The organism is Variovorax sp. UC122_21 (assembly GCF_044056785.1).
In the GTDB taxonomy this organism is placed as follows: Bacteria; Pseudomonadota; Gammaproteobacteria; order Burkholderiales; family Burkholderiaceae_C; genus Variovorax.
Window position 1 is genome coordinate 998,396 of the sequence record NZ_CP172003.1, and the last position, 55,215, is coordinate 1,053,610.

Genomic DNA, 55,215 nt, shown 5'->3' on the forward strand with positions numbered 1-55,215 from the left:
GCGGCCCCTGGATCAAGTGCAAGGGTGCTGGCATCGAACTGTTGAATCCTGCTCTGACCTGCTGAGCGCTCAAGTCGGCGTGAGCATTCGCGCCAGGCGAGCAATGCTTCGCGCAAACAATACACCGCGCGTAGCGCTATCTGCGCCCAAGGTTGCGCACCGACGCATGCGCACACCCTCCATCGCCTCAGCGACGGCGACGCTGCCGCTCAACCCAAAGCGTTGCGCCCAGCATGCACCACCAAAATGGTCAGGCTTCAGACCGCCGTCTCCGGGCGACAACGGCTGGTCGGCTCTCTCGGAAGATCTGCGCTCTCATAAAACAACACCCAAACAGATCGCGCTGCTACGCGCGCGTGGCCGGAGCACGCTTGCCGCGGGACAGAACTGCAAATTCACTGAAGATCCATGCAATGGCCGTTGGGACCTTGCGCGCGTCGATGCTCTGGCTTTCCTGGCCCAAGTAGATTCTCAGCTCTTGAGCGGGTCCACCTCCCGTGCGATCACTCGGATGAATGCGAAGTGCTTTACGCGCAGCGACTTGCAAGGTATGGCGAAATCCTTGATTGAGCTTCATGCGTTCCAGGGGTCCAACACTTTCAGCCCTCGGATGCTGACGAAATCGCTGGTGTTGCGGGTGACCACAGTGAAACCGTGCGAAAGCGCAGTGGCGGCGATCATCGAATCGCGTCGAGCTCTTGGATCGGGGACATGCATGGGCGCGCACAACAGCGCCTCACGCTCGCCGAAAGCTAGGATCCGCTCAGCGAATGCCTTATGGACGGCTGTGGCCCACCGACGCAGCGCTTGTCCCTGGGGCGGTGAACGGCGCTCCAGGCGCACGATGCCTTCCTCCTGTTCGAGAATGGTGATGGCCGAAAGGAAAAACTGGTTCTGTGGAACTGTTCCAGCCCAGCGCCGGACCTCTTCTGATTGGCCGAGCTTTCCTGGACGCAGTTCGGCCAGCACATTGGAGTCGAGCAGGTACACCCTTAGACCTCGGGGCGCAGCTGGATGGCCGTCGGAGTGATCTCGAAGTCTTCGACTTCCGACGTATCGGGCATGCTGTCCATCAGCTCAAGCAGCGAAACCGTACTATCGCCGTCGCCTCGGGAGAGCGCTCGATAGTCGCCGATGTTGAGGAGCACGAAGGCAGGTTCGCCGTGGTCGGTGATAAAGAGCGGACCTTCCTTGGCCAGGTGCTTCGCGCTGCTGACGTTGTGGCCGAACTCGCGGCTCGTGATCACGTGGGGGGCATTCATTTCCATCTCTCCTGAAACCTATAGGGCCGTTGTTTCCAGGTCTTCAACACCTGATAGTCGCATTCCTGCAGCACAGTCCGAACGTCTTCGGCCGCCTACAGCGCGTGCTCACCCGATTCAGCATGAACGCGGTCGCCATCGAGCATGCAGAAATACCAGCCAAAAGGCACGCCCACGCGCCGATCGATTGCCTGCAGCTTGACGTAAAAGTTGTAGACATCGCCGTTGCGGCTCGCACCTCAGCGAGCTTCTCCCGAAGGGTCCAGGCTGATAAGTTAGACGCCTTCCCTGCTCGCCGGTTCTCGCCGGTTGTGAGATTGGTCCAGCCGTCGAGCTCCATGATCCAGTGATCGCGCGGTGGCGCGACGCTGCGCCCAGCGCTCCTGGCAGCCCCGTCGTTGAAGATGCGACGTGCCCTTGCGAGAAGCGATTGAATCTCAGGTCTATCCGCGAGTACGCGCGGCGTCCTGTGCCCCGACTCCCGCCGGCAAGCCGCAGCGACCTGCGCCAGACCGGCATCTCGATGTCGTATTCCTCGCGCAGACTCATGACTGCCCTTGACCAAATCGAGCGATGCTGCGGGACCGCGGTCGCCAAACAGTAAATGTAGCTACCGAAGCCACAAATGTCAAGACACAGCCGTTTGCTTGCTAACGGCGATAGCCATCAAGCGGTTTTTCCGCGTAACTGGAGAAAACGGCGTCTATTCGTGGAAATGCGTTCGCCTAAAGTGCAGGAATGTGTTTCTGAATTCGTGTGCCCCTGAGCCACGTCACGAACCTGGGCTCTGGTGTGCATCTTGGCCGTGGTATCAATCTTGGCGAGCAGCCATTGATGACGGAGGCGCTCGCGCCGGCCGCGGCGTCGACCGCCAGGCCGTGATGAGCATGACGCTGGGCGACTGGATCGACTCCAGACACAGCGTGCTGATCACCGGGCCGACCGGCGGGGTCAAGTCGTGACTTGCCTGCGCGCTGGCGCAGTCCCTGAACGGCACAAAGGGGTTCGCCATCCTCCATCGCGCTCACGCTGCGTAGCACGACATCCCTTTCTCGTCCGATGACGCCTTGCCTTCACGAGAGAAGACTTTCGACTCGCAGCACGCGTGCTGCGCAATCCAGTGACATGTCTCGAGGCGCCGACCAAGCGCTGGAGCTGGATGCTGTTGTGTATGGCGACGCGCTGCGCTCACCGAGCGCCGAACGGCAAGGCCGTGCGCGACGCTACGGCGTCCGCCCACCGAAAGCATCGAGGCTTGCCTTTCATCCGTCCGCCGGGCTCGAAGCGCGCAACCGCTACAGCGGCGCAGTCTCAAAAAATGGGGCGCGCAGCGCCCCGGCCTCGTTCAGACGAGGCCGCGCTCGGCCATGGACACCGTGCGACTTCCAGCGACGACGACGTGATCCAGCACCCGCACATCGATGAACGCCAGCGCGTCCTTCAGCGCCGCCGTCAACGCCAGGTCCGCTCGTGACGGCTCGACCATGCCCGATGGATGGTTGTGCGCCAGGACGACGGCCGCGGCGTTGTACCGCAGCGCACGACGCAGCACCTCGCGCGGATAGACGCTGGTCTGCGTGAGCGTGCCGCGAAACAGGTCCTCGAACGCGATCAGCCCATGCTGCGCATTCAGAAACAGCACCGCAAAGCTTTCGTGCCCCTGCCCTGCGAAGTGCAGCTTCAGATAGTCTGCCACCGCCTTCGGCGAACCAAAGGTCTCGCCCGGCAGCATCTCCTCGACAAGCAGCGCACGCGCCACTCGAAGACCGCACAGCAACGACTCTCCGCCGGGCAACGACGCATCCCGCGCGGCACCGACCAGCCGATGTAGCGATCGCCCATGCGCCTCGTAAAGCCGCACCGCGTCAGCGCCAAGTAGCGAATTCAACGCTACAAGCACTTCACACTCGGTGCGCACGGCCATAAAGGACGACGCCAAGGATTCGGACGACTCCGCGCCAGCGGATGCAGAGGAAGCGGGTGTGTTCATGAGGAAGAACTCCTGTGGATGACACAGGCGGGATTGCCTGCGAGACCCCGCCACCCCGTCGCAGCGCAGCGCTCAAGACCGCCGCAGGCGCGCGGGCACGCGCCGAGCACGCGAAGCGCGCGCAGGGCCTTGAACGCGAGAACGATGGGGTAGCCTCAGGGCTCACAGGCAAGCCCTCCCCAGCCCCCCAACGCCAACGAAGGGATTCGAAGCATTGCGCTCACGGTCGCGGTCGTCTGCGCCCCAATGTCGTCATGCGCCGCAAAGCACCAAGACACGCGCCAATCAAGCTGCCCACGGCGTAACGCAGCGCGCGAGCGCTCGTTCCGGCCACGCGCCCAAGTGCACGGCACTTGAGCAACGCTTCACGCCCCGAGTAAGAGGGTCGCGTTGCGACCCTGAAGAAGCGCCCGGCGCATCCATGCGCGTCGATGCGCTTCCGAGCGCCGACCGCGCTTCAGTCGGTGCTGCGGCCCGACCATGGCCTGCAGCTGCGCGATCAGCCCAGGCTCCACGAACACGCAAGGCTTGTCAGCCGCCAGCCTGACGTCGAACAGCCGATCGAACACTTCGCGCTTCAGGTGCGCAATCTGACCGGTGCGATACGCCTGCTCCGGACGGAGGTTGCCTTGGGCCGACGCAGCTCCACTGCGTCGCGGATCGCATTCGACCAAGGCAACGAACCCCGCGTCGAACATCTTGCGATGCTCGGCGCACAGGCCCCAACTTGTCTGCGTGTGCCGCCCCATGCTCGCGCGCAGACGTCGATCGAGCAGCAGGTGGCCGGTTTCGAAACTGACGCCGCACACCAGGCAGACATGCTGCTCCATCGACACGTGCGATTTCTCATTCATGATGATCTCCGGTTGTCGGGCGGGATTGCCCGAAACCGTGGCCCGCACGGCGCAGCGCAGCGGTCAGGGGTCTATGACGGCCGAAGGCCGCCAGCGCCGCACAGCGGCGCGCAGCCCTTGACGGCGAGAACGCCGTGCTACGGTGAAGGTGCCAGCAAGACCGCACACCCCGCCCCACGCCCTTCGCTCTCCAACGCGGCGCTTAGTGCGAACGCGGGATCTCAAGCACGCGTCGACTCGCCAAGGCCGATGCCACTGGCCGCGACAGCGGCTTCTACCGGGTTGCGAACCGGGCCCGGCACAGAACGAGTGGCACGCATCCCGGATGCCTACAAGAGGCAAGCAAAAAACCGACTCGTCCGAGTCAGGCTCGCTTGTTCATCCAAATGAGAAATTTGGTGGCCGGGGCTGCCTCGAAAAACCTCCCAACCCGCGCCGACACTAGCTTTTCCCTGACTGTCGTGGTTACCGGGCTCACCGTTGGGCACACCAGACCAGCAGCAGCGATTGATTCCGGTTTGGGACCTGATCGCTACTGGCGATTTAACCCACCTCGCTGGGGTGATGTGTAGTCGCCTTCGTTGCATTTCTTCTTTTTTTACTGACAAGTAACTAGCAAATGCAACAAACTCCAGCATGTTCTCGACTTCGACACGCGAACAAGCCGTCCTGGCGTTGGCCAAACAGCGGCCGCTGCTGCGCGCGCGGAATCTCGCCACGCATGGCCTTCCAACGATGGTGCTCAGCCGGCTGGTCGCCGCAGGCCAGCTCGAACGGGTCGCCCGTGGTGTCCACAGCCTGCCGGGGCGCCCACTGAGCGAGCACCGCTCGCTGGCAGAGGTCGCACTCCGCGTGCCGCAGGGCATCGTCTGCTTGCTGTCGGCGCTGCGCGTCCATGAGATCGGCACGCAAGCACCATTCGAAGTGTGGATCGCGATTCCCCGCAACTCGCCAACACCCAGGCTCGACCAGCCCGCGCTGCGCGCCATCCGCATGTCCGGCCCCGCACTGTCCGAAGGCGTCGAACCCATGCAGATCGACGGTGTCAGCGTGCCAATCTTCAACGCGGCCAAGACCATTACCGACTGCTTCAAGTTTCGCCACAAGATCGGCCTTGACGTGGCGCTTGAAGCGCTGCGCGACGGCTGGGCGCAACGCAAGGTGACGATCGATGCACTCTGGCACTACGCCACGATCGACCGCGTATCCAATGTGATGCGACCCTACCTCGAAAGCGTCACGACGTGAGCCGCAACATCGCAGCCTCGATCCGCGCCCGCTTGAAGCAACATGCGGATGCAAGGAAGCAGGACTTCAACCTGACGCTCAACTTTGATGTGGAGAAACGTATCGAAGTGAGCGAGCCACTAGCCCAGGCCGTGGCGGACCTTCAAAGCTTGCTCCAGCCGAACCGGTGCGGCACCTTGTCGATGCTGAAGTCTTCCAGCCTTGTGGCCGAGGTCTGGACGCCAATTTTTCGCTCGAATGGCTCGGCGACGGTGCCGTCAGGCCCTTCCACCCTGTCGATATTGACTAAGTGCCGTATTGTCGATCCTGCTGCGGAAGATTGGCCAATCGCCGGCAACCGGCTTCGCCTCGAGCGAGGAGGACGCCGGCAGCTACACTCGAACAGCGTGACATCCGGTGGCTGTGCACCTGAGAGCGTCTTGGCAAAGAACACGACACAAGGCCGCCAGTGCGAGCTCGCCGCGATCACGCCCAACGCTAAGGCGGCGTCGACAAAGCGAACACGCGAGAGGGCTCCGGCCTCGAAGACCCGTTAGCCGATGCGTCGCGTGTCCATCACAAACCGGGCGTTTCTGAATGGTTCTCCATAGATGCGCTGAAGAGATACCGGTCGGTTGTCTACCGCGTAACTGCGCAGCTCGAGCATGAAGCATGGGCTGGACTGGTCGCAGCCCAAAGAGGCGGCGACATCTGCGGGCATTGCATCGAAACCAACAAGTTGCTCTACGCGCAGAACCGGCACCGAAAGCGCCTGGCTCAACGACTCGCGCAGGTTGGTGCTGTCGGTGACTTCGGAAGGTAGTGAGGCATAGGCATGCTCCGACAGATAAAACTGCGCATGTAGCACGAACTGACCGTTTACATCAACGCGTCGGTCGATGCGTACCAATGCCTCGTCAGTGCCGAAGAAGTCCACGATGTCTCGCTTGGGCTTGATCTTCTTGTGCCCCAGAACATGCCAATACAAAGGCAAGTCATTTCCTCGCGCGTCGCAGAAACGGACGTAATGCGCATTAAGTGCGGCGCCCATTCCGCGCACGAAGCTGCCGCGGCCGTGCTCTCGGATCAATACGCCACGATGCTCGAGTTTCTGAAGCGCCCGCTGCACAGTGCCGACGCTGACATCAAAATCGAGGGCAAGTTTGCGCTCCGACGTCACGCGGTCGCCCTCTTGCAACTCACCCGCAGCGATGCTGGCCAGGATCGAATTCACGATCTGCTGGATCTTGGTCGTTGAAGCTTGCGCGACGTCCCCTTGCTGCATGGCGTATCCCGGATGGTTAAGAAACCGCTACACAGCAGTTTAACTTGCCGCGGTACAACGAGAGGCTGCGCGTCGCTGATTTCGAGCTCAAGTAATGCCAGCGCCAGCGCAATGATGAGCGACAGGTTCATCGGGTCTCGATTGCATCGACGCCGCCAAGCAAAGGGCGGCCGCTACTGCGCGATGTGCTTGCTCGAGAGTACAAAGGTCGCGCGTTGACACGACGTCGATTACCCACATCCGCTGCTGCGCATCGAACGATGCCTCCTTGCAACCGGTTCTTTCGTCGCGCCGACATCCGACCGCCAGCCCCTGGACCGCAATGGGACTGCGTGGCAACGCGGTGGACGACGATTCGGTCCCGCTGCAGCGCGTTCTCGGCGAGCGCTTGCGCAACGTTCGCTTCCTGGTAGACATAAACCACATCGGCTGAGTGCCAGAGATCCTCGGCTCGACGAGTTCAACTGCTGTATTGCAGTTCGCCGACCAACTGCTATAGTGCAGTTTTACTTTAGGCCAAGGTTTCTGTGTCGGCGGCGTCTGCCACGAACCGTTGCCCACAACTTCTCGCGAAGGATCCCACATGATTTTGAGATCGAGATGGATTGCACTGGCGCTGGCTTGCGCGGGCCTCGTTGGCCTGGGAACCCCGGCGCAGGCAGCTGATCAGCCTGTGCGGCTCGGCTGGTACGGCGCGCCCCGGTTGTGGGTGATCGGAAAGGCTACGGCCCTGTTCGAAAAGAACATGGCCGCCAAGGTCGAATGGGCGCAGTTTCCTTCCGGTGCCGCGGCGCTGACTGCGCTTGCGTCCAAACAGGTCGACATTGCGCGGATGGGTTCCTCTCCCACGGTCGCCGGGATTGCGCGAGGGCTTCCCGTCGACGTGATCGCCATTGCCGAAGTCATCTCCACGTCCGAACGACTCATCGCCCGCGCTCCGATCTCGTCCATCGCGGATTTGAAGGGCAAGCGCGTCGCGTATCCGCCAGGCTCGACCGCGCACTACGCGCTGATGGCGGCCTTGAAGGTCAACAAAGTCGCGCCCAAGGACGTGACACTCGTTTCGCTGGCACCTTCCGAGATGGTGGCCGCCTGGCGTCGCGGCGACATCGACGCAGCGTATGTCTGGGGACCATTCACGCAATCAATGGAGGCAGCCGGCGGAAAGGAAATCCTCAGCACGCGCCAGCTGCAGAAGGACGGCTACTTCGTCTTCAACACCTTCGTGGTCCGCAGGGAGTTCGCGGCGCGGTATCCGGACAAGGTGGTCGGCTTCCTTCGCGCGCTTGACCAATCCGCCGATGCGTACAGGCAAGACAAGGACGCCGCGATACAGCTTGTGGCCAAGCATTTGAATCAGGAAGAGTCGCAGGTGCGCGCCACGCTCGAGGGCCTTTACACGCCGCCCAACGCCGAGCAGCTTGAAATGCTCGCCCAAGGTGGCAAGGTGGCGCCAGCCATGATGGACACCGGGCGCTTCTTGGTCGAACTCGGAGAAATCCGCTCGGCGGATTTGCCCTCGAGCTTCGCGCCAGCGCTCAACACCACGTACATGAAGCGTGCGTCGGGAAGATAGAAGGCGCCAAGATGCGACGCTCGAGACAAACCTTGGTCAGTACCGTGGCCGTGGGATCGGTTTTCCTCGCATGGCTGGTGGTCGGCGAGAACAAGCTCGTCGACCCCTTGCTTCTGCCCGGTCCACGCGAAGTGTTCGAGACAGCGACGACGCTGATCACGGACGGATATCGCCAGGTCCCGCTGTGGCAGCACGTGCTCGTCAGCCTTGCGCGGGGCATGGCGGCCTTCGCCGCCGCGGCCGCCACCGGCATTCCCCTGGGCCTGATGATGGGGCGCTTCGCCACCCTCAACGCCATCTTCGACCCTTTCGTGCAGTTCCTGCGGCCGCTGCCGAAGCTCGCGTTGATTCCGCTCGTGATCGTCTGGTTCGGCATCGGCGAGTTTTCCAAGTTCCTGCTGATCTATCTCTCTACTTTCCTCACGGTGGTAGTGAGCGCCGCGGCCGCGGTGACCGGCGTCCAGGAAGACAGGATTCGCGCAGCGCAGTCCCTTGGCGTGAGCCGCACGCAATTGTTTCGCTTCGTGATCCTCCCCAGCGCGATGCCAGAACTGTTTACCGGCGTACGCGTGGCGATCGGCATCGGCTGGACCACGCTGATCGCCGCCGAGATGATCGCGTCGAGCTCCGGCCTTGGCTGGATGGTCATCAACGCGAGCTCCTACCTTCGGACCGACGTGGTGCTGCTCGGCATTCTGCTGCTCGGCGGCGTTGGCTATCTGCTCGATCTGGCGCTGGTGACCGCGCAGCGCATGAGCGTTCATTGGTCCGGAAAGGGTTAAGACATGGACAGCCAAGCTCTGAAATCGCGCGACAAAGTCAAACTCCGCGGTGTCGCAAAGAACTACGAGGATCCTAGACGCGCCCGCACCACGCACGCGGTGGAAAGACTTCACGCTCGACATTCAGGACGGCCAGTTCATCTGCCTGCTGGGCCCGAGCGGATGCGGGAAGTCGACCGTGCTGAACATGGTCGCGGGTTTCGAAGAGGTCAGCGCCGGCAGCATCGAAGTCGATGGCGCGGCGGTGCGCGGCCCGTCGCCGGAACGTGGCATGGTGTTTCAGCGCCCCATGCTGTTTCCCTGGCTCACCGTGATCGACAACATCACCTTCGGGCCACGTATGGCGGGACAAGCCAGAGATCGCTACCTGCCGGGCGCCAAGCGCTACATCGAGCTCATGGGCCTGTCCGCCTTCGAGAACCATTACCCCTACGAGCTCTCGGGCGGAATGCAGCAGCGCGTGGCGCTCGCCCGCGCCTGGATCAACGAGCCAAAGCTGATCCTGATGGACGAGCCCTTCGGCGCGCTGGATGCGCAGACCCGACTGCAGATGCAGGAGCTACTGCTCGAAGTCTGGGAGCGGCTTCGCACGACAGTGCTCTTCATCACCCACGACATCGACGAGTCGCTCTTCCTGGCCGACAAGGTGGTGGTCATGAGCGCACGGCCGGGTCGCATCAGGGAGTGCCTCGACGTCGGGATCGAACGGCCTCGACGCTACGAGACGCTGATTCACGACGAGCGCTTCATCCGTGCCAAGCAATTCATCTTGCAAGCCATCCGCGGCTGAGCGCGGCGTGGCAAAACCACATCAAGGAAAGACACAGCCATGACCGTCCATCGAATGGATCTCTACGCGCGCTTGCTGGAGGACAGGGAGGTGCTGTGCGGCTTGGCCGCGCAAGCCGGCGCTCGGCTTCAGATACCGACCGAGCTCAAGGGCCTGATTGGCACCTCGGGTGCCAGTTCGGCGTTGCCGGGCTCGATCCGGCAGGACGTGCTCGAAGCGATGTCTTCGGTGTCCGCTGACTTCGTGTCACCCAAGGCGTTGGGGGACGAGATCCGACGACTCGTCAAATCGGTCTACGGCGATGGCTACGACGCCGCGGTCGCCAACAGCTGCGAGGCGGCATTGAGCGTGGCCTACGACGCGTTGTTGACTCCGCCGCAGTTAGGCAGGGGCACCCCCTACCGCGCGCGGTGTATCGGGCTTATCGAACGGCATGCTGAGCACCACCTGAGCTACGGAAGGCCCTTCCCTCCACGTTATAAGGAAATCTTCGCCGACCGCGGCACCACTGCGGGCGAGTTCGGCCTGGGTGGGCGTCGCGCCATGGAGACAGACATCGTGATGGTCCCGATGGCCGGCGCGCGCTATGACGCGCACGGCCCCAAGATGACGCCGTGCCCGCTGCTCCTGGAAACCGATTCGTTGCGCGCGGTCGAGACGTTGCGCGTTGCAGCCGACATCCATGCGGCCGACCTCGCTGGCTTCGTCACCCTGGGCTACGATACCCCTGGCTACGGATATGGTGACAAGAACGCCCACGGGGTGCCGGCGATCCAGGCGGCAGTGGGCGAACTCGCGCAGCATTTCGGAGTGCCATACATCGTGGACAACGCATGGGGCGTGCCGTTTGTGGGCACTGACCCGAGGCTCGTCGGTGCGGACGTGATGCTTTACAGCATGGACAAGGTCGCGGGCGGGCCAACCAGCGGTCTGATTGTCGGTCGCGAAAACGCCATGGTGAACGTCCGCCGCGCCTTGGGCGTGCACAGCGAGCGCTTCGGTCCTGGCTCGGCGCACGGAAAAGGCGTGTATGCGTCGGTCGACCCTGGCAGGCTGTCGCTGGCAGCACTGGTGCAGGTCCTGCGCGTGTTACGCGATGAGCCCGAGCGGCTGAGCGGCCCGATCGACGCGACGCATCGCATCGTTCTCGAAGCCTATGAACGTCATGCCAACATGTTGGGACCCGGCTTTCTCATTACCAAGTCGTATAACCTCGGCGGCGTCGAAATAAACTACGAGCGCAGTTGGAGCGGGACCGATTTCGGGCTTCCAATCTTCAGCAACGAAGACCGTATCGCTGGCGCGCACGTGCTTAGCCACATGATGGCGCGAATGGGTGTGCTGCTGATCCAGTCCGAGGACGGCAACATCGTGCTGACGCCCGGCCTGGGCACGCTGGACCGCCAAGGGGTGCTTCGCGAGGATCGCATGCGGCACGTGGTCGAGGCACTATTCACCGCGCTGGGCCTGCTGCGCGAATGGGCCGATGCGCTGGCCCCGGTGGAGGCGTGAATTATGGCTGCCCGCCACGCCATTGCCACGCCGAACGCGCCCGCCGCCATGGGAACCTATTCACAGGCCATCGTCGCGGGACGCATGGTGCACACGGCTGGACAGATCGGCATCGATCCTCGGACGATGGCGCTGGTCCAGAGCGCCGAGGGGCAGGTCGAGCAGGTGTTTCGCAACCTTCAGGCCATTGCGGAGGCCGCGGGATCACGTCTGGACGATGCAGTGCAGCTGACCGTCTACCTCGTCGACCTGTCGATCTGGCCGCTAGTCAACGCATGGATGGTCGGACATTTCACTGCGCCCTACCCCGCGCGCAGCGCGGTAGGTGTCGCTTCGCTGCCGCTCGGCGCGGTGATCGAGGCCCAGGCCGTATTTTCGCTGCCGGATCCGGCTGACGAAGACCTGCCGCAGAATTAAAGTTGACGAGGAGAGATTGGCAACAGCAGGCTTCAAAAGATCGAAGAGCGCGGGTCCTCTCCGTCACTTCCCCACGCTCTGCGTTTCGTGCTGAAGCAAGAGGGCTACCGCCTCGACAATGCCGACCGGCTGTTGTTTACGCTCGAGGCGGCTCTGAAAGAGTCCTGCGACCTGATTCCATCACTCCTGGCTGCATATGGCCTCCCGCCAGCAAGAGGCTTGACTCCCCAAGTCGCCAAGTCGCCAAGTCGCCAAGTGGGCAGTTTGCTGTCTCGCCTGACAGCGCCTGCAGCATGGAGCGGTGTCCATCGAAGGAAACCTGATCGACCGGACAGATCAAGCCCTGGAAAGTCGACACGAAGAATTGGCTGTTCGTGGACGGCCACTCGCCTGCGGGTGAGCGTCAGCAATGATGAGCCTGGTGCAGGCTGCCGAGCTCAATGGCCGGGATCCGCGGGTGTACTTCCGCAACGTGCTGACGCGCATCCACGCGCATACTCGCCAACGGCTGACGATCTGCTTCGGCATCGCTGGTGGCCGAGGACGGGGATTTCGGCCGATGACTCGAGCTCGAGCCGGTGTTCCGTACTTCGGCCCCACCCGGAGCTTCGCTGGGATGAAAAAGTGGCCGATCTTTAGTGGCGGACAACCACCATCGGTACGTAATACGTGGCGCCGAAGTGGCCACGCGCCGCGAACATCAATCCACGGACGAAGGCATTCAGGAAGTCCGCGGTCCCCGCCACGGGTCGCGGACTGCGTCCGGCCTTGGGCTCACCATCGCTCCAGAATAAAAGGCGTGCCATTCATTGCTACACGAGATTTGGTGGCTCGCTATCAGGCTTTATCCAGCTTTCTAGCCGCTGGATGATTCGCCAACGGCACAAAACGATTCGCCCCTATCTCGAACGCTTCGATCGATCCGCTCTCAATGTCGTAGACCCAGCCGTGCAGAGTCAGCGTACCCTGGGCAATTGCAAGCGCAACAGACGGGTGCGTTCGCAAGTTGTTCAATTGGGCGAGTACGTTCTCCCGCACCATGCCATCTACGCGCGAGCGTTCGTCCGCGTGAGGCTTCGCTTCATTGATCATGCGGGCGGCATCAGCGTAGCGCAGCCAAGACTTTACAGCAGGCATCGTGTCCATGCAGGCACAGGTTGCAATCGCCTTCATGGCGCCACAATCAGAATGCCCGCAGATGACGATGTCGCTGACCTTCAAGGCTGACACGGCGAACTCAACGGTTGCCGAGACGCCTCCGGGTTCTGGACCGAATGAAGGAACGATGTTGCCTGCGTTGCGCATGACAAACAGATCTCCCGGCTCCCGTTGCGTAACGAGCTCGGGCACCATCCGACTGTCCGAACACGAGATGAACAACGCCTTTGGGGTCTGGCTCTTTGCCAACTCCCTGAAGAGCTCTTTACGAGTGGGGAATATTTCCGCCTGGAAGCGAAGAAAGCCGGCAATGATGTCTTGCATGGCCGTAGTCTAATCATAAGCAATGGGACGTACGCCCTCCACCCGCAGTTGAGAGAACCTGACAAAGTGGCGGTGTCACCCACCGCCTGAACCGGGGCGTCGTTATGAATATCACGGCTATTCCCATTGACTTGGCCAAGGACGTGTTACAGGTCCTCGGCATCGACGATGCACGGCAAGATGGTCTTGATGGAACAGCTCGGCGAGACCGAGGGACAGGAATCCAGGGAACTCAACAGTCGAGCATCGTGTGGACGCGTCGGGCCCGACGCTACGCGCGTGTGACAGCTCGACCGACCGCGTCCAGGATGAAGCGCGCGAGGGCGGAGCGGCCGGTTCAGGCCCCAAAAGCGCCGTCGATCGTGTGCATGGCACCGGTCACGAAACTGGCTCCCGGCCCGGCCAGCCAGGCGACCATGCCTGCGACCTCGTCCGAGCGACCATGGCGCTTGATCGCCATGAAACTGTGCATCAGGTCCTTCATTGGACCGTTCTCCGGGTTAGCTTCCGTGTCGATCGGCCCCGGCTGCACGATGTTGATGGTGATGCCACGCGGTCCGAAATCCCGCGCCAGCCCTCGAGCCATTCCTTGAAGCGCGGACTTGCTCAGCGCATACGACGCCATGCCCGCGATCGGCATGCGGTCGCCATTGACCGATCCGATCACGATGATCCGGCCGCCTTGGGGCATTCGCCGCGCCGCCTCCACCGATGCGTGGTACGGCGCGTGGACGTTTATACGGAACAAGCGATCCACCGCATCGGGGTCCTGTTCCAGCGCATCGCCGAACAGGGCAATGCCCGAATTCACGACGAGCACATCCAGCGGGCCGCTGGCCCGGACCCGTTCGATGACCGCATCACGGTCAGCGCTGTCAGCCAAGAATGCTCGGCTGCCTGTTTCGCTGGCGAGAGAATGTGCCGCCTCAGGTGAGCCAGCGTAGGTGAATGTCACCTGCGCGCCGTCCCGGGCGAAGCGCCGTACGATCGCTGCCCCGATTCCCCGACTGCCGCCAAGCACCAACACAGATTTGCCCTCGAACGCCGACATGATTGCTCCTTCACATTAATGTAGTGGAGAATACAAAAACAACTTCAGCGCAGTCAAGGATTTTGTAATGACGACTACAAATATTTCTCGCGCCCGAGGTCGCCCGCGCCGTTTCGACCCGGACGAAGCACTCGCCACAGCCCAACGACTGTTTCATCAGCGGGGCTACGATGCCGTTGGCGTGGTGGACCTCACCAAGGCGCTGGGCATCAACCCGCCCAGCTTCTATGCGGCGTTCGGGAGCAAGGCCAGCCTGTACGCGCGTGTCCTTGAGCGCTATGCCACCACCGGCGCTATCCCGCTCACCCAGATCTTGAGCACTGAACGGCCTCTGGCAGTGTCACTTGCGGAGGTTTTCAGACCGCGCCGCACGTGCGTACGCCGCCGATGCCGCCGCCACTGGCTGTCTTGTGCTCGAAGGCACCCACTGCAACGACCAGGATGCGCGCGAGGCTGCCTGTGGCTACCACGTCGCGGCGCAAGATCTGATTCACCAGTACATTGCCAAGCAACACCCGTTGGAAGCGGACCGGTTGACGGACTTCGTGAGCACTGTCATGGCCGGCATGTCGGCCAGCGCTCGTCACGGTCAGGGCTTGGACCGCTTGCTGTCCACCGCAAGACTTGCCGGCGCGGCGATCTCGCAGGCTTTGGAACCATGAACTCCTGAGCGAGTGCAGCGCATCCACGACCCGGCACCGTGCGAGCACGTTCGACTCCGGCAATCAGCATCCGAGGCCCGTGAGCCTCTGTCTCGGATGCAGTTCTCCAGAAGCTGAACTAACGCAATTCGTCGTTTCTTGCCGACGCGCTCCTTTGAGCGCCGTCAAACCTGATAAGCAATGACAGGCGGTTCGTACCGAGTCTGGCGCACCAACACGCCGTCAGCGTCCGCGTAGATCCATGCACCCGGCTGGATCGTGACCTCGCCGAAAGACACCGCGACGTCGCGCTCATGGGGAGATCTCACCGCCGAACTGCGTGGCGTCGTGCACAGCGCCTTGACGCCGAGATCGTAGGTAGCGATTTCCTCGGCGTCACGGATCGCCCCGAAGACGATGGCGCCCGCCCAACCGTTTCGCACGGCGATGGATGCCATGGTTCCGCCGAACAGCGCGACAGCACGCGAGCCGCTGCCATCGATGACCAGGATCCTTCCATGGCCAGGCTCGAGGCAGGCTTCGACGCCGGCGCGGTGGTCATCACGGACCTTGAGCGTCACCGCTTGACCCCAGAAGGTGCGCCGCCGTCCGAAATCACGGAAAGGGGCATCGCAGAGCTCGCACGAAAGCGGGTCGTCATCGGAAATATCCGCGGTCGCGAATGTCATGGTCGAATCCTTGCGTTCTGTCGCTCGATGGCCGGGCTCGATGCCTGCGCGGCTCAGGCGCCGGACTTGAAAACCGGCGCGACGATCTGGTTGTGCAGTCCGCCATCCACGAAGATGTCCGTGCCGTTGATGTAGCGTGCCGCGTCGCTCGCAAGGAAGGCCGCGGCTTCCGCGGCGTCCCACGGCGAGCCCATTGCGCCAGGCGGACAAGTCGCGTTGCGCGTCTTCAGCAGATGGTCCAGTCCTTGCGCATGGGCTCCCGCCAGTTGCTCTCGCACGAGCGCGGTATCCATCAGTCCGAGCAGGATGTTGTTGCACCGGATGCCACGGGCTGCATAGTGCATCGCCACGGTCATCCCGAGCGCATTCAGCGCCGCCTTGCTCGCGTGATAGGCGCAGGCGCCGGATACGCCAGCGCGCGTGCTCGCGATGGACGACACCTGCACGATGGCCCCTCGCCCCGCACGGCTCATGATCGGAAGCACGTGCTTGAGGGCCAAGAAGGCCGATCGCGCGTTCAACGCAAACGAACGGTCCCAATCTTCGACACTGAGCTCCTCGGGCCCGCCCTGGATCACGACGCCGACGTTGTTCACGAGAATATCGATGCTCCCGTTGACTTCCTGTGCCCGGCTCACCGCTTCGCGAATCGCGGGCTCGCTGCACACGTCGGCCTCGATCACTTCACAGAGGCCCCCCTTGCTCGCGCGCCAGCCGCTGGGTGCGGCGCGCGGCCTCCAGGTCTCTGTCGGCAGCGAACACCACCGCGCCCTGGCTTGCCATTCTGATGGCGATCGCCGCGCCGTTTCCGGGGCCGCTTTCGGCCGCACCCGCGCCGAAGATCAGCGCGATTCTGGACTGTAGAGGTTGGCTCATCTCGGGCTCATCCTTACCGCGCCATCGAGGCGCACGCATTCACCATTCATGTAGTCATTGGTCAAGAGAAACTCGACCAGCTGGGCGAACTCCCCGGGCTCGCCGACGCGCTTCGGAAACGGCACCGAGGCCTCCAGTGCTCGCCTCAAATGTTCGGGTCCTGTCCGCAGCATCGGCGTGTCGAAGAAGCCAGGCTTGATCGCGTTGACCCGTATGCCCTCGCCCGCGAAGTCCCTCGCAATGGGCAGGGTCATGCCCGCGACGCCTGCCTTCGATGCGGCGTAAGCGGCCTGCCCCATCTGGCCTTCGTCCGCCGAGATCGAAGCGGTGTTGACGATCGCGCCGCGCTCGCCGCTCGGCAAGCGGTCCAGTTCCAGCATGCCGGCCGCCGACTTCGCGATGCAGCGAAAGGTCCCGAGCAAGTTGACCTGAATCACCCGCTCGTACTCGGCCATCGGGTAGTGCCGCACAGCGCCGGTGAGCTTGTCGCGTCCCGCGGCCTTGTGGGCGTGCACGACGCCCGCGCAGTTGACCAGGATGCGTTCCTGGCCATTGGCCTGGCGGGCTCGAGCAAGCGCCCGTTCGACGCTTTCGTCCGACGTCACGTCGGCATCGCAGAAGACGCCCCCTATCTGGCGGGCCAGTGACTCTCCAGCCTCCACGTCCAGGTCGAGCAGCGCCACCTTGACACCCAAGGATGCCAGTCGAATGGCGGTTGCCGCACCCAGGCCCTTGCTCGCACCGGTCACGATGGCCGACACATTTCTGTCCAGCTTCATGACGTCGCCCTCGCGCCGTCCGTCAGCGCCTTGCGCTCGGTGTGAACGTTTTCGGGGCGATCGACCAGGGCTTGAGCGAGCAGGCGTTCCAGGGGTTTTTCGGATGCCGTCTTTGGGATCTCCGATACCACCTGGATGAAGCTCGGCACGAAGTTCGCCTCGAGCGCCGTGCGACAGCATCGGAAGAGCGCCTGCACGTCGAGCTGCACATCCGGTGCCGACACGACTGCAGCCACGACATCCTTTTCACCGGCCGCACCCGAGGCGGCCGGAATGCCATACACGAACACATCGCAGACCAGGCCCGAATCGACGATGGCCTTCTCGACATAGGCGGTGCTGATGAAGTCGCCATTGCGGCGAACGCCCCCGCCCTTGCGGTACTCGAAGAACAGCCATCCGTCGGCGTCTTCACGAACCACGTCACCCATGTGCAGCCACCCGCCTTCGCCCTTGCGAGCGGAAGCCTCGGGGTCGCCGACATACTCGATCTGAAAGGGCGAGCCATCCGCAGGGCGCAGCCAGAGCTCGCCGGGATGGCCTTGCGACACATCCATGCCCGCGTCGTCGACGATGCGATGGATGAAGTGCGACGCGATGCGGCCGATGCTGCCGACGGGGCCTTCACCCAATGGCTTGATCGCGAGGCCTCCTTCGGCCGATCCGTAGAACTCGAGGATCCGTACGTCGAAGCGCCGCTCGAACCGCTCCCACAGGGTGGCAGGCATCCCCGCCGAGACGACGAGCCGCACGGGGTTGTCCGCATCGTCGGCCTTCGCCGGCTCGGCGTAGATCGAGGTCGGCATGCCACCCAGCACCGTGAAGGTCGTGCATCCGTATCTGCGCGTGAGGTCCCACAACCTGGAGCGCGTGAAGCGACGCGAGAACACCACGGGCAGGCCGCCCAGGAGCGCCGGCGCCAGGGTCACCTGCAGCGCGTTGGCATGGGTCAACGACAGTCCGGAATAGAGTCGGTCGCTCGCGTGGTAGCCGAATCCCCTCAGCGCGGCAGCGGCGGTCTCGCAGAAGCGCCTCTGCGTCATGACGATGCCCTTGGGGTCGCCCGTGGTGCCGGAGGTGTGAAGGATCAACATCCTGTCGGCGCCGTTGGACTCCGGAAGGGGCAGGTCCTCACCCGCGTCCAGGCAAAGATCGGCGTAGCACTCGACGCGCGGCGCCCACAGGGCGCGGCCCGGGCCCTCGTCGGTGGGGAGCGCGGCGACCCATGCCACCTCGGCCGCGCCATCCAGTGCATCTTCGACGTGACGCAGCGCGTAGTCGGCCGCGACCAGTCCGGTCGCCTTCGAATTGGCGACCATGAAGGCGAGTTTCTCCCCCTTGGTGCGTGGATCGATCGGAACCAGGACCGCGCGCAGCAACGATGCAGCGACCAGCAGGTCGACGAATTCGGCGTGGTTGGCCATCAGGAGCGCCAGCACGCTGCCCGGTCCCACGCCGCGGCGACGCAGGCCGCGCGCCAGGGCCTGGCCGTTTCGCCATAGCTGGCCATAAGTGCGCGTGACATCGGGCAGCGCCGCACCGCATTCGAACACGAGCGCTTCGCGCTCCGGCTGCGACCGGGCAAACTCCGAAATGATCGAAGCCAGGTTGACGTGGGACTTGCTGCTCATTGCATCACGCCTTCTGAAGCACGCTGATGACGATCGCCGCCGCATCGTCGCCAATCCAGCCTCCGCCGTTCTCCGCCAGCGCGGTACGGGCACCGATCACCTGACGCGCACCGCAACGCCCGCGCAACTGGTCGGTGAGCTCGACCAACTGCGCGCACCCCGAAGCGCCGATCGGATGGCCTTTGCGCAGCAGCCCGCCCGACGGGTTCACGGGGACACGGCCGCCCAGCCGCGTCGCGCCGCTGTCGAGCAACGCAGCAGCTTCGCCCGAAGCCGCGAGCCCCAGGTGCTCGTAATAGATCAGTTCGGCCGGGGCGCCGGCATCATGCAGCTCGACGAGGTCGAGATCGACCGGCCCCACACCGGCCAATTCATAGGCCTGGGCCGCGACAGCCGGCGCCAGCCGTGCAGGGTCATCGTCGGTGTAGTCCCAGCCAGAGGCCAGCACGGAGGAGAGAACACGAACTCTTTCCTGGATGCCAAGCCTCTTCACCGCGCTTTCGGACATCAGGACGAGCGCCGCGGCGCCGTCTCCGATCGGCGCACACATCGGCCGCGTCATGGGATCCACGATGAGAGGCGCAGCGAGTACCTGCTCGATGGTGAGGACTTCCTGAAACTGCGCCTTCGGGTTGAGACTCCCATGGAACGAGTTCTTGGCGGCGACCGCGGCAAAGTCGCGCTGCGTCGCCCCACTTTGAGCCATGTAGTCGCGCGCCATGCTCGCGTACAGGTCCATGAAGAGCGAGCGCGACTTGCCCGCTTCCGCAAGGTTGGCATCGGACTTCGTCTCGTGAAGGCTTCGGGAGAGCTTTTCATAGACCTCGTCGATGGCCTCGAGGTCGACGGCGCCCTGGAAGACGGAGAACGTGCGGGCCTTGTCCTCGCTGTAGAGCTTCTCGAAACCAGCGACGAGCACGATGTCGTAAGCGCCCAGTCCGATCATCTGGAAAGCCTGTTGAAACGCCGTCGCCGACGTGGCGCATGCGTTCTCGACGTTCACCACGGGAATGCGACCGATCCCCAGGCCGCGAAGCACCACCTGTCCCGGAACCAGCACCTGGCCCGTCATCACGCCTGCCGCCGCGTTCCCCATATAAGCGGCCTGGAGTTGCGATGGCTCGATTCCGGCGTCGGACAGCGCCGCGGTGATTGCCTCCGCCGCGAGCGACTTCAGTCCGCGATCGAGAAATTTGCCGAAGCGGGTCATGCCCGTGCCGGCGATGAATACAGGTTGCATGGAATAGGGGTTCGATCCAGGGAGCGTTCGAAGGCGCAGACCTGCGCCGAGCTCGGTTATTGATGCGGCGCTCGGGCTCTCGAGCCGCGAGCGCCGCGCTTCCACAGTGCCCGCCCGCGCTTTCGCGGGTGGCACCACAGCGACTACTCGGGCTTGAAGTTGATGGCTCGCAGCATCTCGCCGTTCTTCTCGAAATCGGCTTGCAAGGAGGTCACCAGTTCCTCCGGGGTGCGCGGCTGACCGACGCCGAAACCGTATTCGATGAGTCGGTCGCGCACGGCCTTTTGTTCCATCACCTTGAGCGTTGCCTGGCGCAGTCGCGCCTGCGCGTCGGCCGGCATGCCCGGCGTGACCCACAGGCCGATCCAGACCACCGTCTCGATGCCTGGATAGCCGAGCTCGCGAAACGTCGGCACGTTGGGCAATGCCGGCGAACGCTCCGGAAGAGTCACCGCGAACGCTTTCAACTTGTTCGCCTTGATCATCGGCAGTGCCGTCGACATGCCGTCGAACATCAGCGGCACATGCCCGCCCATGACGTCGGTGAGACCAGGTGCCGATCCCTTGTAGCCGACGTGCGTCATGTCCAGGCCGGCGGCCTGGTTCAGCTTCAGGCCCGCCACGTGCGCGACCGTGCCGGCGCTGTACGAGGCGTAGCTGACCTTGCCCGGATTCGCCTTCACATAGCTGACAAGCTCGGGCACGGTTCGGGCAGGCACGGAGGGGTGGCCGACCAGCACCAGGCCGAAGCGCGCGAATTCCGCGAGCGGCTTGATCTCCTTCGCCATATCGATTTTGAGCTTCAGGATATGCGGTACCTCGGAGACCATGCCGCTGATGCCGACCAGCACCGCCGATCCATCCTGCGGTGAGTGCATCAGGTCGTTGACTGCGATCGCGCCGCCGGCACCCGGCTTGGGGTCGACCACGACCGTCTGGCGCAATTCCTTTTGCAGCCCGTCACCCAAAATGCGAGCGACGATGTCCGAGCCTCCGCCCGCGGGGGCGGAGACGATGATGCGCAGCGGCTTGTCGGATGCGGGCTGCGCGCGCGCTTCTGGCGCGCCTAGAACGATGACTCCCGCGAGCGCAATCAGCGCTGTCGAGAGGTGTCGCCGGGAGAAATAGAAACTCGATACCTTCATGCATGTCTCCTGTTTTTCTTGGGGTTGATTGCGCGATGAGGCTGGGCGCCGGTCTTCACTTCACCGTCTTTTTTCGCGCAGGTGCTTTCGCCGGAAGCGGGGATGCCGAGTCCTGTCTCTTGCCCGGCGCCATGATTCCGCCCCAGAGGATCGACATCAGCGGCGCCGCTTGCGCCGAAAGGGAATAGCTTCGACGGCGGTACTCCCACATCAGGAAGGCCCGGTTGAAGATGGCGTTGAAGGCATCGAGCACCACTCGGCTGTCGATGTCGCTTCGGAGTTCGCCTTGGCCTTGCGCCTCGTTGATCGTGTGAAGCAGGCGCTTCATCATCCCGGACTGCGCATAGCTCGGGTCACGCATCCAACGCTCGAGCGGAACGGTCATGAAGATGATGCGGCCCACACTGGGGTTCCTCTCGTAGAACTCCAGATGCATCTGCAGCACGCCGAGCAGCTTTGTCCTGACGTCGCCCTCTCCTTCGAGCGGCTTGAATGACGCCGGATACAGACCTTCGAGCCAATGCTGGATGAACCAGAACAGTAGCGCCTCCTTGTCTCCGAAGTAGCTGTAGATCGTCCTGAAGCTCATCCCGGCTTCGCGCGCGATCGTTCGCATATCGGCACGGTGGAAATCGCCGGCGGCGTACGTCTCCATCACGACGGGCGACAGTCGATCGCGCAGATGATCGGGAATGATGCGTTCGCTCGCGAGAGATGTCGGCCCTTGCGCCTTCGCCTTCGCGTCGATGAGTTTGGTCATGCCTTGAACTTGCAGGTAACTTTGTTATCCTCGATGGTAACGAAGTTACCTTCCGACCATCTAGGGTCAAACCCTTGCCCGTTTCGACCTTCTTGGATTCGATACCTCGCTTAGGATAACGTTGTTACCTATGTCGTTTTTACCGGTGTTTGGAGAGGGAAAGATGCCCGCGAAAACACCTCTTCAACTCAGCTGCACGTGTAATAGGAGGTCCAATTGAATCTCGAAGGAAAGACAGCGCTGGTCACGGGTTCGACCAGCGGCATTGGCCTGGCCATCGCGAAGGCGCTGGCGCGTCAAGGCGCGAACATCGTTCTCAACGGGCTCGGCGACATCGACGCCGCCCAACGCGAACTTTCGGCAAGCGGTGCCAGAACGATGCGCCACGAGGCCGACATGCGAGACCCCGCGCAGATCGAAGATATGATGAAGTTTTGCGCTTCCAGCTTCGGTCACGTCGACATACTGGTCAACAACGCGGGGATCCAGCATGTGGCGAACGTCGAGGCGTTCCCGGTCCAACGATGGGATGAAATCATCGCGGTGAATCTTTCAAGCGCTTTCCATACCACGCGACTGGCACTTCCAGCCATGCGCGCAGCCAACTGGGGAAGAATCATCAACGTGGCATCGACCCACGGCCTGGTGGCCTCGGCGCAGAAGTCAGCCTATGTGGCGGCGAAACATGGCATCGTCGGATTGACCAAGGCCGTTGCGCTCGAGACCGCAACCACCGGCATCACTTGCAACGCGATCTGCCCTGGGGCAACGCTCACGCCCTTGGCGCAAAAGCAGATCGACGATCGAGCCAGGCTCGACGGCGCCTCGGTCGACGAGACGAGGGTCAGGATGGTCGGCGAGAAGCAACCTTCCCTGGACTTCGTCACCGTCGAGCAATTGGCCGAACTAGCCGTGTTCATGTGTTCGCCGAGCGCGGATCAAGTCCGCGGCGCTGCGTGGGCCATGGATGGAGGCTGGACGGCCCAATAGCCGTCCTATGCTCACCAGGGACACATGAACGCGACATGGGGATAGATTCTTCCCTTGCGTGAATGCCGTGGACTCAGAACTTTCCGCCCCGGCGAACCGGCATTGGCACCGTCGCTGGCCTCCATGGTTCAATTCACACCCATTCGAGCTCAATCACATGCCCCGACAGCGGTCGGATGCATCAGCTTTCTCGGCGTTGACACTCAGAAGCTGAGCTCGCTCCTAATTGACCTGAAGCAACATTGCGTGTCCTGCGACAGCACCCCGGTGATCTAGCAGCCCAACAGTCGGCGGCCGCGGCGCCGCCTTCTCACGGTCGTTGGCGACGAGACTGTCGCCGGCCTCCCGTGCTGGTGACGGTGCGAGAGGCACAGCGATTGGGCTCGCCGTGGATGTGCCCCGTGCCACGATGACATCTTGGGCGGGCCTGGCGCTCGTTGGCTTCGGGCCGGGACTGCCCCGCTCGTCTCCCGCGGGGCTGTGAACCCCCGCACGCTGCTACTGACCGTGTTTCAAGCCTGCGTCGGCGGCAAGAAGCGGCGTGCTGAGCCAGTCGAATCGCCTGGACAGACGCGCCCTTTAATCGTTGATAACCCATGGTACGCGCGTGTGTTCAGCTCGAGCAGCAGGCGGAGGGCAGCCGCGTGAAGGCTGATCGCTTCGCAGCAGATCTCAGGGCGCCAACGCGAGCCCGTGCCGTCCCATGACCGCTTTCAGCGCGACGAGGTCGGGCGGCCCGCCCGCACCGAGCACCTGCGCAACCTCCGAGAAGTAAGCGGGCCCGATCTTCGCGGGTGAGAACACGACAAGTGCTCGCGCCGGCACATCGCCTGCATTGCTGAAATGGTGGACGCTTCCGCGCGGCGAAAAGCAGTGGTCGCCCTGGTTCAGCGTACGAACCTCGTCATCCACACGGTAGGTGAGCGAACCTTCCAGCACATGGATCGTTTCGTCGACATCCGCATGCCGATGGGGGGGCGGTACTTTCGCGTTGGGTTGCACGATCATCTCCGCCATCGCCATGTGCCCGCCGGTGTCGTTGCCATCCACGAGGAATTGCATTGAAAGGGAGCCGATGACGATCTTGTCTTGGCGCAGCATGCAGGTCTTTCTTACAATGAAGTAAAGTGACTTTACCAAAAATCGATGCCACGTCAAGCCGCCGATGCGAAGATCCTGCTCGCCGATACGAACCCTGACGATCCATTGATCGGTGCAAGGCTTCGCTTTGTCCTCACCCAGGTGGAGCGCCGCCTTGAAGCCGAACTGGCGGCTGCTGGCCATCCGGACGTCCTCGTCGCGCACTTCAAAGTGTTCCGGTTTCCACCGCCCGAGAACGAACGCCCGCTCGATCTCGCGAAACGCGCGGGCACGACGAAACAGGCGATGAACTATCTGCTGGCCCAACTCGAATCGTTGGGTTACCTTGAGCGATCGCACGGAGATGGCACGAGCACGCGCCGTGTATCACTCACAGCGAAGGGCTGGGAAGTCGCACGCATCCAGCGCGAGACGGTCAGGTCGATCGAGCGTGAATGGGAAGCTCGCTTCGGCGCAGTGAAGTTTCGGGCGTTCTATGAGGTTCTGAGCGAACTCGCAGGCTGCTGATCTCGCAGCGGTGAAGCGAGATCGGGCTTGGACAGAGGCGTCAGTCGAACCAAGCCATCGAATCGCCCCATCGGCCGTACGGCACCGATCCCCTTGCACTGTGGGTCGGCGCAACCTGGCCGGTTCAGGCACAACGCCGCGATGCCCACGGGGACCGAAAGTTGCTTGACCGATTTCGAATGAGTGCGCTGCTCTGCCCAACACAAAACACACGATCTCGCAAGCAAGCGCCGCCGCGGCGAATTCTGAAAGGCGGAGCTCGAGCTCTACCTGAAGTCCTGGATATGCAAGGTGTGAGGGCCAGGCAAGGTCGAGTGCAGATGATCCTCGAGATAGCGATGGCACGTTTGCGTTGTCGAGCCACTCACTCGACAGCTCGAGCTGCGAGCGTGCTTCTAGGCGAGGTCGTGCAGTTCCCCATCGACGACGAGAAGGCACGAGACCCGATGAGCGGGAGGGCCCTGGCAAAGGTGCAGAATCTCTAGCGTTAAAAGTAGATCGATTGAAAAGCTGAACAGCATGTCTGCTGCGGTCAAACTTGATTCCTCGTCTTCCAGTGAACTGCTGCGCCAGTTCGGCGAGCGGTTGGCGTCTGTGCGCCGTGCCCGCGGACTGACAGCGCTGAGCCTTTCTCGCGAGCTTGGCATTTCTCGCACGACGCTCGGTGCGGCCGAGCGTGGCGAACCCACCGTCACAATGGGAACCTACATGCGCATCCTTGCGCAACTGGGTATGGCGGCGGACGTTGCCCTTCTTGCAGCACAGACAAACTCTGCCAGCATCGAGCGCCGTCATCAGCGTTTCGCGCGCGAGGTCGAGCGGGGCCAGCGTCACCCGCAGACTCTGTTTGCGTTTCCGGCCGAACTTGTCGCGCGAGCCGAGCTGGAATTTCCTGAGAATGCGTTCGGTGAGCCGCAGCCGTGGTGACCGATTAAAGGCAAGAGGGAGGCCATCACCTCGCCTGAAATCGTCAACGGGTTGCTTGCAGCGGTCGGCGAAGACATGGTGCTCGTGGCGGCCAAACGTCGGCTTTTTGGTCTTGCGATACGAACTGGTCATACGGTGCGGGCACGCTGCGATCTCCAGTAAAACGGACTTGCTTGCGACCTAGATCAATAGCCGTGCACTGGTTGAGCGGATGGCCGACATCCACCAACGAGCACTGTTCCCGAACCGCCGGGCCTTGACCGGCCTTGTCGGGCAGCCATCCGCCCATCAACGACGACGAGTCGTCTACCTAGGTGATCGACGGCGAGCCAAAGTACAACCGAGACAATACGAATGCGGGAGGGAGCACTCCGGCACCAGAGGTGCAGTGCCAGCGTCGCTGCCTTCGACGTTCTACATTGCTCTGCTGGGCTCGGCTTTGGAATGATCGTGCGCTGAAACCAAGACCGTGGCGTCACGGCGTACATTTCCCCCTCAGCCGCGCTGGCCCAATCCAGACCCTGCTTGTCGATGGTCCTCTCCGGGGAACTGCCGAGGGTGGTCACCGCGGAGGTCCTTCCAGAGACCCGGCCTCGATGGTGGGTCAAACGAAGCCTGCCCCGAGTTAATCGGCCAAAGGGAAGCGCAGTTGCTCCCTCATGTAGGCAATGAACGCCTGCACCTTTGGCGACGGCAAATGCGCACGTGACGACAGGGCATTCAGCTCCTGCGGCGGTCCCCACCACGCGGGAAGCACGCGCACGAGCCGGCGCGCCTTCACGTCGGCCGCCATGCTCATCTCCATCGCCAGGGAAATACCTTCACCCTGCAGCAGCGCGGGACGCAGGAAAAATGGATCGCTCGCGACGATGACGGGATGGACGAGAAATCCGCGCGGCTTGCCCGTGCCCTTGCGCATGGGCCACACATACCCCACGTCACGACGCGCCTGATGCAACGTGAGTGTGCGGTGCTCGCACAGTTGCTCCGGCGATGTGGGAAGGCCGGCGCGCTTGACATAGGCCGGGCTCGCGAAAGCACCCGAGGGAAAGCTCGCGAGCCGGCGCGCGACGAGACTGGAGTCGGGCAGTTCGCCCAGGCGCAGCGCGATGTCGATCTCGGACTCGACCAGGTCGAGCGTTGCATGCGATGCGACGATCTCGATCTTCACGTCGGGGTAGCGCGCACGAAAGCCCGGCAGCAGCGGAGCGATCCAGTCGACGCCGAATGAATAGGGCATCGTCAAGCGGAGCCAGCCGCGCGGGCCGTCGCGCAGCTTGTGGACCTCTCCCTCTGCGTGCTCCAGCGTCGCGGCGATGCCTCTACAGTTTTCATAGTAGATCGCACCGGCCTCGGTGACGCTGAGCTTGCGCGTGGTGCGCCTCAGCAACTGAGCACCGACATGCTTCTCGAGCTCGAGGACCCGTCGGCTGACCGTCGTCTTCGGTATCTGCAGCGCATGTGCCGCCGCGGTGAAGCTGCCCTCCTGCACCACCCGCACGAACACGAGGGTGTCGTTCACATCTCTTCTCATAGCGGTGACCTCTTCGATGGCATCGGTCCGCATTGTTCCATCCATGGGCCAATTCTTGCCACTCGGATGGGCTAATCAAGTTGGCCGCCCATGCTTATCTTCAGTGCTTCACTGCCACGGAAGAACACCATGAACTTGAGCGAATACGCGAATCTCGACGCCGTCGACCTGGCCCGCCTGGTGGCCAAGGGCGACGTGCGGCCGGCCGAACTCGCCGCCCTGGCCCTCGAGGCGGCCGATGCGGTCAACCCCGCCGTCAATGCCGTCGTCGAGCAGTGGGTGCCCGAAGAGGCGGACCTCGCCACCGCGACGTCCACGAACGGTCCGCTCGCAGGCGTGCCGTTTCTCATCAAGGACCTTGCGATCCAGATGGCCGGCCGGCGCTGCGAACTTGGCAGCCGTCTCGCCGAAGGGTTGGTCGCCGCGGACGATTCGCTGCTGATGCGCCACTATCGACGTGCCGGCCTCGTCACGGTCGGGCGCACGACCACACCCGAGATGGCCTTCAGTACCGAAACCGAGTCGGTGCGGCAAGGCGCGACCCGCAATCCGTGGAACCTCAGGTTGAGCGCGGGCGGCTCGAGTGGCGGCTCGGGCGCGGCGGTGGCCGCGGGTATCGTGCCCATCGCGCACGCGACCGATGCGGCCGGCTCGATCCGGGTTCCCGCCGCCTACAACGGGCTCTTCGGTCTCAAGCCGACGCGCGGGCGCACCTCGAACGGGCCGGCGCTGGATGAAGTCTTCGGCGGTCTGGGCGTGCAGTTGGGTCTGAGTCGCTCCGTGCGTGACAGCGCCGCGCTGATGGACGCGGTGCAGGGCTACTCGCGCGGCGATCCGTACTACACGCCGGCGCCCGCCGAAGGCTTCCTGTCTCAGGTCGGACGTGATCCCGGCAGGCTCCGCATCGGGCTCATGCTGCATCCCTGGAACGGCGCGCAGACGGCCGCTCCCATCGCACAGGCCGCGCGCGACGTGGCCGTCCATCTGCAATCGCTCGGTCATCACGTTGAGGAGGTGGCGCCCGTGCTGGGGGTCTCGTGGGAAGCCTTCGTGCATGCCAACGCGCAGATCTGGTGCGCAACGCTCGTACGCTGGATCGACGGGCTCGCCGCCGCCACGGGGCGTCCGATCGCTGCGAGCACCCTGGAGCCTTCGACGCTTGCCAACTATCGCTACGGCCAGGAGGCTCGCGCGGTCGATTTCGCGGCGGCTTTCGAAGTGCGCAACACCGTATCGCGCGCGGTGGGTGCTTGGTTCAACGACATCGACGTGCTCATGACCCCCACGCTGCCCGAGATGCCGGGCGCGCTCGGCACCTACAGCGAAGGTGCCGAGCGCATGAGCGGCCTCGACTGGACCGCACGGGTCTTCCGCCACACGCCCTTCACGCCGCCAGCCAATGTCGCCGGCACGCCGGCCATGTCGATGCCGCTGTGCGTCGATCCTGAGACCGGTCTGCCGATCGGTATCCAGTTCATGGGGGGTTTTGCGCGCGAAGACCTGCTGCTGCGGCTGGCCGGGCAACTGGAACAGACGATGCCCTGGGCGGCGCGCCGACCCGCGGTGTGGGCTAGTGCGGCTTGAGGGCATCACAAGAAGGCGATGGCACTACCTGCCGGCTCGGTACGGATCGCGGGGCTATAACGACCGCCGACCGCCGATGGCGACAGCACGCGCTGCGTATCGGTCACCGCGAAGAACTGCGAGGTCGCGCGCATCCAGCGCGAGATGGTTCGATCGCTCGCGCCAGATTGAGGACTGGTCCGGCACAGCGAGATCTCACACGATTGCTGAGTTCTGAGCGAGCTCGTGAGGTGCTGATGTCACTGCGGCCAAGGCACGGCACCTCATTCCAATGCCGCTCTCCACTCCCGCCATGCCCCCGTAACCATCGGGAGCAAACAGTCCTGGACAAGAGGAAGATCTTGCCGATGGCGCGGGCAACACCCAAGATTCACTGAGTCAGCAAGTCGCTCGAAACCAGAATTCGCTGGTCAGTAGCCGGCCTCGCGCTGATGACGCAGAGCCAGCACCGTGACCACATCGATGTCTTCGTCGTACCGGTAAAGCGATACGTAACCGCCGCTACCGAAGTCGATCACCCACTCGCGATACTCAGGGGGCAAATCCTCCAGCGGCCGTCCGATCAACGGCTGCAAACCCAGCACCTTCACGCCCTGCAAAATACTTAGAGCAGCGCGCCGCGCTGCTTGCGGGTTTTTTGGACGCAAGAACTCACGCAAACGCTGCAAGTCGCGCAGCGCCGCAGGCGTGAACCTCACTTGTGGCATTCAGGCTCAGGCTGCTCGTTGTCCGTGCCCCAACTGGCCAACCAAGCACTCACTTCTTCGGCCGTAACGTGCAGACCCGTCTGCTGAAACTCATCCCAGGCGGCCACCGCCTGTTCGTGAAGCTCCTGACGCTTTTCCTCCCGCTCCACATACTGCGCGATCGCCTCGCGCATGAGCCAGTGCGGCGCACGGTGGCGCGCCTCGGCCAGACGCTTGAGCCGGCCCTTGAGCTGGGGGTCCAGTTTGACCGGCGTGGGCGCGATGGACGAAGAAGAACTCGCGGTAGTCATGGGTAATACTTTATCAACTTTCAGCTCATCCGGGCGGTTGCACCAGCGTTCCCGCGGAGTTCCCATGGCCCCCCGCGCGTCCGGTGATTGGGGGCGGTCGAAATCTCGCCGAACGCCGGCACCTCTTGGTGGGCATGGCAGCCTAAACGATGCAATCGCGATAAATGCAGTACTCGAATACGACACGGGTAGTCGATTGCGCTTTAAGTACGCTTGCGGCCTGACGTCACCGGGTGAGATTGCAATCTGAACGGCGCGTGTCGGCGACAGCCGATCCTGCCCCCCCTTTGGCGGCAAGAGGTACTGGCGCAGCGGTGATTGAGCCCGATGCGCTAACGCGCCACGCCGTTAGTTGATTTTCAACCTTCGACGACGGCATCGGCATGCCGGAGGATGTAATTCTTTAGAATAAGAACCATTCCTATTTGTCACGCCTTCGTGCTCCCATGTCCGCCCCCCTGCCAGCCCCCGCGCTGATCGACAGCATCTACCGCGAGCACCATGGGTGGCTGCTCGGCTGGTTCCTGCGCAGGCTGAGCGGCAGTTCCCAGGCCGCGGACCTGGCGCACGACACCTTCGTACGGCTCATCACCTCGCGCGAGCTGGCGCAGGTGCGCGAGCCACGCGCATTCCTGCGCACGCTCGCCCACGGCGTGATCGTCAACCACTGGCGCCGCGCCGACGTGGAGCGCGCCTGGGCGGAAGCGGTCGCCGCACAGCCCGAGCTCCTCGCCCCCTCCCCCGAGGAGCGAATGATCGCGGTGGAAATGCTGTGCCGGATCGACGCCATGCTGAACACGCTGAGCGACAAGGCACGCAAGGCCTTCCTGCTGTCGCAGATCGACGGTCGGACCTACGCGGAGATCGCACTCGAACTCGGCGTGTCGGATCGGATGGTCAAGAAATACATGGCCCAGGCGATGTTGCAGTGCCTTCTTCTCGCGCAGGAGCCATGACCGCAGTCTCGGCGCACCCGGAACAGCCCCGGGCGACGTTCGAACATCTTCAGCAGGCGGCGACCTGGTTCGCCCTGCTGCAGTCCGAATCGGCCACCGCGAGCGACCGGCTGCGCTGGGAAGCATGGCTGCGCAAGGATGGCGGCGCGCGTGCCGCCTGGCAGCAGGTCGAGGCCGTGTCCCGGGACTTCTCGTCCGTGCGCCATCTCCCTGCGCGCCAGATCCTCGAAGACACGAGGGCCACGGCCACGCGCCGCCGTCGCAGCGCGCTGCGCGTGCTGGCCTTGCTGCCCGTTGCCGGCGTGGCCAGCTGGCTGCTCGAACGCGAAATGCCCTGGCGCGCATGGGTGGCAACGTACCGCACGCAGACCGGCGAACGCCGTGAGATCGCGCTGGAGGACGGCAGCCGGCTCTGGCTCAACACCGCTTCGGCGGTCGATGTCGACTTCACGACGACCCATCGGCGCATCCTCCTGCATGCCGGCGAAGTGCTGGTGTCCACGGGACACGACCCCGCCTGGGAGGATCGACCGCTCGTCGTCGAGGTCGCCCAGGGACGGCTCACGGCGCTGGGCACGCGCTTCACCGTGCAGGGCGACGGCAACGCTGCCGACGCGGCACTCGTCACGGTGTTCAAAGGCGGGGTGCGCGTCCAGCCCGCCCGGGGCGGGCCGTCGCGGACGCTGCGCGCCAACGAGCAGACCCGGCTGTTCGTCGACCGCGTCGAAGCACCGGCGGCCGCGGACGCGGGCAGCGACAGCTGGACGCGCGGCCAGCTTGTCGCCAACGACATGCGCCTGGGCGACTTCATCGATGCGCTGGCGCGCCACCGGCGCGGCCACCTCGCCTGCGCCCCGGCGGTTCGCGACCTGCGGATCGTGGGCAGCTATCCGCTGGCCGACACCGACCGGATCCTCGCGGCGCTTCAAGCCACCCTCCCGGTACGGGTGAACCGCGTGCTGCCATGGTGGGTGACCATCGAGCCCGCGCAGGGTACCGACAACCGCCACTGAAAAAAAATTCGCGGCGCGGGTTCCCCTTTTGCGACCGTCGCGTGGCAAGGAAGGTACCAACCCTTCCATTTGCTCAAAGCCTCCATGCGCGACCTCTCGACTTCCTCCCTCCATGGCGTGCGCCCCGCGCGACCGCCCCGCTCACGCCTGCGTCGTACCACCCTCGCGGCGCGCGCGCGCTGGGCACGGCGCTCGCCATCCTGCCTGCCGCCGTCGTCGTCCTCCATGCCAACCCGGCGCTCGCCCAGTCGCCCACGGAGCAGACCGCGCGCGACTACGCCCTCGCGCCCGGTCCGCTGGCCGGCGTTCTCACGCAGCTCGCCAGCCAGTCGGGCATCCTGCTGTCGGTCGATGCATCCCTCACCGCCGGGCTCGACAGCCCCGGCCTGCGCGGACGCTTCACCCTGCAGGAAGCGCTCGCAACGGCCCTCCAGGGCAGCGGCCTAAGGGCGACTCGCACGGGCGACAACATCTACTCCCTGCAGCGCGATGCATCGCGCCCCGCCAGCCCGTCGGCAGCGGGTCAGCCCTCGGCCGGGTCGCTGCCGGCGATCGTCGTGGAGCCCCAGGCGAGCCGCGAGACCGGCACCGGCCCGGTGTCCGGCTTCATCGCACGGCGCAGCGTCTCGGGCACCAAGACCGACACGCCCCTGATGGAGACGCCGCAGTCGGTGTCCGTCGTGACGCGCGACCAGATGGACGCGCAGGGCGCGACCACGCTGGTCGAGAGCCTTCGCTATACGCCGGGCATCGTCGCTCAATACGGCAACACCGACCTGCGCCTGGACTGGCTCACCTTGCGAGGCTTCACGCCGCCCGCGCGCTACCTGGACAACCTGCGCCTGCCTTTCGGCGCGCGCGGCTACTCGCAGCCGCGCATCGAGCCCTGGGGGCTGGAACGCGTCGAGGTCGTCAAGGGGCCGTCGTCGGTGCTCTACGGGCAGGCGACGCCTGGCGGGCTGGTGAACATGGTCAGCAAGCGCCCCACGCTCGAGCCGGTGCGCGAGGTGGAGCTGCAGTTCGGCAGCCACAACCGGCGCCAGGCAGCGCTCGATCTCGGCGGTGCCATCGATGCCGATGGCGTCTGGAGCTACCGGCTGGTCGCGCTGCACCGAGAGGCCAACACCTCCTACGACCACGTTTCCGAGCGCAAGACCTACTTCGCCCCGTCGCTGACCTTCCGCCCTTCCAGCGCCACACGTCTCACGGTGCTCGGCCAATGGCAGTCGCTCGACTCCCCTGGTGGCGGCGGCGCGCCGGCACTGCCCGCCGCGGGCACCCTCGACACCAGCCGCTACGCTGCCCTACCCACGCGCACCTTCGTCGGCGAACCAGGCTACGACCGCTTCAGCAACCGGCAGCGCTTCGTGGGCTACGAATTCGAGCACCGCTTCAACGACACCTTCACGGTGCGCCAGAACCTGCGCTACGGCAAGGTCGACGCGTACACCCAACGCATTCAGGCCGTCTGCCTGGCGGCCTGCAACCCGTCCTCGCTGCTGCGCTACGCATGGGCCTTTCCAGAAGAGGCCAGCCTGCTGACCGCCGACACGCAGCTGCAGGCGGACTTCGCCACCGGCACGTTGCGGCACACGCTGCTCGCCGGCGTGGACTTCTCCAATGAGAAGTCCGCGTTCGACGAGACCAACCTGCGCATCATCACGCGGCCCTTCAACGCCTACCTCCCGGTCTTCGGCACCGATTCCGGCGCCGTGCCCGGCGTCGCGACCCATATCGACCAGAAGCGTCGCCAGACCGGCTTCTACCTGCAGGACCAGATCCACCTGGACCGCTGGAGCCTCGTGCTGGCCGGCCGCTACGACAAGGCCGACACCGACACCCGCACGCTGACGACCGCGACGGCGCGCATGGCACCCGTCGACCAGCACGACGACAAGTTCACCGGGCGCGCCGCGCTCATGTACAACTTCGACAGTGGCTTCGCGCCCTACCTGAGCTACAGCACCTCGTTCCAGCCGGCCGCCGGCACCGACCGGCAGGGCAATCCCTTCGAGCCGACCACGGGCCGGCAGATCGAGGCCGGTCTGAAGTACCAACCGGCCGGATCCAAGGCCATGGTGACGGCAGCCGTCTATGAGCTGACGCAGCGCAATGTGCTGACCCCGGATCCACTGAGCCGATCGTTCAGCGAGCAGACCGGCGAGGTGCGTGTGCGCGGCCTCGAGCTGGAAGCCAAGGCACCGCTCACGCGCGGCCTGGATGTCATCGCCTCCTATGCCTACACCGACAGCCGGGTCACGCGTGCCAACGCCAACGCGTCGGGTGCCAGCACCCTGGGCAAGCGCTTCCCCTATGTGCCCGAGCACCAGGCGGCCCTGTGGCTGGACTACGCCTTTCCGATGGAGATCGCGCCCGGGCTGTCGCTGGGCGCGGGCGTGCGCCGCATCAGCACCACCTACGGCGATGCCGCGAACCAGTTCCGCGTGCCCGGTGTGACCCTCATGGATGCGGCCCTGCGCTGGGACCTCGGGCGCTGGCGCCCGTCGCTCAAGGGCCTACGCCTGGCGCTGAACGTGTCCAACCTTGCGGACAAGACCTATGTGGCGACCTGCCTGTCGTCGACCGGCTGCTACTACGGCGAGCGTCGCAGCGTCTATGTGACCGCTGGGTACAGTTGGTAGCGTGCCGCGCGGCCACATGCAAATGACCTGCTCGGCTTGCTCGAGACAGCCACTCGTGGAAGAGAGCGTGACGCAGGCCCAGGGAATGGACAGAAAGTCGTGCGGGAATCTCCGGCAATCAGGCGACTGCCGCAGCGACATCGGTAGCGGAGTCGGCGTCACGCGACCGCGCGAGGTCGAGCGCGACGTCCACAATCATGTCTTCTTGACCGCCAACCATACGGCGCCGTCCAAGTTCGAGCAGAATCTCGACGGCCGGCAGGCCGTAACGTGACGCGGCGGCTTCCGCATGCCGCAGGAAGCTGGAGTAGACACCGGCATAGCCAAGCGACAGAGTCTCCCGGTCTACCCGAACGGGCCGATCTTGCAATGGCCGCACGATATCGTCGGCCGCATCCATCAGCGCCTTGACGTCGCAGCCATGATCCCAATTCAGCCGCTCGGCCGCGGCCACGAAGACCTCGAGCGGCGCGTTACCGGCGCCGGCGCCCATTCCAGCCAGGCTCGCGTCTACGCGATCGCAGCCTTCCTCCACGGCTACGATGCTGTTGGCTACGCCGAGGCTGAGGTTGTGGTGGGCATGCATACCGGTCGCCGTCTCCGTGCGCAATACGTCTTTGAGGGCGCGGAAGCGGTCACGCACGTCCTGCATGCCCAAGGCTCCGCCCGAGTCGACGACGTAAACGCAGGTGGCACCGTAGCTTTCCATCTTCAGCGCCTGCTGTGCGAGCTCTGCCGCGCTGGTCATGTGACTCATCATGAGGAAGCCGACGGTGTCCATGCCAAGCTCGCGCGCGGTCTCGATGTGCTGCTTTGCGACGTCGGCTTCCGTGCAATGCGTCGCCACGCGCACCACGCTGGCACCGGCCGCGTGGGCGGCCTTCAGGTCGTGCACGGTGCCGATGCCTGGCACGAGCAGGGTGGCGATGCGCGCCCGACGAACGGCGTTGCGCGCCGCGGCGATCCACTCGACGTCGGTGTGTGCGCCAAAGCCGTAATTGAAGCTGGAGCCGGCGAGCCCGTCGCCGTGGGCGACCTCGATGGAGTCAACGCCCGCTGCATCGAGCGCGGCCGCGATCTGCGCCACCTGCTCCACGGTGTACCGGTGCCGGATGGCGTGACTGCCATCGCGCAGGGTCACATCAGAAATGTAGATCTTTTTGTCATTCATGGAATTCTCCTCACGCGTTCGCCATGGCACGGGTGGCCAGCAGGCGCGCCGCGATGCGGTCGCCGCTCGCGAGCGCGGCACTGGTCATGATGTCGAGGTTGCCCGCATACGCCGGCAGGTAGTGCGCCGCGCCTTCCACCTGTAGGAACACGGAAGTCTTCAGTCCGGCGAGCCCTCCCACGCCGGGAATCTGCAGCGCCTGCCCGGGCGGAATGTGTTCGAACTGCACGGCTTGCTTGAGGCGGTAGCCCGGCACGTACCCCTCCACGGCCGCCACCATGGCCTGCACCGAGTCTTCGATTGCGGCCTCGTCACTGCCCACGCTCAGCGTGTAGACGGTGTCGCGCATCAGCAGTGGCGGCTCTGCAGGGTTAAGAATAATGATGGCCTTGCCCCGCCTCGCCCCTCCCACAACTTCGATAGCGCGGGCCGTGGTCTCGGTGAACTCGTCGATGTTGGCCCGCGTGCCCGGGCCCGCAGAGCGGCTCGACACCGACGCGACGATCTCGGCATAGTGCACGGTCGCCACTTGCGAGACGGCATGCACGATGGGAATGGTCGCCTGACCGCCACATGTGACCATGTTGAGGTTTAGCGCGTCCAGGTGTTCTTCAAGGTTCACCACAGGGACACAGTAGGGACCGATGGCGGCCGGCGTGAGGTCCACCATGCGGAGGGCCGGCTTGCGCTCGCGCAGGAAGGCGTCGTTGCGGACGTGCGCGGCAGCCGAGGTTGCGTCGAACACGATGTCGATGTCGCCGAAGGCGGATGTCGCGCGAGGCCCTCGACCCCCTGGTCGGTAGTTGCCACGCCGAGGCGGCGCCCACGCGCGAGGCCGTCGGAGTTTGCATCGATGCCGGCTAGCACGACCACCTCGAGGTTCCGTGCGCCGCGCAGGGCCTTGATCATCAGATCGGTGCCGATGTTTCCACTGCCGATGATGGCAGCTTTGATCTTGTTCATGGAGGTTCCTTGCATGTTCACGCGAACCGCGCCGCGACGCGGCCGAGACCTTCAATATGCGCCTCGAAGAACGAGGGCGCAGTGATCGTCACCATCGGTCCGAGCGCCCCGGTCAGTACGACATCGCCGGCGCGCAGCGGGGTGCCGAGCCGGGCCAGTTGCCGCGTCAGCCAGACAGCAGCATTCAAGGGATGGCCCATGCACTCGCCGCCGCTGCCCTGGCTCACGCTGCGGCCGTCTTCGGTCAGTGTCATGCCGGCATCGCGCAGACTCAGCCGATCCAGTCGTTTCGGGTCCGCGCCCAGTACGTAGCCGGCGGCCGATGCGTTATCGGCGATGGTGTCGAACAGGTGTATGTCCCAGGCCGCGATGCGACTGTCCACGATTTCGAGCGCAGGCACCGCATAGGCCGTGGCCGCGAAGAGGTCGGCCAAGGTTGCGTCGGCGGCCGTCACATCCTTGTCGAGCACGATCGCGACTTCGGCTTCCACCTTGGGCCGAATAAAGCCGGTCAGCGGAATCTCCGCGCCGTCGCCAAAGGCCGTGGAGCTCCAGAGCGCGCCGTAGTCCGGCTGGTCTACGCCAAGCTGTCGCTGCACGCTGGCGGCAGTAAGCCCGATCTTGCGGCCCGTGACGCGATCGCCGCTCGATATGCGGCGCGCCTCGTTGATGCGCTGCACGGTATAGGCGTTCTCCTGAGTCACCGACCAGCCGAGGGACTCGGCTTGGTGCCGCAACGGCGTGCAGGGGGAGCGCTGATGCTCGGCGTCGCGCAGCGCCGCCGCTAAGGCTTCGGCGGGGTCGGATAGATGTTGCATGGATGATCTCTGTTGGTGGGGGGTTGGGTGGGGCAGCGCATCGCGCCGGGTTGCGTCAAGTCGTCGAGAGGAGGCCCCGAACAAGAGCGAAGGACGGCAATTTCATCTGGCCTCTTCTCAAGATGTCGAGACGAAGAAAGCAGCTCGGCGATGAACTGGCCGCGCAGGCAATGTCGCTCATCGCGACGATGTTTCGCCTGTTCATGCGACCGTCTTCGCCATTGATGATGTGACTGAAGCAAAGGTTAGCGACGAGGGAATAGCGGCGGAAATGCTTTCTCGGCATGGAGGCCATGCCGGTCCGGGTGTCACGATCCCGGAACTGAGGTGGGCGGCAGCGCGGGTGAACGACTCGAACTTCGCACGGTCAACCGCAACCGGCGCGGTGTGCTAAAGACAGGCCGCAGTCCAGGGGCGACGCCAGAACCGCGGCCCCAGGCGGTCGACAGTCAACGAGCTTCGCGACCATCTTCGAGCTCGGCGCCGGTTCATTCGAGCAGCCGTCGCAGCTCAAACTTCTGGATCTTGCCGGTGGAGGTCTTGGGGAGTTCGCCGAAGACCACAGCTCGCGGTACTTTGAACCCGGCCAAGTGCTTCTTGCAGTGCGCGATGATGTCTTCGGGCACGAGCTTCGCGCTCGCCTTGAGCTCGACGAAAGCGCACGGTGACTCGCCCCATTTGAGATCAGGCTTGGCCACCACCGCGGCAGCCAGCACGTCTGGATGCCGGTACAGGACATCCTCCACCTCGATCGAGGAGATGTTCTCCCCGCCGGAGATAATGATGTCCTTGCTGCGGTCCTTGATTCTGATATAGCCGTCCGGGTACTGCACAGCGAGGTCGCCCGTGTGGAACCAACCGCCGGCGAACACCTCTTGCGTTGCCTTCGGGTTCCGAAGGTAGCCCTTCATCGTAATGTTGCCGCGGAACATGATTTCGCCCATGGTGACGCCGTCCCATGGTACGGGCACCATCGTCTGCGGATCCATCACGATGGCGCCCTGCTGCAGGTGGTAGCGCATGCCCTGGCGGGCGTTCAGCCGCGCGCGCTCGCCGATGTCCATTCCGTCCCATTCAGGGTGCTTCGGGCAGACCATTGCCGGGCCGTAAACCTCGGTCAGGCCGTACACGTGGGTGAGGTCGAAGCCGAGCCGCTCCATGCCCTCGATCATCGAGGCAGGCGGCGCCGCGCCGGCCACCATCGCTTTGACCCCGCGCGGCAGTTTTCTCGTCAGTTCGTCGGGCGCGTTGACGAGCATCGAATGCACGATCGGCGCGCCGCAGTAGTGCGTGACCCCGTGCTCGCGGATCGCGTCCACCATCGCGTGGACATCGATCTTTCGCAGGCACACGTTAACCCCGGCGCGCGCCGCGATAGTCCAGGGAAAGCACCAGCCATTGCAGTGGAACATCGGCAGCGTCCAGAGGTAGACGGCGTGCTTGGGCATGTCCCACTCGAGAATATTCGACACGGCGTTCAATGCCGCGCCACGGTGGTGGTAGACGACGCCCTTGGGGTTACCGGTGGTGCCGCTGGTGTAGTTCAGGGCGATGGCATCCCACTCGTCTTGCGGCAGATCCCAGGCGAAGTGTGGATCGCCCTCGGCAACGAGCACGTCGTAGGTCAACTCGCCGATGCGCTCCACTGGTCCGGCGTAGAGTGGGTCATCGACGTCCACCAGCAGCAGCGGCGAGTGACTCTTACGCAATGCCAATGCCTTCTTTAGCACCGGCGCGAACTCCATATCAACAATGACCGCTTGGGCCTCGCCGTGGTCCAGCATGAAGGCGATGCTTTGGGGATCCAGCCGCGTGTTGAGGGTGTTGAGTACCGCGCCGGCCATGGGCACGCCGAAGTGCGCCTCGACCATCGCAGGCGTGTTGGGCAGCATGACCGCCACCGTCTGCCCTTTGCCGATGCCGCGCCGCTGAAGCGCAGAGGCCAACCGTCGGCATCGGACGTACACCTCGGACCAGGTGCGGCGCAGGTTCCCGTGCACGATGGCCAAGCGCTGTGGATATGCCTCGGCGCTTCGTTGGAGGAATGGCAAGGGAGAAAGCGACGCGTAGTTCGCGGAGGTCCGGGGAAGGTCCCGGTCGAAGAGCGGAGTGTCCATGGATGTCACCTATTCAGTCGCAAGGAAGTTGAGCCCGGTCGTGATCTCCGAAGGACTTCGACGAACGCGTGGCGCCCGGATGCGGAGAGTTCCCATTTCCAGATAACAGACGCCGTGCGCTCTTGCGGCCAGCGGATTCGAGCTCGGCATTTCCGACGGCTCGGTCAACAGTTTTTCCAGGGCTCGATCAGGAATTTCATTCCTGTCGCGGGATGTGCGCAGACCTTGAGGACCTCCGGTGAGATGACCTCCTTCAGCGAAATGCCTCGGGCGTAGTGGCTCGCAAACGTGGTCTTGACTTCTGCGGCAACCCGAGCTTTGAGCCTGTCGAGGATTTGCGGCTGCGTCACCTTGAGGTACCGCAGAAGAAGCCATCCGCCAGCGGCCCATGCAGCACCGATGTCGCGCGGTATCTCGATGGGGCGAGGATCGAGAGCGCCGTACACATACAACTGTTTAAGAACTTCCGAGCCGTAGCGGGAGGCTGCCTGACCGGGACGGCGGCTGATGGCCACCTCCATGCAGCTCAAAATCTGCCCGCCGCTACCCCCTCCAATGGGGTCCAAGACAATCGTTGCCCCCGTGGCCGCAATGGCGTCAACAAGTCGATCTCTGAAATCGCCGGAACTCGAGTTGCACACGTAGCGGGCGCCCTGCGCGCGCAAGAGTTCCTCTTGCTGCTGCGACCGCACCACGTTGACGAGCGGGACACCATCAGCAAGGCAGATTCGAAGAAGGATCTGTCCGAGATTCGAGGCAGCAGCCGTTTGGACAATCGCCGTGTGGCCCTCCCTGCGAGCCGTCTCCACCATCCCTAACGCGGCGAGGGGATTGACGAAGCAGGAGGCAGCCTCTACCGCACTGGTGCCCTCGGGGAGCACGAGACATTCTGCCGCCGCTACACAACGATAGCGCGCGTACATGCCCCCGGCCATCGCTGCAACCGTTTTCCCCATCAAGGACTGTGCAGCATGTGAACTTCCTGCCGCCACGACCGTACCTGCCCCTTCGAGACCGACCGACATGAAAGCAGCCCTGCTCGATCGCATCGCCGGCAGGGATGCTGCAGGTACAGGCGCCACAAGTTCCGGCCCAGCAGCACCGTCAGCAGTCCACGCCAGACTGAGGTCCGCGGCGCCAAGCATCGAGCCAATGTCGGACGGGTTGATTGGAGCGGCCTCGACGCGAATGAGCACATCTTCAGGCTTCAGAGCTGGCAGCGCTTCTCTGACAAGAGAAAGCACAACCTGCCCTCCATGAGTGACAACAGAGCGCAGTTGAAGAGATTCGTCTGAGAATTTGTTTTTCACTTTGAACGCCGAGTCGAATGGTTGCAAGGCTCGCCACTCGAAAGACCGGGCACGAGCGGCGGGGTGTGGTCAGAACGGGCGCCGCTGTGCCGCCCATTCGACGCCACGCTTCACCAGCTCTTGGAACATCGGTAGGTCCCAGGGGCCCCGATGGTCGAGCTGATCGGGCAGGTGCGGAAACAGCTTGTCATAGGGCCGGTTGGCGTGGCCGAGCGCGAGATAGAGCACGCCGCCATCGCCGACTGTCCGGCGGTAGAGGATCGGGCGATCGGCCTCCTCGAAATGAATGCCGCCGAACGCTTCACCGCCCCAGTGCGCGTGGAGCAACACGTCGAGGTCCCTGGTGACATCCTCGATGCAATACAGCTCGTCGGACACGTCGAAATCGCGGATGCCTTTTAGCAGCGGCTCTTCCTGCCGCGTCACTTTGACCGGGAAGGTCATGTACTTCGGATGTGAAATGAAGCGTGTGCCGAGGATGCTCGGCATCGCCTGATTGCCCGCGACCGAATTGGTCGCATGCAACGCGAACCAGCGCCCGCCTCGATCGAGGAAGCGCCGGATCGCTGCACTCGCTTTTTCACTCACCGGTACCTGCGACGTGTAGCTGACGAGCAGGTCGGCGCCGAGGAGGTCAGCCGACTCCTCATAGTCGTTGTAGCAATCGGTGCGAATGCCGTGAGCGTCGTAGAGAGCCTGGCCGAGCCGCAGCCGCGCGAAATCAAAATCGTGGTTACGGTGGGGACTGCCGCACACCAGTGCGGCGACAAGCGGGCGCGGCATCGCTTAACCGACGTCCCGCGAATGCCACATCTCGTCCTTCATCGGCGCAGCCTCGCCGAAAGCTGCCGGCATCAGCAGCCTGCTCTCCTGACGGACGAAGAGAGGAGCGACCTGTGCGACGTACGCTTGCCACGCAGGAAGCGCGGCGAGCGCGCCACGCCGGCGCACACGGTCCTCGAACGAACTGAACCCCCAAATGAAGATCACCTGGTTCAGGTCACCGACCTCGGTCATGTAGCACCCGGCCAAGTGCCCAAGGACTTCACACTGAAGCGACTTGCCCTTCTCTGCGTAGATGCTGAGGTAGTCCTTCAGGCGGGACGGCAGCACCTGGTAGGTCCGCATCTCGAAGAGCATCTTATCTTCCGCCCGTGATATCGATGACAGCACCATGGACGTACGATGAGCGTTCCGACGCCAGCCAAAGCACAGCCTCAGCGACTTCGTCCACCGTGCCCGGGCGTTGCATCGGAATCGTAGGCGCAATGCTTTCGATGAGTTTTGCGCCTCCGAACTCATCGTGCATTTCGGTGACGATCACACCCGGTCGAAGGCTGTTGACCCGAACGCCCTGCGGCCCGAGCTCCTTGGCCAGCGCGATGGTCATGCCGTCCAACGCGGCTTTGGTGGACGCATAGTGAGCAAGTTCGGGCATACCGCCGTGCCGTGCCGCAGCCGATGAGATGTTCACGATCGATCCGCCTTCGCCTCCGCTGGTGCGGCTCATGCGCCTGACCGCTTCGCGGGAGCAGAAGAAGGCGGAAAACACGTTCGTCTCGAAGATCCGCTGCAGCCTGTCCTCGTCGATTGCATCGATAGCGCACCGGCTGCCGGAGATGCCGGCGTTGTTCACCAGCACGGAGACGCTGCCCAATGTCTGATCGACTTCGGCGAAAAGCTTCGCGGCTCCGGCACTGGTCGACACATCCGCGCAGACGGCAGCGGCCCTGCCTCCTTGGCGCGCAATATTTCGGACGAGCGCTTCCGCGCCATCACGATCACTGCGGTAGTTCACCGCGACCCCGTACCCCTCTTTCGCCCCGAGGAGCGCAATCGCGGCACCGATACCCCGGCTGGAACCGGTCACAACAAGCACTTTCGACACATTCGTTCCTTCAGAAGTTGACACCTGCAGCGCCCTTGAGGTGCAGGCGCTCGCGGGCCTCCTCGGCAGACGCGATCTCCAGCCCCAATCCTTCGATCAGCTTTCTCACGGCCCGGACCTGATCCACATTCGACTCAGCCAGCTTGCCGGGGCCAAGCCAGATCGAGTCCTCCAGGCCGACGCGCACATTTGCGCCCATCGTTGCCGCCTGCGCCGCCACTCGCATCTGCGCGGCGCCTGCTCCGATCACTGACCAGTGGTACTGATCGCCGAACAGCCGGTCGGCTGTCCGCTTCATGTGCATCACATCCTCCGGGTGCGTCCCCGCCCCTCCCAGAATGCCGAGGACAGATTGAATGAAGAGAGGGGCCTTCAACATTCCGCGGTCCAGAAAATGTCGAAGGTTGTACAGGTGCGCGGTGTCGTAGCACTCAAACTCGAAACGCGTGCCCGCCTCGGACCCCACCCCCAGGATGTGCTCGATATCTTTGAAGGTGTTCCTGAACACGAGGTCGCGGGTGCTCTCCAGGAACGGAGCCTCCCAATCGAACCTGAAGTTGCTGAAGCGCTCCAGCATGGGATACATGCCGAAGTTCATCGACCCCATGTTCAGCGAGGCGACTTCCGGCTTGAACTCGATCACAGGCCGAATGCGCTCGCTTACAGCCATGCCCGGCGCACCGCCCGTGGTGATGTTGATCACCGCGTCGCATCGCTCCTTGATCTGCGGCAAGAACTTGCCGAATGCTTCCGGCGACTGGTCCGGCCGCCCCGTAACGGGGTCTCGCGCGTGCAAGTGGATGATGGCGGCGCCAGCCTCGGCAGCGCCCACGGCTGCATCCGCGATTTGTTGGGGGGTGATCGGCAGGTGCGGCGTCATTGTGGGCGTATGCACGCCGCCTGTCACCGCGCAGCTGATGATTACTCGCTGTTGCTTCACAAAAGTAGTCTCCAGGACAGATGAATCACGCCCGCGTCGGGATCACGGGCAGAAGGACAGATGACGGGTGCGACGGGCCAGTGTGGATCGTTACCTTCCCCCCGAAAACTGACCGCGGACGGTCCCGCTCGTCGTCATGAACGAACGCTCCACAGCCTCGCATTTCGTGTGCGGGGTGCAACGCCATCACGGGTGGGCCCGCGTACTCGAAGTCCTTGCCACGGATGCTCAGCGCCAATCGGTAGCCCGGGGGGACGACGATGCTGGTCGGCCAGATCTCCACGTCGACTGGATAAACTTCGCCAGGCACGAGTGGAAGGATCTCGTCGTGCGCATGCCAGGGGCGCCAGGGTTTGGAACGATCCGCGTCCAGCTTCCGGTGCGACGCACGCAGCCACCCCTGCGCGATCGGCGTGTTAGGGTCGTTGGCGCCCTGGAAGGTGACCTCCTTCATGTCGGGCGTGAACAGGCGAACGGTGAGAAAGAGATCCGCGTCGGTGGTCTCGGAAGAAATGTAGAGGCGAGCTGCCAAGGGGCCCGTTACCTCGAGTTCACTGGTCGAGGGCGGCAGCATGAATACCAAGCCCGGCCCAAGGGCCTCGTAGGTGACGGAAGCGTTGTCCACCGGGACGGAGCTGCCAAGGGCCGCCTGCCCCGGCTCCAGGTAATACGGGGTCCATCGCGTGTCCGGAATGGGCCATGCCTGCTCCTTCCGAGCGACGAAACGGTCCACGTGCCGGATGTTCAGATTCACCGGAGGTTCGGCGTCCCAGCCGTTGTCAGCTCCTTTTAGGAAGTGATCAAAGAACCTCTTTTGCAGAGCGACCGAACTGGCGATGTAGAACGAAGACCAGTGATCGCCGCCATGCACCTCGAGCCACTTCTGCTTCGAGCTCGCTTGCGTGAACCCTTCGATATTGCCTCGCAGATGCAGGCCGAGCCCTCCCCAATTGCCCGCCGAGAGGAGCGGTACGTCAACGCAGTCCCATCGTCCCGACCGCGCCTCGAAATACGAGTCCGGGAGGGGTCGGCTCGTCAGTTCGTGCCCAAGGTCCACTCGGTTAGAGCGAAGAGTCTCGTCATCCAGTGTCTCCGGACCCGCAACCAGCTCACTTGTCACGCGACTGCGCGGCCCGCGGTCACCGGCGCCGTGCTGGACGTTCACGACCTGCGGTCCGTACCAGGACTTCCACAACGCCGTGCAAGGGATGCCACCGTGGCGCACTGCGTCCCGATAGATGTCGGCTGCACCTTCCCAGACACAGATCGCCGACAGCGACGGAGGACGGCGCGATGCAGTGAACCACTGGTTCACGCCGTAGTAGGAGATCCCGTTCATGCCGACCTTGCCGCTGCTCCATGGCTGTGCTGCAGCCCAAGCAATCGACTCGCAAATGTCGCTGATCTCTCGCTCTGACCAGGGATCCAACAATCCGGGCGAGCGACCGGCGCCGCGGCTGTCGATGCGGATGCACACATAACCATCGCACACCCATTTCTCGGGGTCGACCGTCTCCCAGTTCTGGTACCGGCCACTGGATCCCTCTGCCACATCGGGGTGGCTGCGGACCATGCCCTCCCAAGCAGCCGGATAGCCCTCCTGGAAGGCCAGTCCTTTGCCGTAGGGTCCATAGCTCAGCAGTACGGGATAGCGCCCTTCCTCCACCGGACGAAAAACATCGGCACGCAGAACCGTTCCATCATCCATCGTGATGGGGACGTCCCAGTCCACAACGATGGCGTCGATGATCGCGGCAGCTTCAGTCTCTTTCATTGGGTTCATTGCGTCGTCCTTTTTTGTCTTTCCATGCCGGCAAGAATAGGAATTGCATGCCCGCTCGGGAAATACTGTCGTGGCATGGCTGGCATGCCCTGGACAGTGGCGTGTATGCGATGGGCGGAAAGGCAAAAAAAAGCGGGCGACCAAAAGGTCGCCCGCTGTATTCGGACTCGAAACTCTCAAGTCTGGATGTTCAACGACCTGATGAGCGGCCGCCACTGCGCCTCGTCTGCCGCAACCTGACGCGCAAATTCCTGGGGCGTGCTCGGAGTCGGCTCTATCCCCCTCGCAAGCAACTTCGAACGCACGTCCGCGTCGCGCAGATAGTCGCTCGCGCATAGCGCCCATTGATCCAGCACCGAGCGAGGCGTCCCTTTCGGCGCAAACAACCCGAGCCACACCCCGAGTACCAATTTGAGTCCGGTCTCAGTGAGTGTCGGGACATCAGGCAACTGTGACAGGCGCTTGCTGGTTGCCACCGCCAGCGGACGAACCCTTCCAGCGTCGATGAGGCCGCCGGCTGACGCCACACTGTCCGCGAGAAAGTCGATTTCTCCGGCAACCAGCGCCTGCAAGGCCTGCGGTGTTCCCTTGTACGCGACAGGCGTCGCCTTCGCGCCAACGGTCCGCAGGTAGAGCTCGCCGATCAGGTGCGACATCGAGCCGGGCCCGATCGTGCCGTAGTTCAACTTGCCTGGATTTGCCTTGAGCGCTTCGGCAAGCTCCTGCGCCGTGTGGTACTTGGAATTGGCCGGCACAACCAGGAGCCCGTCGATCCGACCGATTCCCGTGAGCGGCTCAAAGTCGGTTGTCCCGCTATAGGGGGACTTCATGGTGACGGCGGGTCCCGTCACGATCGATGTCGTCGAGCCGTACAGCAGCGTGTAGCCGTCCGGTGCAGCTCGCTGGGCGAGCTGCGTGCCGATAATGCCGCTTGCGCCGGGGCGATAGTCCATGACGAGCGGCTGACCAGTCGCCTTCTGCATCGAGATGCCGATCTCTCGCGCTTCCGCATCCCCCGGCGATCCAGGGGGAAAGGGGAAAATGAGCGTTACCGGACGGTGCGGATAGCCGTTGCCGCCCTGCGCGCGCAGTTGGGTTCCCAGCATCGACGCCAGCGACCCGGCGATCATGTTTCGCCTGTTCATACGACTGTCTCCTCTAGTAGTAATTAGACTGGAGAAGAGGTTAGCAACGAGGCAATGGCGGCGGAAATGCTTTCTCGGCATGGCGACCATGCCGATCCCGGTGTCACGTCAAGGCAGGCGAGCAACGTCCGTCCCTGACGGGATGAACCCCTTCAGTCTGGCAAGTGGCCAGCGACCGCCTGATATCTGCTCATGGGCGACTTGCCGCAGCATGAGTTGCATGCGCTGGCCCGCAACGGACAAACCTTGTTCGCGGCCTTTTATCAGAAGCCAGGAGATCATCACGTCCTTGATGGGTGCCATGGAGATGGCACCACGCTCAAGCAGGTCGCTCCCGGAGCACACCGGCAGGGTCGTGAACCCCAAGCCCGATTCCACCGCCCTCAACACCAGTTGCCGAGTGTTGACCTCCATCGCAATGTTGAGGCGCAAATTCCGTTCGGCCATCGCGCTTTCCACGATCATGCGTCCCACATTCGGGCGGCTCATCGCAACCATCGGCCGATCGACAAGATCTTCCAGGGCCAACGGCTTGTCCATGGAAAGACCTGATTCGGCTGGGCCGATCAGACACATTGGCTCTTCGATGAAAGGGAAGGCCTCAAGACTGGCGAGGGGTTCCCCGGAGGCGACCACTGCCAGGTCGGCCCTGCCCTGTGCGACCATTGACCAGGCGTCGAGCACTCCGCTTGATCCTTCGAATACCCTCAGCAAGACGTTAGGAAAACTGGTCCTGAATCGCTGTACGACCGGAAACGCGAGCAACTCCGACATGGACGGAGGCAGCGCGATCGTGAGCTCACCGCTGGCGTCACCGGACCGATCTCGGACCTCGGAGCGGACCCGATCGAAATGGCGCAGCAGTTCGACGGCACTTCCGCGAAGACATTCCCCAGCCTCCGTAAGCGTGATACCACGTTCGGAACGGTGTAGCAGCGTCGCATCGAGGTCTTCTTCGAGCGAGCGCATCTGACGCGACAGCGCCGGCTGGGCGATGTGCAAGACCTCCGCAGCGCGCGTCACGCTGCCGAGTTCGGCGATTTGGAGAAAGTAGCGCAGTTGCCTAACGTTCATGGCTTCACAAGAGCCGTGCGTCGGTGGTACCGAGGGGCGGCATTGCGCGCTGGCGGCGCAACCTAAGACGGGGGCCGACTGCAGTTTACTCTGCAACAGCTGCAGCGTGCCCAGACCGTCCCCCCGTCAATCAAAGGTTCTGACTGGCGAAGCCATCGGCCGGGGCGCTGGCCAGGAATGCGCGAGCGATGCTGAGCTTTTGGGACCATCACAATTGTCCGCCGCGTGCGCGAGCTTCGAAGAGCGCTCCGATCCTTTCTGAGTCGGCGCACCCGGGGAACAGGCTGCCCCCTCCTCCCCCCTCCTCCCCCCTCCTCGCCGGTACCTAAGTCTCAGGAACAAGTCTCGCCGTACGCGCGGTTCAACCCGCGGATGCGACCGTCGCGAAGCTCCTCGCAAGCTCCGGCATGTTCGTCGCCGTCTTTGACCTCGCTCCGATCGCATGTCGCAACCTGCTCGCGCGCCGATGCCCGCGGCGCTGACGGCGGCTACTTCGCGGTGCGCCACGATGACGGCTCTTCGGGAGACGACACCCATAGCCCACCACTGACAGGAGTCCTCACCCTCAATTGTTAAGCTTTGCATATCGTCGACAAGTCTCGGAAGAAGTGCGACCCACGATCTCTTGCCCCGCCCAGCCAGCGCCATGCCCGCCCGCATTCCCCCCTCCAGATCAGCGCCTACACGGCCACCTCGGCCGTCGGCGTCGGCAAGGAGCCGCTTGCCGAAGCGCTCGAACATTCGCGCAGCGGCCTGCGCGCCAACGACTTCGGCCCCGCGCCGCTGCCGACCTGGATCGGCCGCGTCGACGGCCTCGAAGAGCTCCGCCTGCCCGATGCCCTCGCGCACTGGGACTGCCGCAACAACCGGCTGGCCTGGCTCGGCCTGCAAGCCGACGGCTTCCTCGAGGCCGTGGCCGAGGCGCGCGGGCGCCATGGCGCGGCGCGCATCGCGCTGATCCTCGGCACCTCGACCTCGAGCATCGGTGAGGCCGAGCTTGCTTATACCCAACTCGACGCCAGCGGCGCCTTTCCGCCCGCACAGCGACGCCCCAAGGTGCACACGCCGCATTCGCTCGCGATGTTCGTGCAGGAAGTGCTGGGCCTCGAGGGGCCGAGCGAGACCATCTCCACCGCCTGCTCGTCGAGCGCCAAGGTGTTCGCCTCGGCCGAGCGGCTGATCCGCCTGGGCCTGGTCGACGCGGCCGTGGTCGGCGGCGTCGACACGCTGTGCGGCAGCGTGCTGTTCGGCTTCAACTCGCTCGAGCTGGTGTCCGGCGGGCCGTGCCGGCCCTTCGATCCGGACCGCGACGGCATCAGCCTGGGCGAGGCCGCGGGCTTCGCGCTGCTCGAGCGCGCCGACGCGGCTTCCGCCACAGGATTGCAGCTGCTGGGCTACGGCGAGGCCAGCGACGCGCACCACATGTCGACGCCGCATCCCGAGGGCCTGGGCGCCGAGCGCGCGCTCGACGAGGCGCTGGCGCGCGCCGGCCTCGCGCCCGAGGCGATCGACTACATCAACATGCATGGCACCGCGAGCCAGAAGAACGACGAGGTCGAGGGCGCGCTGGTGGCGCGCCGCTTCCCGGCGCGCACGCATGCGAGCTCGACCAAGGGCTTCACGGGCCACACGCTGGGTGCCGCGGGCATCGTCGAGGCGGTGATCAGCCTGCTGGCGATCGAGCGCGGCCTGATGCCGGGCACGGTCAACTCGGCCGCGCTGGACCCGGGCTTCGGCCCGCAGATCCGGCTCGCGCCGGCGCACGGCGAGGTGCGCTACGCGCTCTCCAACTCCTTCGGCTTCGGCGGCAACAACTGCGCGCTGGTGTTCGGTAAGGCGGCGCAGGCATGAGCGCCGCCCCAGGCCGCCCCAAGCAAGCTCGGACCGCGGTGCGAAGCACGAAGGTACTTCCATGAGCACCACGCCGACGATCTACATCGAGGGCCTGGCCTTCTGGAGCCTCACCCGCTCGGCTGGGAGGCCGCGAGCGGCCTACCGCGGCGAGGGCGTGCTCGCCAGTCCGCCGACGCTGGTGCTCGAGGGGGAGACCACGGCGATCCACGGCTCTGGCTACTAAGCAGACGCTTGCACCTCGGCAATTCATGACATACGCCAGCTAAACTGTATTTAGCCAATTTGGGAATGTTCATGCTCAATGTCACCTCGGCCGAAGCACAAAATCGCTTCGGGCAACTGCTGGGCTCTGCTCAACGCGAGCCCGTCGCCATCACCCAACGCGGCCGTCCCGCGGCTTACATCATTTCTCCTCAAGAGATAAATGAATTGCAGGAAGCTCCCCGTGCACGCGGCGAGGAACGGATCCAGCAACAGCGCCATTGGGCCGATGCATGCGCTGACGGCTGGAACGCCGTACAGGCCCAGTGGGGCTCTTTCGCAGACGAACACTCGCCCCTCTGAGGCATGGCGCAGTTCGATCTGCATCGAAACAGCGGCGAACAACAGCGCGCCATCCCCTATGTCTTGGGAAACTACAGATAGGTGTCCACAAGGCCCACCTAGAGCGTTCGCGTGACTCTCAGGGCACCTCGATCAATCGACCGGAGGCCGCGCCCTGCGTCTAGCGCACACCGAACAGACGTGGCGCTCGCAATTAGCGCGAAGCATGGGTACGCCGATCCTGGCGTTCGACACCGACGGCAAGGACTTGTTCCCGTGACCTAGCGCTGCGCAGCTTGCAGGAAGTCGTCGTCGGAAAGAGTCTCAAACAGCGATCGAGCCGCCATCCACGAAGAGTTCAATGCCGGCAATGTAGCTGCTCTCATGTGATGCAAGGAACAGCACGGCGCGCGCGATCTCGTCTGGCTGACCCAGGCGACCGAGAGGCACGACCTGCTTCAGCATGTCTTCGACGCCCGGTCGCGAATCAAGGTAGCTACGCATCAGGCTGGTCTCAGTGCCGCCCGGCGATACCACGTTGACGCGGATTCCGCGCTCCTTCAGGTCGGCCGTCCAGGTTCGCGCGAACGAACGCACTGCCGCCTTGCTCGCGTTGTAGAGCGTTTGGTCGGGAAAGCCTTTACTGCCGGCGACCGAGCCGTTCAGGATGACTGCGGCGCCAGCAGTCATCAGTGGCAATGCCTTCTGCACGGTAAAAAGCACGCCACGTACATTCAAGTCGAATAGGCGGTCAAAGCCGGCTTCGTCAATCGTGCCCAGCGGGCGCGGCTCGCCCTCGGCGATGCCAGCGTTGGCAAACACAACATCCAGCTTGCCGCTCTCGCGCTGAATGCGCTCGTAGAGGCGATCGAGGTCGGTGAGGTTCGCGGCATCTCCCTGTACGCCGATAGCACCGTTGCCAATTTCCCGGACGGCGTCGTTGAGTCGCTCCTGTCTGCGTCCGGTGACGTAGACCCGCGCGCCCTCTGCGGCGAAGAGCTTGGCAGTTGCCAGTCCGATGCCTTCGCTGCCACCGGTAATCGCTACAACTTTGTCTATAAATCGCTTGCCCATGCGTACCTCATCTCTAAAGTGGAGTATTCCTCCACTTATTATATGGAGGAACCATCCACTTTTGAAGCGGAGCTATCATCCACTTGTAACCAAGACCGGATATGAAAGAAAGTCCTGCCACCGATGAGGCGCCACTACGCGCCGATGCAGCGCGCAATCGGGAGCGTATCCTTGCAGCTGCCGAAGAGGTGTTTCTCGAGCGTGGTGCTGATGCCTCGCTCGACGATGTTGCCAAGCGTGCGAAGGTGGGGGATCGGGACGCTTTATCGCCGCTTCCCGACGCGCGAGGCCCTGCTTGCCGCACTGAGCGATGAGCGCCTGTTGTCGCTCGCAGCGGCGAGTCGAGCCGCAGACCCTGCGCCCGAACCCACAGCCTCCATACGCGCTTTCGTTCGAGCGCTCGTGATGCATGCCAGCCACTATCACGGACTAGCTGCATCGCTGGGCGCGGTACTTAAAAGCGGCACTCCCGGCTGCAAAGCGGGGAGCGATGAGGGTCTGCGGCTGCTCCAGCGTGCGCAAGAAGCGGGAGCGATTCGCGAGGATCTGTCCCTGGACGATCTGTTGTGCATGGTCACGGCGATCTCTCTTGCTGTCGAGCAGTCCCACAGCGGAAAAGCGCGTATCGCGCACTTGGTAGATCTGTTCTTTGACGGAATTGGGTTGCACCGAGCTGACGATCAACTGCTCCCCGAAAAAGTCGCGAACTAACCGATCCAGTCCTGGACGTGCTCAAAATGGTGAGCACAACCGAATCTTCACGCTGGCGGTAATTCCGGGCGGGCGTTGATTTCGATCGAGTTGGTCGAGTGGCACTCTAGAAACAATCCCATTGAATCTCGACGGCGCATCATTGCGCCAGCAACTTCTTTTGCCGCGGCTCTTGTATCAGCCAGTCAGCTTCCTTGAATCAACATCCATCGCATGTTCACTTCCTCGTCGTGCAAGGTATGTAGCGGATAAATCTCGAGCCTGCATCCGAGCGCGCGTCTGAGGTGCCCCGTCGGCGCTGAACTCCGCACAGCAACCAGACCATCGCACCAATCGCATCAGCGGAAACGAAGTTGCCCGAGGTCGACCCCAGCCGAGGACATTCCGCGTGAAGGCTTGGCTCAAAGGTTCGAGAGCGATGCCGAGGCATTTTGAGGTGCCGCAGACGGTGAGTACTGCAAGCATGTCTGACGCCCGTAACTCCCGCAGGACCGAACCCTCGACAAAAGACGTGGTGACGTCTGGCCACTCCTTTTCATCGCAAAAGGTACACCATTACATCGACGAAAGTCGCCCTGCGCGGCGCATACAAGAAAAACTACGTGCGGATGCTCGTCCTCAAGCGCAGCTGTTCTGCCGCCCGGTGGAAGCTCCCTTGCTCCTGCACTGCGACAAATGCCCTCAGTACGAAATACTCGGCTTCTCGCATGGCGGGTCCCGCTGATGTGCGGCTGAGCATATCTGAGCGGAGATGAACCACGATCCTTGTGCCCCTTGAAGCCGCTGCCAAGGATATCGTGTCGTAGTTCCCTGGCCCAAGCTGCCCGAAGTACTTGCAGGCCTTACAGCAAGGCTTACAGAGAAGGCATCCAGGGCAACGGCGCCAAAGCCGCGGGATCGATGCCGCACGTCGATCACCGCCGCAAGCCCGCTGCACGACGCCTCGTCCAGCGCGTCCGGCGGATCACGGTGGCGGTCGACTGGCAGACCCAGGCATCCGAAGTTGCGGGCGATCTCCGCAAAGTCCCGCTGGATGAATTTGGTAGCAGTCCTGCATCCGCTCGCCATCGATCTGCGCCTTGCGCAAGCTCGTGAGTCCTTGCGCGAGGCAACCGTTGTTGTTGCCGACCATGATCGTGTTCAAGGCGCGCGATTTGCTCCTCGAATCGGGGGACGATGCCGAAGGCCTTGGGGTCGAGCGCCCCCTCGAGAGAGCTCTCGGCAAGCCGGCCGACGTCGACCGCGCAGATGGCTGGTGGGCTTCGGCCGGTTCCTGGAGAGCAGGCCGGCAGCTTTCTTCAAAGAGCGCTAGATGACGTCACGCGATGTGGCAAATGGGATTGCCACAGGCTCGCTGGAAGGACGTTCGCCACGCTCAATCGAGCAGTTCTTCCAACAGCCTGGCGCCATCGGTCCCACGCTTGCAACGGCTCCATAGCCGATCGAACAGCTGCACGTGCAGGTCGACAGCCTCCTTCGCGGAAGTGATCATCGCCACGCCCACGTCCAGGTTCGGCAATTCGCCGATCCGAAAGGGACTCGTGCCGAGAACCACCGCATCGGATTGGTAGAACAGCTGGAATGCCACGTTCGGCACCACGTTTTCAACCAGGCCGATCTGGATGCCCAGCGGTTCCGTGCGCATCAGCCTGGCCAGGTGTTCCACCTGGCGCTGAGCTGCCTGCCTGCGCTTCGCGACCGTGGCAGCCGGCAGTCCAAGGCGCCCGACCAAACCTAGGGTCAGCAGTCGCCGCAGCTCCTCGAGCGAATAGAGACAGGTGATCGACGGCGAGTGCTCGCGGGCCTGGATCCGACGCTGCCCGAGGGTCTCCAGCAGCGCGGTCCCGCGGTCGCTTCGGGCACCAGCGCGCACGCGGCTGACGGGCGCTTCCGCCTCCTCGATCATGAGTGCAAGGTACTCGTCGTACTCCTCGGTGGTCAACAGGTATGACAGCGGACTGAAGAGCGCGACGATGTGACTCGCATTCTTCTCGAGCTGCTGCATGCGTGCCTGGTAGCTCGCGGCGTTCGCGTGGTACTCGGCCCCCGCCCCGAGCAGCGAGGCCAGACTGGTACCGAGGATGGAGGCGATGTTCTGGATCACGTCGATCTTGACGATCTCCCCTTGCTCGATGCGATAGAGCGCGGCACGCGACACCCCCAGTCGCGCAGCGAGCTCGTCTGCGTTGTAACCAGCACCAAGTCGGTAGGCACGCACCCGCGCGCCGATGTCGGCCAAGTCAAAGGCCATACGGCTGCCTCGTTGTTTCAAAAATTAGACATCCGCTCATTATCGACCGTGTCGCTCCCCAGTGCGCGGCGCCTCTGCATCCAGGGGCGGGAGCCACGGCTGACACGCGACTCCCTAGGGATAGCCCTATGTGAGTCCAAAAGGTTTAGAACCAATAATTGGATATTGTCTCAAAATTTAGTCACTCTTGCAGCGGCATCCCCTCTCATGATCGAACACACGACGCCAGCCTCGCCGCGCTGGCGACAACGCCCACCCGGCTCCAACTGGGGCGACTTCGGCCCCGACGACCAGGCGGGCCGGATGAATCTGCTGACGCCGAGCAAGGTCCTCGAGGGCCTGGCGGAGGTGCGCGATGGGCGCACCTTCTGCCTGAGCCTGCCGCTCGATTTCCCCGGCGGCAACGTGCTCAACGAAAAGCGCCGGCCCCCGATCCTGCGTCCCACGCTGCGCAATGGCCGGCCGAACATGAACTACAAGATGTTCACGGAGCTGCTCAACCTGACCGACGTGCTCTGTGACGACCTGGCCGTGCTTTACCTGCAGTACTCCACGCAGTGGGATTCGCTGGCGCATGTCGGCCAGATGTTCGACGCGAACGGAGACGGGGTGCCGGTGCCTGTCTTTTACAACGGCTACCGTGCGCACATCGACATGATCGGCCCGGAAGACCCCGCGGATGCGGGGCCGCCGATCGCGGGCGTGACGCACTCCACTTCGCATGCCAAGGCGCTGGGCATCGAGAACATGGCCGAGCGCTGCGTGCAGGGCCGCGCGGTGATGATCGACCTGCGCGCGCACCTGGGCGACGACCGCGTGAACGTCGGATACGACACCCTCATGCGCATCCTGGATGCCGACCGCGTCGAGGTGGAGAGCGGCGACATGGTGTGCCTGCACACCGGTTACGCGCAGCGCCTGCTCGACATGAACCGGCAGCCGGATGCCGCGGTGCTGGACCGCAGTTGCGCGGTGCTGGATGGGCGCGACGAGCGGCTGCTGCAATGGATCACAGACTCGGGCCTGTCCGCCCTGATCGCGGACAACTACGCGGTCGAAGCCCAACCCGCGCGCGCCTTCGACGGATGCTGCGCGGCACTGCCGCTGCACGAGCATTGCCTGTTCAAGCTGGGCGTGCACCTGGGCGAGCTGTGGCACCTCACGCCGTTGGCCGATTGGCTGCGCGCGCGCGGGCGCAATCGCTTTCTGCTGACGGCGCCTCCCTTGCGGCTTCCCGGCGCGGTCGGCTCCCCGGCCACACCGGTCGCCACGGTCTGACGGCCCATGAACTACAAGTTCGACTTCAGCAGCGTCGCGGCATTCTGGCCGGACT

57 protein-coding genes and 3 pseudogenes (2 of these 60 only partly in view) are annotated in these 55,215 nt (G+C 63.8%); 24 read left to right on the forward strand and 36 right to left on the reverse strand.

What is annotated here, in order from left to right:
- On the forward strand, positions 1-65 hold the 3' end of the coding sequence (locus tag ACHMXE_RS05090) for a hypothetical protein (RefSeq protein WP_395347095.1). It extends 256 nt beyond the left edge of the window; the window shows 65 of its 321 coding nt (coding positions 257-321); the start codon falls outside the window, past its left edge; its stop codon occupies positions 63-65.
- 281 nt (positions 66-346) lie between these two features.
- Here the strand turns inward: ACHMXE_RS05090 and ACHMXE_RS05095 are convergent, their stop codons facing one another.
- The 5 genes and pseudogenes from ACHMXE_RS05095 to ACHMXE_RS05115 all read right to left on the reverse strand — a co-directional run.
- Positions 347-577 carry a hypothetical protein gene (locus tag ACHMXE_RS05095; RefSeq protein ID WP_203206461.1) on the reverse strand — a complete coding sequence of 77 codons (231 nt, stop codon included), beginning with the start codon at positions 575-577 and terminating at the stop codon, positions 347-349.
- On the reverse strand, positions 574-990 hold the full coding sequence (locus tag ACHMXE_RS05100) for a type II toxin-antitoxin system VapC family toxin (protein WP_209542275.1): 417 nt from the start codon (positions 988-990) through the stop codon (positions 574-576). Before ACHMXE_RS05100 ends, ACHMXE_RS05095 begins: the two co-directional genes overlap by 4 nt.
- A gap of 2 nt (positions 991-992) precedes the next feature.
- Positions 993-1,262: a type II toxin-antitoxin system Phd/YefM family antitoxin gene (locus ACHMXE_RS05105; protein ID WP_057607292.1), complete on the reverse strand. Its 270-nt coding sequence runs from the start codon at positions 1,260-1,262 to the stop codon at positions 993-995.
- Positions 1,263-2,607: 1,345 nt separating this feature from the next.
- A complete protein-coding gene (gene radC / locus ACHMXE_RS05110) occupies positions 2,608-3,252 on the reverse strand; it encodes a DNA repair protein RadC (RefSeq protein ID WP_395347098.1) in 645 nt (214 codons plus the stop codon).
- A 479-nt stretch (positions 3,253-3,731) separates the two neighbouring features.
- A pseudogene (locus ACHMXE_RS05115) lies at positions 3,732-4,106 on the reverse strand (ATPase); the annotation flags it as partial.
- Positions 4,107-4,742: 636 nt separating this feature from the next.
- Between ACHMXE_RS05115 and ACHMXE_RS05120 the strand changes: the two are divergent.
- Positions 4,743-5,354 (forward strand): type IV toxin-antitoxin system AbiEi family antitoxin domain-containing protein, encoded by a 612-nt coding sequence (locus tag ACHMXE_RS05120; protein WP_395347100.1) that lies wholly within the window; start codon positions 4,743-4,745, stop codon positions 5,352-5,354.
- Positions 5,351-5,890, forward strand: a complete 540-nt coding sequence (locus tag ACHMXE_RS05125; protein WP_203208543.1) for a hypothetical protein — start codon at positions 5,351-5,353, stop codon at positions 5,888-5,890. Before ACHMXE_RS05120 ends, ACHMXE_RS05125 begins: the two co-directional genes overlap by 4 nt.
- On the opposite strand, the gene ACHMXE_RS05130 is transcribed toward ACHMXE_RS05125, so the two are convergent.
- Positions 5,887-6,618: a GntR family transcriptional regulator gene (locus ACHMXE_RS05130; RefSeq protein ID WP_203206456.1), complete on the reverse strand. Its 732-nt coding sequence runs from the start codon at positions 6,616-6,618 to the stop codon at positions 5,887-5,889. The genes ACHMXE_RS05125 and ACHMXE_RS05130 overlap by 4 nt on opposite strands.
- Positions 6,619-7,201: 583 nt before the next feature.
- Here ACHMXE_RS05130 and ACHMXE_RS05135 point away from each other — a divergent pair.
- The 5 genes from ACHMXE_RS05135 to ACHMXE_RS05155 are packed head-to-tail and all read left to right on the forward strand — an operon-like array spanning position 7,202 to position 11,695.
- Positions 7,202-8,194 carry an aliphatic sulfonate ABC transporter substrate-binding protein gene (locus tag ACHMXE_RS05135; RefSeq protein ID WP_395347103.1) on the forward strand — a complete coding sequence of 331 codons (993 nt, stop codon included), beginning with the start codon at positions 7,202-7,204 and terminating at the stop codon, positions 8,192-8,194.
- 32 nt (positions 8,195-8,226) lie between these two features.
- Positions 8,227-8,976: an ABC transporter permease subunit gene (locus ACHMXE_RS05140; protein WP_395347105.1), complete on the forward strand. Its 750-nt coding sequence runs from the start codon at positions 8,227-8,229 to the stop codon at positions 8,974-8,976.
- A gap of 49 nt (positions 8,977-9,025) precedes the next feature.
- On the forward strand, positions 9,026-9,766 hold the full coding sequence (locus ACHMXE_RS05145; protein WP_395347108.1) for an ABC transporter ATP-binding protein: 741 nt from the start codon (positions 9,026-9,028) through the stop codon (positions 9,764-9,766).
- A gap of 39 nt (positions 9,767-9,805) precedes the next feature.
- A complete protein-coding gene (locus ACHMXE_RS05150; protein ID WP_203206452.1) occupies positions 9,806-11,278 on the forward strand; it encodes a hypothetical protein in 1,473 nt (490 codons plus the stop codon).
- Positions 11,279-11,281: 3 nt separating this feature from the next.
- Positions 11,282-11,695 (forward strand): Rid family detoxifying hydrolase, encoded by a 414-nt coding sequence (locus tag ACHMXE_RS05155; RefSeq protein WP_203206451.1) that lies wholly within the window; start codon positions 11,282-11,284, stop codon positions 11,693-11,695.
- Between the two features lie 837 nt (positions 11,696-12,532).
- On the opposite strand, the gene ACHMXE_RS05160 is transcribed toward ACHMXE_RS05155, so the two are convergent.
- Complete coding sequence (locus ACHMXE_RS05160; protein WP_203206449.1) at positions 12,533-13,177, reverse strand: carbonic anhydrase; 645 nt, start codon at positions 13,175-13,177, stop codon at positions 12,533-12,535.
- Between the two features lie 337 nt (positions 13,178-13,514).
- Positions 13,515-14,228, reverse strand: a complete 714-nt coding sequence (gene bdcA, locus ACHMXE_RS05165; RefSeq protein ID WP_395347111.1) for an SDR family oxidoreductase — start codon at positions 14,226-14,228, stop codon at positions 13,515-13,517.
- Between the two features lie 67 nt (positions 14,229-14,295).
- Here bdcA and ACHMXE_RS05170 point away from each other — a divergent pair.
- Positions 14,296-14,436: pseudogene (locus tag ACHMXE_RS05170) on the forward strand (TetR/AcrR family transcriptional regulator); the annotation flags it as partial.
- A 202-nt stretch (positions 14,437-14,638) separates the two neighbouring features.
- Entirely contained in the window at positions 14,639-14,890 is a 252-nt protein-coding gene (locus tag ACHMXE_RS05175) for a hypothetical protein (RefSeq protein WP_395347477.1), read from the forward strand.
- A gap of 164 nt (positions 14,891-15,054) precedes the next feature.
- On the opposite strand, the gene rraA is transcribed toward ACHMXE_RS05175, so the two are convergent.
- The 8 genes from rraA to ACHMXE_RS05215 all read right to left on the reverse strand — a co-directional run bounded on the left by rraA (position 15,055) and on the right by ACHMXE_RS05215 (position 21,989).
- Positions 15,055-15,558: a ribonuclease E activity regulator RraA gene (gene rraA / locus ACHMXE_RS05180; protein WP_395347113.1), complete on the reverse strand. Its 504-nt coding sequence runs from the start codon at positions 15,556-15,558 to the stop codon at positions 15,055-15,057.
- A gap of 53 nt (positions 15,559-15,611) precedes the next feature.
- Positions 15,612-16,241 carry an SDR family NAD(P)-dependent oxidoreductase gene (locus ACHMXE_RS05185; protein ID WP_395347115.1) on the reverse strand — a complete coding sequence of 210 codons (630 nt, stop codon included), beginning with the start codon at positions 16,239-16,241 and terminating at the stop codon, positions 15,612-15,614.
- Position 16,242: 1 nt separating this feature from the next.
- Positions 16,243-16,434, reverse strand: a complete 192-nt coding sequence (locus ACHMXE_RS05190) for a hypothetical protein (protein ID WP_395347117.1) — start codon at positions 16,432-16,434, stop codon at positions 16,243-16,245.
- Complete coding sequence (locus ACHMXE_RS05195) at positions 16,431-17,213, reverse strand: SDR family NAD(P)-dependent oxidoreductase (RefSeq protein ID WP_395347119.1); 783 nt, start codon at positions 17,211-17,213, stop codon at positions 16,431-16,433. Before ACHMXE_RS05195 ends, ACHMXE_RS05190 begins: the two co-directional genes overlap by 4 nt.
- Positions 17,210-18,844: an AMP-binding protein gene (locus tag ACHMXE_RS05200; protein WP_395347121.1), complete on the reverse strand. Its 1,635-nt coding sequence runs from the start codon at positions 18,842-18,844 to the stop codon at positions 17,210-17,212. Before ACHMXE_RS05200 ends, ACHMXE_RS05195 begins: the two co-directional genes overlap by 4 nt.
- A gap of 4 nt (positions 18,845-18,848) precedes the next feature.
- Complete coding sequence (locus ACHMXE_RS05205; RefSeq protein ID WP_203206442.1) at positions 18,849-20,084, reverse strand: thiolase family protein; 1,236 nt, start codon at positions 20,082-20,084, stop codon at positions 18,849-18,851.
- Between the two features lie 143 nt (positions 20,085-20,227).
- Positions 20,228-21,229, reverse strand: coding sequence for a tripartite tricarboxylate transporter substrate binding protein (locus ACHMXE_RS05210; protein WP_203206441.1), 1,002 nt, complete (start codon positions 21,227-21,229; stop codon positions 20,228-20,230).
- Between the two features lie 55 nt (positions 21,230-21,284).
- Positions 21,285-21,989, reverse strand: a complete 705-nt coding sequence (locus tag ACHMXE_RS05215) for a TetR/AcrR family transcriptional regulator (RefSeq protein WP_203206440.1) — start codon at positions 21,987-21,989, stop codon at positions 21,285-21,287.
- A 216-nt stretch (positions 21,990-22,205) separates the two neighbouring features.
- Between ACHMXE_RS05215 and ACHMXE_RS05220 the strand changes: the two genes are divergently transcribed.
- Complete coding sequence (locus ACHMXE_RS05220; protein WP_203206439.1) at positions 22,206-22,979, forward strand: 3-hydroxybutyrate dehydrogenase; 774 nt, start codon at positions 22,206-22,208, stop codon at positions 22,977-22,979.
- Positions 22,980-23,651: 672 nt separating this feature from the next.
- Here the strand turns inward: ACHMXE_RS05220 and ACHMXE_RS05225 are convergent.
- Positions 23,652-24,080 carry a cupin domain-containing protein gene (locus tag ACHMXE_RS05225; RefSeq protein WP_203206438.1) on the reverse strand — a complete coding sequence of 143 codons (429 nt, stop codon included), beginning with the start codon at positions 24,078-24,080 and terminating at the stop codon, positions 23,652-23,654.
- Positions 24,081-24,125: 45 nt separating this feature from the next.
- On the opposite strand from ACHMXE_RS05225, the gene ACHMXE_RS05230 reads away from it, so the two are divergent.
- Both ACHMXE_RS05230 and ACHMXE_RS05235 read left to right on the forward strand, forming a co-directional pair.
- Positions 24,126-24,587: a MarR family winged helix-turn-helix transcriptional regulator gene (locus tag ACHMXE_RS05230; protein WP_203206437.1), complete on the forward strand. Its 462-nt coding sequence runs from the start codon at positions 24,126-24,128 to the stop codon at positions 24,585-24,587.
- 519 nt (positions 24,588-25,106) lie between these two features.
- The gene (locus ACHMXE_RS05235; protein ID WP_203206436.1) at positions 25,107-25,514 is read left to right on the forward strand and encodes a helix-turn-helix domain-containing protein; all 408 of its coding nucleotides are present in this window, start codon (positions 25,107-25,109) and stop codon (positions 25,512-25,514) included.
- Between the two features lie 625 nt (positions 25,515-26,139).
- Here the strand turns inward: ACHMXE_RS05235 and ACHMXE_RS05240 are convergent.
- A complete protein-coding gene (locus ACHMXE_RS05240; protein WP_395347126.1) occupies positions 26,140-27,036 on the reverse strand; it encodes a LysR substrate-binding domain-containing protein in 897 nt (298 codons plus the stop codon).
- A 141-nt stretch (positions 27,037-27,177) separates the two neighbouring features.
- Here ACHMXE_RS05240 and ACHMXE_RS05245 point away from each other — a divergent pair, with 141 nt between their 5' ends.
- Positions 27,178-28,632 (forward strand): amidase, encoded by a 1,455-nt coding sequence (locus tag ACHMXE_RS05245; protein ID WP_203206435.1) that lies wholly within the window; start codon positions 27,178-27,180, stop codon positions 28,630-28,632.
- Positions 28,633-28,637: 5 nt separating this feature from the next.
- Here the strand turns inward: ACHMXE_RS05245 and ACHMXE_RS05250 are convergent, their stop codons facing one another.
- The 3 genes from ACHMXE_RS05250 to ACHMXE_RS05260 all read right to left on the reverse strand — a co-directional run bounded on the left by ACHMXE_RS05250 (position 28,638) and on the right by ACHMXE_RS05260 (position 29,629).
- Entirely contained in the window at positions 28,638-28,766 is a 129-nt protein-coding gene (locus ACHMXE_RS05250; RefSeq protein ID WP_281081500.1) for a hypothetical protein, read from the reverse strand.
- Between the two features lie 276 nt (positions 28,767-29,042).
- The gene (locus ACHMXE_RS05255) at positions 29,043-29,339 is read right to left on the reverse strand and encodes a type II toxin-antitoxin system RelE/ParE family toxin (protein ID WP_203206434.1); all 297 of its coding nucleotides are present in this window, start codon (positions 29,337-29,339) and stop codon (positions 29,043-29,045) included.
- On the reverse strand, positions 29,327-29,629 hold the full coding sequence (locus ACHMXE_RS05260) for a CopG family ribbon-helix-helix protein (protein ID WP_057596819.1): 303 nt from the start codon (positions 29,627-29,629) through the stop codon (positions 29,327-29,329). Before ACHMXE_RS05260 ends, ACHMXE_RS05255 begins: the two co-directional genes overlap by 13 nt.
- Positions 29,630-30,075: 446 nt before the next feature.
- Between ACHMXE_RS05260 and ACHMXE_RS05265 the strand changes: the two genes are divergently transcribed.
- The 3 genes from ACHMXE_RS05265 to ACHMXE_RS05275 are packed head-to-tail and all read left to right on the forward strand — an operon-like array spanning position 30,076 to position 34,240.
- Positions 30,076-30,585: a sigma-70 family RNA polymerase sigma factor gene (locus ACHMXE_RS05265; protein ID WP_057596820.1), complete on the forward strand. Its 510-nt coding sequence runs from the start codon at positions 30,076-30,078 to the stop codon at positions 30,583-30,585.
- Complete coding sequence (locus ACHMXE_RS05270) at positions 30,582-31,598, forward strand: FecR domain-containing protein (RefSeq protein ID WP_395347133.1); 1,017 nt, start codon at positions 30,582-30,584, stop codon at positions 31,596-31,598. The genes ACHMXE_RS05265 and ACHMXE_RS05270 overlap by 4 nt, the downstream gene beginning before the upstream one ends.
- A 41-nt stretch (positions 31,599-31,639) precedes the next feature.
- Positions 31,640-34,240: a TonB-dependent siderophore receptor gene (locus tag ACHMXE_RS05275; protein WP_395347134.1), complete on the forward strand. Its 2,601-nt coding sequence runs from the start codon at positions 31,640-31,642 to the stop codon at positions 34,238-34,240.
- A gap of 118 nt (positions 34,241-34,358) precedes the next feature.
- On the opposite strand, the gene dmpG is transcribed toward ACHMXE_RS05275, so the two are convergent.
- The 13 genes and pseudogenes from dmpG to ACHMXE_RS05340 form a co-directional block, all read right to left on the reverse strand.
- Positions 34,359-35,411 carry a 4-hydroxy-2-oxovalerate aldolase gene (gene dmpG, locus ACHMXE_RS05280; RefSeq protein ID WP_203206431.1) on the reverse strand — a complete coding sequence of 351 codons (1,053 nt, stop codon included), beginning with the start codon at positions 35,409-35,411 and terminating at the stop codon, positions 34,359-34,361.
- Between the two features lie 10 nt (positions 35,412-35,421).
- A pseudogene (locus tag ACHMXE_RS05285) lies at positions 35,422-36,374 on the reverse strand (acetaldehyde dehydrogenase (acetylating)).
- Positions 36,375-36,391: 17 nt separating this feature from the next.
- Positions 36,392-37,192, reverse strand: a complete 801-nt coding sequence (locus ACHMXE_RS05290) for a 2-keto-4-pentenoate hydratase (protein ID WP_203206429.1) — start codon at positions 37,190-37,192, stop codon at positions 36,392-36,394.
- 55 nt (positions 37,193-37,247) lie between these two features.
- Positions 37,248-37,487: a hypothetical protein gene (locus ACHMXE_RS05295; RefSeq protein WP_261206550.1), complete on the reverse strand. Its 240-nt coding sequence runs from the start codon at positions 37,485-37,487 to the stop codon at positions 37,248-37,250.
- Positions 37,488-37,680: 193 nt separating this feature from the next.
- On the reverse strand, positions 37,681-39,309 hold the full coding sequence (locus tag ACHMXE_RS05300; RefSeq protein WP_395347136.1) for an acyl-CoA synthetase: 1,629 nt from the start codon (positions 39,307-39,309) through the stop codon (positions 37,681-37,683).
- A gap of 164 nt (positions 39,310-39,473) precedes the next feature.
- Positions 39,474-40,646, reverse strand: coding sequence for an alcohol dehydrogenase catalytic domain-containing protein (locus tag ACHMXE_RS05305; protein WP_281081497.1), 1,173 nt, complete (start codon positions 40,644-40,646; stop codon positions 39,474-39,476).
- A 42-nt stretch (positions 40,647-40,688) separates the two neighbouring features.
- Positions 40,689-41,402, reverse strand: coding sequence for a ThuA domain-containing protein (locus ACHMXE_RS05310; RefSeq protein ID WP_203206427.1), 714 nt, complete (start codon positions 41,400-41,402; stop codon positions 40,689-40,691).
- Positions 41,403-41,405: 3 nt separating this feature from the next.
- Positions 41,406-41,759 (reverse strand): NIPSNAP family protein, encoded by a 354-nt coding sequence (locus ACHMXE_RS05315; protein WP_203206426.1) that lies wholly within the window; start codon positions 41,757-41,759, stop codon positions 41,406-41,408.
- A 1-nt stretch (position 41,760) separates the two neighbouring features.
- Positions 41,761-42,507 (reverse strand): SDR family oxidoreductase, encoded by a 747-nt coding sequence (locus tag ACHMXE_RS05320; protein WP_203206425.1) that lies wholly within the window; start codon positions 42,505-42,507, stop codon positions 41,761-41,763.
- A gap of 10 nt (positions 42,508-42,517) precedes the next feature.
- The gene (locus ACHMXE_RS05325; RefSeq protein ID WP_395347140.1) at positions 42,518-43,387 is read right to left on the reverse strand and encodes a 3-keto-5-aminohexanoate cleavage protein; all 870 of its coding nucleotides are present in this window, start codon (positions 43,385-43,387) and stop codon (positions 42,518-42,520) included.
- An 85-nt stretch (positions 43,388-43,472) separates the two neighbouring features.
- A complete protein-coding gene (locus ACHMXE_RS05330; protein ID WP_203206423.1) occupies positions 43,473-45,230 on the reverse strand; it encodes a CocE/NonD family hydrolase in 1,758 nt (585 codons plus the stop codon).
- 176 nt (positions 45,231-45,406) lie between these two features.
- A complete protein-coding gene (locus ACHMXE_RS05335; RefSeq protein ID WP_203206422.1) occupies positions 45,407-46,375 on the reverse strand; it encodes a tripartite tricarboxylate transporter substrate binding protein in 969 nt (322 codons plus the stop codon).
- Positions 46,376-46,483: 108 nt separating this feature from the next.
- Entirely contained in the window at positions 46,484-47,449 is a 966-nt protein-coding gene (locus tag ACHMXE_RS05340; protein WP_203206421.1) for a LysR family transcriptional regulator, read from the reverse strand.
- 672 nt (positions 47,450-48,121) lie between these two features.
- On the opposite strand from ACHMXE_RS05340, the gene ACHMXE_RS05345 reads away from it, so the two are divergent.
- From ACHMXE_RS05345 to ACHMXE_RS05355, 3 genes are all read left to right on the forward strand, one after another.
- Positions 48,122-49,300 (forward strand): beta-ketoacyl-[acyl-carrier-protein] synthase family protein, encoded by a 1,179-nt coding sequence (locus tag ACHMXE_RS05345; RefSeq protein WP_395347438.1) that lies wholly within the window; start codon positions 48,122-48,124, stop codon positions 49,298-49,300.
- A 61-nt stretch (positions 49,301-49,361) separates the two neighbouring features.
- Positions 49,362-49,526, forward strand: coding sequence for a hypothetical protein (locus ACHMXE_RS05350; RefSeq protein ID WP_203206419.1), 165 nt, complete (start codon positions 49,362-49,364; stop codon positions 49,524-49,526).
- Between the two features lie 71 nt (positions 49,527-49,597).
- A complete protein-coding gene (locus tag ACHMXE_RS05355) occupies positions 49,598-49,867 on the forward strand; it encodes a type II toxin-antitoxin system Phd/YefM family antitoxin (protein WP_203206418.1) in 270 nt (89 codons plus the stop codon).
- 303 nt (positions 49,868-50,170) lie between these two features.
- On the opposite strand, the gene ACHMXE_RS05360 is transcribed toward ACHMXE_RS05355, so the two are convergent.
- Positions 50,171-50,920, reverse strand: a complete 750-nt coding sequence (locus tag ACHMXE_RS05360) for a glucose 1-dehydrogenase (protein WP_203206417.1) — start codon at positions 50,918-50,920, stop codon at positions 50,171-50,173.
- A 101-nt stretch (positions 50,921-51,021) separates the two neighbouring features.
- Here ACHMXE_RS05360 and ACHMXE_RS05365 point away from each other — a divergent pair, with 101 nt between their 5' ends.
- Together ACHMXE_RS05365 and ACHMXE_RS05370 are read left to right on the forward strand one after the other, a co-directional pair.
- Positions 51,022-51,234 carry a TetR family transcriptional regulator gene (locus ACHMXE_RS05365; RefSeq protein ID WP_395347141.1) on the forward strand — a complete coding sequence of 71 codons (213 nt, stop codon included), beginning with the start codon at positions 51,022-51,024 and terminating at the stop codon, positions 51,232-51,234.
- A gap of 91 nt (positions 51,235-51,325) precedes the next feature.
- A complete protein-coding gene (locus ACHMXE_RS05370; RefSeq protein WP_395347143.1) occupies positions 51,326-51,631 on the forward strand; it encodes a hypothetical protein in 306 nt (101 codons plus the stop codon).
- A 1,375-nt stretch (positions 51,632-53,006) separates the two neighbouring features.
- Here the strand turns inward: ACHMXE_RS05370 and ACHMXE_RS05375 are convergent.
- On the reverse strand, positions 53,007-53,882 hold the full coding sequence (locus ACHMXE_RS05375) for a helix-turn-helix domain-containing protein (RefSeq protein ID WP_203206415.1): 876 nt from the start codon (positions 53,880-53,882) through the stop codon (positions 53,007-53,009).
- A 207-nt stretch (positions 53,883-54,089) separates the two neighbouring features.
- On the opposite strand from ACHMXE_RS05375, the gene ACHMXE_RS05380 reads away from it, so the two are divergent.
- Both ACHMXE_RS05380 and ACHMXE_RS05385 read left to right on the forward strand, forming a co-directional pair.
- The gene (locus ACHMXE_RS05380; protein ID WP_057595193.1) at positions 54,090-55,160 is read left to right on the forward strand and encodes a cyclase family protein; all 1,071 of its coding nucleotides are present in this window, start codon (positions 54,090-54,092) and stop codon (positions 55,158-55,160) included.
- A gap of 6 nt (positions 55,161-55,166) precedes the next feature.
- On the forward strand, positions 55,167-55,215 hold the beginning of the coding sequence (locus ACHMXE_RS05385; protein ID WP_057595192.1) for an amino acid ABC transporter permease. 635 nt of this gene lie beyond the right edge of the window; the window shows 49 of its 684 coding nt (coding positions 1-49); the start codon lies at positions 55,167-55,169; its stop codon lies off the right edge, out of view.

What these genes read in the sequence shown, in the direction of transcription:
- ACHMXE_RS05205 (WP_203206442.1), bottom strand. Translation starts at nt 20,084, where the DNA reads ATGCAACCTGTATTCATCGCCGGCACGGGCATGACCCGCTTCGGCAAA.
- ACHMXE_RS05215 (WP_203206440.1), bottom strand. Translation starts at nt 21,989, where the DNA reads ATGACCAAACTCATCGACGCGAAGGCGAAGGCGCAAGGGCCGACATCT.
- ACHMXE_RS05325 (WP_395347140.1), bottom strand. Translation starts at nt 43,387, where the DNA reads ATGACGCCGCACCTGCCGATCACCCCCCAACAAATCGCGGATGCAGCC.
- ACHMXE_RS05270 (WP_395347133.1), top strand. Translation starts at nt 30,582, where the DNA reads ATGACCGCAGTCTCGGCGCACCCGGAACAGCCCCGGGCGACGTTCGAA.
- ACHMXE_RS05330 (WP_203206423.1), bottom strand. Translation starts at nt 45,230, where the DNA reads ATGAACCCAATGAAAGAGACTGAAGCTGCCGCGATCATCGACGCCATC.
- ACHMXE_RS05250 (WP_281081500.1), bottom strand. Translation starts at nt 28,766, where the DNA reads ATGCGCGCGACCTCGCAGTTCTTCGCGGTGACCGATACGCAGCGCGTG.
- ACHMXE_RS05130 (WP_203206456.1), bottom strand. Translation starts at nt 6,618, where the DNA reads ATGCAGCAAGGGGACGTCGCGCAAGCTTCAACGACCAAGATCCAGCAG.
- ACHMXE_RS05095 (WP_203206461.1), bottom strand. Translation starts at nt 577, where the DNA reads ATGAAGCTCAATCAAGGATTTCGCCATACCTTGCAAGTCGCTGCGCGT.
- dmpG (WP_203206431.1), bottom strand. Translation starts at nt 35,411, where the DNA reads ATGAATGACAAAAAGATCTACATTTCTGATGTGACCCTGCGCGATGGC.
- ACHMXE_RS05350 (WP_203206419.1), top strand. Translation starts at nt 49,362, where the DNA reads ATGAGCACCACGCCGACGATCTACATCGAGGGCCTGGCCTTCTGGAGC.
- ACHMXE_RS05235 (WP_203206436.1), top strand. Translation starts at nt 25,107, where the DNA reads ATGTCTGCTGCGGTCAAACTTGATTCCTCGTCTTCCAGTGAACTGCTG.
- ACHMXE_RS05335 (WP_203206422.1), bottom strand. Translation starts at nt 46,375, where the DNA reads ATGAACAGGCGAAACATGATCGCCGGGTCGCTGGCGTCGATGCTGGGA.
- ACHMXE_RS05230 (WP_203206437.1), top strand. Translation starts at nt 24,126, where the DNA reads ATGCCACGTCAAGCCGCCGATGCGAAGATCCTGCTCGCCGATACGAAC.
- ACHMXE_RS05225 (WP_203206438.1), bottom strand. Translation starts at nt 24,080, where the DNA reads ATGCTGCGCCAAGACAAGATCGTCATCGGCTCCCTTTCAATGCAATTC.
- ACHMXE_RS05365 (WP_395347141.1), top strand. Translation starts at nt 51,022, where the DNA reads ATGAAAGAAAGTCCTGCCACCGATGAGGCGCCACTACGCGCCGATGCA.
- ACHMXE_RS05160 (WP_203206449.1), bottom strand. Translation starts at nt 13,177, where the DNA reads ATGCAAGACATCATTGCCGGCTTTCTTCGCTTCCAGGCGGAAATATTC.
- radC (WP_395347098.1), bottom strand. Translation starts at nt 3,252, where the DNA reads ATGAACACACCCGCTTCCTCTGCATCCGCTGGCGCGGAGTCGTCCGAA.
- ACHMXE_RS05155 (WP_203206451.1), top strand. Translation starts at nt 11,282, where the DNA reads ATGGCTGCCCGCCACGCCATTGCCACGCCGAACGCGCCCGCCGCCATG.
- rraA (WP_395347113.1), bottom strand. Translation starts at nt 15,558, where the DNA reads ATGACATTCGCGACCGCGGATATTTCCGATGACGACCCGCTTTCGTGC.
- ACHMXE_RS05265 (WP_057596820.1), top strand. Translation starts at nt 30,076, where the DNA reads ATGTCCGCCCCCCTGCCAGCCCCCGCGCTGATCGACAGCATCTACCGC.
- bdcA (WP_395347111.1), bottom strand. Translation starts at nt 14,228, where the DNA reads ATGTCGGCGTTCGAGGGCAAATCTGTGTTGGTGCTTGGCGGCAGTCGG.
- ACHMXE_RS05380 (WP_057595193.1), top strand. Translation starts at nt 54,090, where the DNA reads ATGATCGAACACACGACGCCAGCCTCGCCGCGCTGGCGACAACGCCCA.
- ACHMXE_RS05120 (WP_395347100.1), top strand. Translation starts at nt 4,743, where the DNA reads ATGTTCTCGACTTCGACACGCGAACAAGCCGTCCTGGCGTTGGCCAAA.
- ACHMXE_RS05315 (WP_203206426.1), bottom strand. Translation starts at nt 41,759, where the DNA reads ATGCTCTTCGAGATGCGGACCTACCAGGTGCTGCCGTCCCGCCTGAAG.
- ACHMXE_RS05190 (WP_395347117.1), bottom strand. Translation starts at nt 16,434, where the DNA reads ATGAGCCAACCTCTACAGTCCAGAATCGCGCTGATCTTCGGCGCGGGT.
- ACHMXE_RS05135 (WP_395347103.1), top strand. Translation starts at nt 7,202, where the DNA reads ATGATTTTGAGATCGAGATGGATTGCACTGGCGCTGGCTTGCGCGGGC.
- ACHMXE_RS05105 (WP_057607292.1), bottom strand. Translation starts at nt 1,262, where the DNA reads ATGAATGCCCCCCACGTGATCACGAGCCGCGAGTTCGGCCACAACGTC.
- ACHMXE_RS05295 (WP_261206550.1), bottom strand. Translation starts at nt 37,487, where the DNA reads ATGGCCTCCATGCCGAGAAAGCATTTCCGCCGCTATTCCCTCGTCGCT.
- ACHMXE_RS05260 (WP_057596819.1), bottom strand. Translation starts at nt 29,629, where the DNA reads ATGACTACCGCGAGTTCTTCTTCGTCCATCGCGCCCACGCCGGTCAAA.
- ACHMXE_RS05370 (WP_395347143.1), top strand. Translation starts at nt 51,326, where the DNA reads ATGCATGCCAGCCACTATCACGGACTAGCTGCATCGCTGGGCGCGGTA.
- ACHMXE_RS05195 (WP_395347119.1), bottom strand. Translation starts at nt 17,213, where the DNA reads ATGAAGCTGGACAGAAATGTGTCGGCCATCGTGACCGGTGCGAGCAAG.
- ACHMXE_RS05355 (WP_203206418.1), top strand. Translation starts at nt 49,598, where the DNA reads ATGCTCAATGTCACCTCGGCCGAAGCACAAAATCGCTTCGGGCAACTG.
- ACHMXE_RS05310 (WP_203206427.1), bottom strand. Translation starts at nt 41,402, where the DNA reads ATGCCGCGCCCGCTTGTCGCCGCACTGGTGTGCGGCAGTCCCCACCGT.
- ACHMXE_RS05150 (WP_203206452.1), top strand. Translation starts at nt 9,806, where the DNA reads ATGACCGTCCATCGAATGGATCTCTACGCGCGCTTGCTGGAGGACAGG.
- ACHMXE_RS05360 (WP_203206417.1), bottom strand. Translation starts at nt 50,920, where the DNA reads ATGGGCAAGCGATTTATAGACAAAGTTGTAGCGATTACCGGTGGCAGC.
- ACHMXE_RS05245 (WP_203206435.1), top strand. Translation starts at nt 27,178, where the DNA reads ATGAACTTGAGCGAATACGCGAATCTCGACGCCGTCGACCTGGCCCGC.
- ACHMXE_RS05375 (WP_203206415.1), bottom strand. Translation starts at nt 53,882, where the DNA reads ATGGCCTTTGACTTGGCCGACATCGGCGCGCGGGTGCGTGCCTACCGA.
- ACHMXE_RS05210 (WP_203206441.1), bottom strand. Translation starts at nt 21,229, where the DNA reads ATGAAGGTATCGAGTTTCTATTTCTCCCGGCGACACCTCTCGACAGCG.
- ACHMXE_RS05290 (WP_203206429.1), bottom strand. Translation starts at nt 37,192, where the DNA reads ATGCAACATCTATCCGACCCCGCCGAAGCCTTAGCGGCGGCGCTGCGC.
- ACHMXE_RS05255 (WP_203206434.1), bottom strand. Translation starts at nt 29,339, where the DNA reads ATGCCACAAGTGAGGTTCACGCCTGCGGCGCTGCGCGACTTGCAGCGT.
- ACHMXE_RS05300 (WP_395347136.1), bottom strand. Translation starts at nt 39,309, where the DNA reads ATGGACACTCCGCTCTTCGACCGGGACCTTCCCCGGACCTCCGCGAAC.
- ACHMXE_RS05200 (WP_395347121.1), bottom strand. Translation starts at nt 18,844, where the DNA reads ATGAGCAGCAAGTCCCACGTCAACCTGGCTTCGATCATTTCGGAGTTT.
- ACHMXE_RS05340 (WP_203206421.1), bottom strand. Translation starts at nt 47,449, where the DNA reads ATGAACGTTAGGCAACTGCGCTACTTTCTCCAAATCGCCGAACTCGGC.